This is a genomic window from Leptospira wolbachii serovar Codice str. CDC (assembly GCF_000332515.2).
GTDB classification, from domain to species: domain Bacteria; phylum Spirochaetota; class Leptospiria; order Leptospirales; family Leptospiraceae; genus Leptospira_A; species Leptospira_A wolbachii.
The window spans coordinates 1-56183 of the sequence record NZ_AOGZ02000016.1 but is presented as its reverse complement, the minus strand read 5'-3'; the positions used below and the strand labels follow the sequence as shown (position 1 = coordinate 56183).

60 protein-coding genes (1 of these 60 running past the window's edge) are annotated in these 56183 nt (G+C 38.9%); 29 read left to right on the top strand and 31 right to left on the bottom strand.

Annotation, left to right across the window (positions count from 1 at the left end):
• A protein-coding gene (locus LEP1GSC195_RS20070; RefSeq protein WP_232227852.1) for a hypothetical protein crosses the window boundary here: on the top strand, positions 1-86 show its final stretch. 211 nt of this gene lie to the left of the window's left edge; 86 of the gene's 297 nt are visible here — the last part of the coding sequence; its start codon lies beyond the left edge, outside the window; the stop codon is at positions 84-86.
• 22 nt (positions 87-108) lie between these two features.
• On the opposite strand, the gene LEP1GSC195_RS17690 is transcribed toward LEP1GSC195_RS20070, so the two are convergent.
• On the bottom strand, positions 109-1107 hold the full coding sequence (locus tag LEP1GSC195_RS17690; RefSeq protein WP_015682834.1) for a hypothetical protein: 999 nt from the start codon (positions 1105-1107) through the stop codon (positions 109-111).
• Positions 1108-1109: 2 nt separating this feature from the next.
• Positions 1110-2426: a helix-turn-helix domain-containing protein gene (locus LEP1GSC195_RS17685; RefSeq protein WP_015682836.1), complete on the bottom strand. Its 1317-nt coding sequence runs from the start codon at positions 2424-2426 to the stop codon at positions 1110-1112.
• Between the two features lie 230 nt (positions 2427-2656).
• Here LEP1GSC195_RS17685 and LEP1GSC195_RS17680 point away from each other — a divergent pair, with 230 nt between their 5' ends.
• From LEP1GSC195_RS17680 to LEP1GSC195_RS17665, 4 genes are all read left to right on the top strand, one after another.
• Positions 2657-3409, top strand: coding sequence for a ParA family protein (locus tag LEP1GSC195_RS17680; RefSeq protein WP_015682957.1), 753 nt, complete (start codon positions 2657-2659; stop codon positions 3407-3409).
• Positions 3393-4214: a ParB/RepB/Spo0J family partition protein gene (locus tag LEP1GSC195_RS17675; protein WP_015682845.1), complete on the top strand. Its 822-nt coding sequence runs from the start codon at positions 3393-3395 to the stop codon at positions 4212-4214. The genes LEP1GSC195_RS17680 and LEP1GSC195_RS17675 overlap by 17 nt, the downstream gene beginning before the upstream one ends.
• Before the next feature lie 377 nt (positions 4215-4591).
• Positions 4592-5479 carry a helix-turn-helix domain-containing protein gene (locus LEP1GSC195_RS17670; protein ID WP_015683025.1) on the top strand — a complete coding sequence of 296 codons (888 nt, stop codon included), beginning with the start codon at positions 4592-4594 and terminating at the stop codon, positions 5477-5479.
• A 51-nt stretch (positions 5480-5530) separates the two neighbouring features.
• Positions 5531-8041: a discoidin domain-containing protein gene (locus LEP1GSC195_RS17665; protein WP_015682923.1), complete on the top strand. Its 2511-nt coding sequence runs from the start codon at positions 5531-5533 to the stop codon at positions 8039-8041.
• On the opposite strand, the gene LEP1GSC195_RS17660 is transcribed toward LEP1GSC195_RS17665, so the two are convergent.
• Together LEP1GSC195_RS17660 and LEP1GSC195_RS17655 are read right to left on the bottom strand one after the other, a co-directional pair.
• Positions 8027-8851 (bottom strand): 1,4-dihydroxy-6-naphthoate synthase, encoded by an 825-nt coding sequence (locus LEP1GSC195_RS17660; RefSeq protein ID WP_015682979.1) that lies wholly within the window; start codon positions 8849-8851, stop codon positions 8027-8029. The two genes, LEP1GSC195_RS17665 and LEP1GSC195_RS17660, sit on opposite strands and share 15 nt — an antisense overlap.
• Positions 8848-10026: an AZOBR_p60025 family cell surface glycopolymer formation protein gene (locus LEP1GSC195_RS17655; RefSeq protein WP_015682821.1), complete on the bottom strand. Its 1179-nt coding sequence runs from the start codon at positions 10024-10026 to the stop codon at positions 8848-8850. The genes LEP1GSC195_RS17660 and LEP1GSC195_RS17655 overlap by 4 nt, the downstream gene beginning before the upstream one ends.
• 76 nt (positions 10027-10102) lie before the next feature.
• On the opposite strand from LEP1GSC195_RS17655, the gene LEP1GSC195_RS17650 reads away from it, so the two are divergent.
• On the top strand, positions 10103-10906 hold the full coding sequence (locus tag LEP1GSC195_RS17650; RefSeq protein ID WP_232227848.1) for a magnesium and cobalt transport protein CorA: 804 nt from the start codon (positions 10103-10105) through the stop codon (positions 10904-10906).
• On the opposite strand, the gene LEP1GSC195_RS17645 is transcribed toward LEP1GSC195_RS17650, so the two are convergent.
• The 11 genes from LEP1GSC195_RS17645 to LEP1GSC195_RS17595 are packed head-to-tail and all read right to left on the bottom strand — an operon-like array spanning position 10896 to position 24588.
• Positions 10896-13220 carry a sensor histidine kinase gene (locus tag LEP1GSC195_RS17645; RefSeq protein ID WP_015682941.1) on the bottom strand — a complete coding sequence of 775 codons (2325 nt, stop codon included), beginning with the start codon at positions 13218-13220 and terminating at the stop codon, positions 10896-10898. The two genes, LEP1GSC195_RS17650 and LEP1GSC195_RS17645, sit on opposite strands and share 11 nt — an antisense overlap.
• Before the next feature lie 57 nt (positions 13221-13277).
• On the bottom strand, positions 13278-15110 hold the full coding sequence (htpG, locus tag LEP1GSC195_RS17640) for a molecular chaperone HtpG (RefSeq protein ID WP_015682822.1): 1833 nt from the start codon (positions 15108-15110) through the stop codon (positions 13278-13280).
• A gap of 3 nt (positions 15111-15113) precedes the next feature.
• The gene (locus LEP1GSC195_RS17635) at positions 15114-16685 is read right to left on the bottom strand and encodes a BatD family protein (RefSeq protein WP_015682894.1); all 1572 of its coding nucleotides are present in this window, start codon (positions 16683-16685) and stop codon (positions 15114-15116) included.
• The gene (gene batB, locus LEP1GSC195_RS17630; RefSeq protein ID WP_015682879.1) at positions 16669-18300 is read right to left on the bottom strand and encodes a VWA domain-containing protein BatB; all 1632 of its coding nucleotides are present in this window, start codon (positions 18298-18300) and stop codon (positions 16669-16671) included. The genes LEP1GSC195_RS17635 and batB overlap by 17 nt, the downstream gene beginning before the upstream one ends.
• A complete protein-coding gene (gene batA, locus LEP1GSC195_RS17625; protein ID WP_015682960.1) occupies positions 18297-19250 on the bottom strand; it encodes a VWA domain-containing protein BatA in 954 nt (317 codons plus the stop codon). Before batA ends, batB begins: the two co-directional genes overlap by 4 nt.
• A 2-nt stretch (positions 19251-19252) precedes the next feature.
• Complete coding sequence (locus LEP1GSC195_RS17620; protein ID WP_040507232.1) at positions 19253-20092, bottom strand: LB_053 family protein; 840 nt, start codon at positions 20090-20092, stop codon at positions 19253-19255.
• Positions 20085-20903: a DUF58 domain-containing protein gene (locus tag LEP1GSC195_RS17615; protein ID WP_015682995.1), complete on the bottom strand. Its 819-nt coding sequence runs from the start codon at positions 20901-20903 to the stop codon at positions 20085-20087. Before LEP1GSC195_RS17615 ends, LEP1GSC195_RS17620 begins: the two co-directional genes overlap by 8 nt.
• Positions 20904-21884 carry an AAA family ATPase gene (locus LEP1GSC195_RS17610; protein ID WP_015682852.1) on the bottom strand — a complete coding sequence of 327 codons (981 nt, stop codon included), beginning with the start codon at positions 21882-21884 and terminating at the stop codon, positions 20904-20906.
• On the bottom strand, positions 21875-23194 hold the full coding sequence (locus LEP1GSC195_RS17605) for an LIC20035 family adhesin (RefSeq protein ID WP_015682912.1): 1320 nt from the start codon (positions 23192-23194) through the stop codon (positions 21875-21877). The genes LEP1GSC195_RS17610 and LEP1GSC195_RS17605 overlap by 10 nt, the downstream gene beginning before the upstream one ends.
• A complete protein-coding gene (locus LEP1GSC195_RS17600; RefSeq protein WP_002991511.1) occupies positions 23191-23733 on the bottom strand; it encodes a PaaI family thioesterase in 543 nt (180 codons plus the stop codon). Before LEP1GSC195_RS17600 ends, LEP1GSC195_RS17605 begins: the two co-directional genes overlap by 4 nt.
• A 9-nt stretch (positions 23734-23742) precedes the next feature.
• Positions 23743-24588 carry an alpha/beta fold hydrolase gene (locus LEP1GSC195_RS17595; RefSeq protein WP_040507231.1) on the bottom strand — a complete coding sequence of 282 codons (846 nt, stop codon included), beginning with the start codon at positions 24586-24588 and terminating at the stop codon, positions 23743-23745.
• 92 nt (positions 24589-24680) lie between these two features.
• Between LEP1GSC195_RS17595 and LEP1GSC195_RS17590 the strand changes: the two genes are divergently transcribed.
• Together LEP1GSC195_RS17590 and LEP1GSC195_RS19885 are read left to right on the top strand one after the other, a co-directional pair.
• Positions 24681-25109: a hypothetical protein gene (locus LEP1GSC195_RS17590; RefSeq protein WP_015683057.1), complete on the top strand. Its 429-nt coding sequence runs from the start codon at positions 24681-24683 to the stop codon at positions 25107-25109.
• A gap of 110 nt (positions 25110-25219) precedes the next feature.
• Positions 25220-25360 carry a hypothetical protein gene (locus LEP1GSC195_RS19885; protein WP_015682895.1) on the top strand — a complete coding sequence of 47 codons (141 nt, stop codon included), beginning with the start codon at positions 25220-25222 and terminating at the stop codon, positions 25358-25360.
• Here the strand turns inward: LEP1GSC195_RS19885 and LEP1GSC195_RS17580 are convergent.
• From LEP1GSC195_RS17580 to LEP1GSC195_RS17565, 4 genes are read right to left on the bottom strand one after another with little or no spacing between them, the layout of a single operon-like run.
• Positions 25346-26617 (bottom strand): NAD(P)/FAD-dependent oxidoreductase, encoded by a 1272-nt coding sequence (locus tag LEP1GSC195_RS17580; protein ID WP_015683016.1) that lies wholly within the window; start codon positions 26615-26617, stop codon positions 25346-25348. The two genes, LEP1GSC195_RS19885 and LEP1GSC195_RS17580, sit on opposite strands and share 15 nt — an antisense overlap.
• Entirely contained in the window at positions 26605-27093 is a 489-nt protein-coding gene (locus tag LEP1GSC195_RS17575; RefSeq protein WP_040507229.1) for a low molecular weight protein-tyrosine-phosphatase, read from the bottom strand. Before LEP1GSC195_RS17575 ends, LEP1GSC195_RS17580 begins: the two co-directional genes overlap by 13 nt.
• Positions 27094-27768: a M48 family metallopeptidase gene (locus tag LEP1GSC195_RS17570; protein ID WP_015683000.1), complete on the bottom strand. Its 675-nt coding sequence runs from the start codon at positions 27766-27768 to the stop codon at positions 27094-27096.
• A 36-nt stretch (positions 27769-27804) separates the two neighbouring features.
• Entirely contained in the window at positions 27805-28830 is a 1026-nt protein-coding gene (locus tag LEP1GSC195_RS17565) for a putative porin (protein WP_232227860.1), read from the bottom strand.
• A gap of 184 nt (positions 28831-29014) precedes the next feature.
• On the opposite strand from LEP1GSC195_RS17565, the gene LEP1GSC195_RS17560 reads away from it, so the two are divergent.
• From LEP1GSC195_RS17560 to LEP1GSC195_RS17545, 4 genes are read left to right on the top strand one after another with little or no spacing between them, the layout of a single operon-like run.
• The gene (locus tag LEP1GSC195_RS17560) at positions 29015-29941 is read left to right on the top strand and encodes a ParA family protein (protein WP_015682996.1); all 927 of its coding nucleotides are present in this window, start codon (positions 29015-29017) and stop codon (positions 29939-29941) included.
• Complete coding sequence (locus tag LEP1GSC195_RS17555) at positions 29925-30635, top strand: ParB/RepB/Spo0J family partition protein (RefSeq protein WP_015682927.1); 711 nt, start codon at positions 29925-29927, stop codon at positions 30633-30635. Before LEP1GSC195_RS17560 ends, LEP1GSC195_RS17555 begins: the two co-directional genes overlap by 17 nt.
• A 7-nt stretch (positions 30636-30642) precedes the next feature.
• Complete coding sequence (locus LEP1GSC195_RS17550) at positions 30643-31293, top strand: DUF1569 domain-containing protein (RefSeq protein ID WP_015682887.1); 651 nt, start codon at positions 30643-30645, stop codon at positions 31291-31293.
• On the top strand, positions 31290-31892 hold the full coding sequence (locus tag LEP1GSC195_RS17545) for an NADPH-dependent FMN reductase (protein ID WP_015683056.1): 603 nt from the start codon (positions 31290-31292) through the stop codon (positions 31890-31892). Before LEP1GSC195_RS17550 ends, LEP1GSC195_RS17545 begins: the two co-directional genes overlap by 4 nt.
• Here the strand turns inward: LEP1GSC195_RS17545 and LEP1GSC195_RS17540 are convergent.
• Positions 31834-32913, bottom strand: coding sequence for an acyltransferase family protein (locus tag LEP1GSC195_RS17540; protein ID WP_040507228.1), 1080 nt, complete (start codon positions 32911-32913; stop codon positions 31834-31836). The genes LEP1GSC195_RS17545 and LEP1GSC195_RS17540 overlap by 59 nt on opposite strands.
• Before the next feature lie 109 nt (positions 32914-33022).
• Between LEP1GSC195_RS17540 and LEP1GSC195_RS17535 the strand changes: the two genes are divergently transcribed.
• Positions 33023-33463, top strand: coding sequence for a Crp/Fnr family transcriptional regulator (locus LEP1GSC195_RS17535; protein WP_002991522.1), 441 nt, complete (start codon positions 33023-33025; stop codon positions 33461-33463).
• A gap of 2 nt (positions 33464-33465) precedes the next feature.
• On the opposite strand, the gene LEP1GSC195_RS17530 is transcribed toward LEP1GSC195_RS17535, so the two are convergent.
• Both LEP1GSC195_RS17530 and LEP1GSC195_RS17525 read right to left on the bottom strand, forming a co-directional pair.
• Positions 33466-33717, bottom strand: a complete 252-nt coding sequence (locus tag LEP1GSC195_RS17530) for a hypothetical protein (RefSeq protein WP_015682863.1) — start codon at positions 33715-33717, stop codon at positions 33466-33468.
• Positions 33718-33719: 2 nt separating this feature from the next.
• Positions 33720-35222: an HDOD domain-containing protein gene (locus tag LEP1GSC195_RS17525; protein WP_015682971.1), complete on the bottom strand. Its 1503-nt coding sequence runs from the start codon at positions 35220-35222 to the stop codon at positions 33720-33722.
• A 78-nt stretch (positions 35223-35300) separates the two neighbouring features.
• Between LEP1GSC195_RS17525 and LEP1GSC195_RS17520 the strand changes: the two genes are divergently transcribed.
• Positions 35301-35837 carry a hypothetical protein gene (locus LEP1GSC195_RS17520; protein WP_015683031.1) on the top strand — a complete coding sequence of 179 codons (537 nt, stop codon included), beginning with the start codon at positions 35301-35303 and terminating at the stop codon, positions 35835-35837.
• Between the two features lie 457 nt (positions 35838-36294).
• Here LEP1GSC195_RS17520 and LEP1GSC195_RS17510 read toward each other — a convergent pair whose 3' ends face one another.
• A complete protein-coding gene (locus LEP1GSC195_RS17510; protein ID WP_015682906.1) occupies positions 36295-37572 on the bottom strand; it encodes an STAS domain-containing protein in 1278 nt (425 codons plus the stop codon).
• Between the two features lie 177 nt (positions 37573-37749).
• On the opposite strand from LEP1GSC195_RS17510, the gene LEP1GSC195_RS17505 reads away from it, so the two are divergent.
• From LEP1GSC195_RS17505 to LEP1GSC195_RS17475, 7 genes are all read left to right on the top strand, one after another.
• The gene (locus LEP1GSC195_RS17505; protein ID WP_002991590.1) at positions 37750-38055 is read left to right on the top strand and encodes an HU family DNA-binding protein; all 306 of its coding nucleotides are present in this window, start codon (positions 37750-37752) and stop codon (positions 38053-38055) included.
• Positions 38056-38096: 41 nt separating this feature from the next.
• Positions 38097-38549: a hypothetical protein gene (locus tag LEP1GSC195_RS17500; protein WP_015683033.1), complete on the top strand. Its 453-nt coding sequence runs from the start codon at positions 38097-38099 to the stop codon at positions 38547-38549.
• Positions 38550-38637: 88 nt separating this feature from the next.
• Positions 38638-40254 (top strand): FAD-binding oxidoreductase, encoded by a 1617-nt coding sequence (locus tag LEP1GSC195_RS17495; protein WP_015682873.1) that lies wholly within the window; start codon positions 38638-38640, stop codon positions 40252-40254.
• Positions 40254-40895, top strand: a complete 642-nt coding sequence (locus LEP1GSC195_RS17490) for a TetR/AcrR family transcriptional regulator (RefSeq protein WP_015682965.1) — start codon at positions 40254-40256, stop codon at positions 40893-40895. Before LEP1GSC195_RS17495 ends, LEP1GSC195_RS17490 begins: the two co-directional genes overlap by 1 nt.
• Complete coding sequence (locus tag LEP1GSC195_RS17485) at positions 40895-41821, top strand: diacylglycerol/lipid kinase family protein (protein ID WP_015683053.1); 927 nt, start codon at positions 40895-40897, stop codon at positions 41819-41821. The genes LEP1GSC195_RS17490 and LEP1GSC195_RS17485 overlap by 1 nt, the downstream gene beginning before the upstream one ends.
• A 4-nt stretch (positions 41822-41825) precedes the next feature.
• Positions 41826-43466 (top strand): glycerol-3-phosphate dehydrogenase/oxidase, encoded by a 1641-nt coding sequence (locus tag LEP1GSC195_RS17480; RefSeq protein ID WP_040507226.1) that lies wholly within the window; start codon positions 41826-41828, stop codon positions 43464-43466.
• Positions 43467-43889: an acyl-CoA thioesterase gene (locus LEP1GSC195_RS17475; protein WP_015682877.1), complete on the top strand. Its 423-nt coding sequence runs from the start codon at positions 43467-43469 to the stop codon at positions 43887-43889.
• Here the strand turns inward: LEP1GSC195_RS17475 and LEP1GSC195_RS17470 are convergent.
• Positions 43882-44871 (bottom strand): P-loop NTPase family protein, encoded by a 990-nt coding sequence (locus tag LEP1GSC195_RS17470; protein WP_015682814.1) that lies wholly within the window; start codon positions 44869-44871, stop codon positions 43882-43884. The two genes, LEP1GSC195_RS17475 and LEP1GSC195_RS17470, sit on opposite strands and share 8 nt — an antisense overlap.
• Before the next feature lie 99 nt (positions 44872-44970).
• The gene (locus tag LEP1GSC195_RS17465; protein ID WP_015683040.1) at positions 44971-46989 is read right to left on the bottom strand and encodes a protein meaA; all 2019 of its coding nucleotides are present in this window, start codon (positions 46987-46989) and stop codon (positions 44971-44973) included.
• Positions 46990-47213: 224 nt separating this feature from the next.
• Between LEP1GSC195_RS17465 and LEP1GSC195_RS17460 the strand changes: the two genes are divergently transcribed.
• Positions 47214-48422: a hypothetical protein gene (locus tag LEP1GSC195_RS17460; RefSeq protein ID WP_232227847.1), complete on the top strand. Its 1209-nt coding sequence runs from the start codon at positions 47214-47216 to the stop codon at positions 48420-48422.
• Between the two features lie 10 nt (positions 48423-48432).
• Here the strand turns inward: LEP1GSC195_RS17460 and LEP1GSC195_RS17455 are convergent, their stop codons facing one another.
• From LEP1GSC195_RS17455 to LEP1GSC195_RS17445, 3 genes are all read right to left on the bottom strand, one after another.
• A complete protein-coding gene (locus LEP1GSC195_RS17455) occupies positions 48433-49062 on the bottom strand; it encodes a lytic transglycosylase domain-containing protein (protein WP_015683019.1) in 630 nt (209 codons plus the stop codon).
• 52 nt (positions 49063-49114) lie between these two features.
• Complete coding sequence (locus LEP1GSC195_RS17450) at positions 49115-49498, bottom strand: response regulator (RefSeq protein ID WP_040507225.1); 384 nt, start codon at positions 49496-49498, stop codon at positions 49115-49117.
• A 65-nt stretch (positions 49499-49563) separates the two neighbouring features.
• Positions 49564-50967 carry an aspartate ammonia-lyase gene (locus LEP1GSC195_RS17445; protein ID WP_015682931.1) on the bottom strand — a complete coding sequence of 468 codons (1404 nt, stop codon included), beginning with the start codon at positions 50965-50967 and terminating at the stop codon, positions 49564-49566.
• A gap of 65 nt (positions 50968-51032) precedes the next feature.
• Between LEP1GSC195_RS17445 and LEP1GSC195_RS17440 the strand changes: the two genes are divergently transcribed.
• From LEP1GSC195_RS17440 to LEP1GSC195_RS17410, 7 genes are all read left to right on the top strand, one after another.
• Complete coding sequence (locus LEP1GSC195_RS17440) at positions 51033-51389, top strand: hypothetical protein (RefSeq protein WP_015682870.1); 357 nt, start codon at positions 51033-51035, stop codon at positions 51387-51389.
• Positions 51390-51426: 37 nt separating this feature from the next.
• A complete protein-coding gene (locus tag LEP1GSC195_RS17435; protein WP_040507251.1) occupies positions 51427-52107 on the top strand; it encodes an SH3 domain-containing protein in 681 nt (226 codons plus the stop codon).
• Between the two features lie 92 nt (positions 52108-52199).
• Complete coding sequence (locus LEP1GSC195_RS17430) at positions 52200-52580, top strand: TIGR04452 family lipoprotein (protein WP_015682985.1); 381 nt, start codon at positions 52200-52202, stop codon at positions 52578-52580.
• 96 nt (positions 52581-52676) lie between these two features.
• The gene (locus tag LEP1GSC195_RS17425) at positions 52677-53129 is read left to right on the top strand and encodes a Spy/CpxP family protein refolding chaperone (RefSeq protein WP_015682908.1); all 453 of its coding nucleotides are present in this window, start codon (positions 52677-52679) and stop codon (positions 53127-53129) included.
• Between the two features lie 3 nt (positions 53130-53132).
• Positions 53133-53657, top strand: a complete 525-nt coding sequence (locus LEP1GSC195_RS17420; RefSeq protein WP_015682865.1) for an RNA polymerase sigma factor — start codon at positions 53133-53135, stop codon at positions 53655-53657.
• Positions 53638-53901, top strand: a complete 264-nt coding sequence (locus LEP1GSC195_RS17415) for a hypothetical protein (protein WP_040507223.1) — start codon at positions 53638-53640, stop codon at positions 53899-53901. The genes LEP1GSC195_RS17420 and LEP1GSC195_RS17415 overlap by 20 nt, the downstream gene beginning before the upstream one ends.
• Positions 53902-54047: 146 nt before the next feature.
• A complete protein-coding gene (locus LEP1GSC195_RS17410; protein WP_015682932.1) occupies positions 54048-54335 on the top strand; it encodes a hypothetical protein in 288 nt (95 codons plus the stop codon).
• An 84-nt stretch (positions 54336-54419) separates the two neighbouring features.
• Here LEP1GSC195_RS17410 and LEP1GSC195_RS17405 read toward each other — a convergent pair whose 3' ends face one another.
• The 3 genes from LEP1GSC195_RS17405 to LEP1GSC195_RS17395 form a co-directional block, all read right to left on the bottom strand.
• Positions 54420-55106, bottom strand: a complete 687-nt coding sequence (locus LEP1GSC195_RS17405; protein ID WP_015682826.1) for a sulfite exporter TauE/SafE family protein — start codon at positions 55104-55106, stop codon at positions 54420-54422.
• The gene (locus LEP1GSC195_RS17400; RefSeq protein ID WP_015683015.1) at positions 55084-55281 is read right to left on the bottom strand and encodes a cbb3-type cytochrome oxidase assembly protein; all 198 of its coding nucleotides are present in this window, start codon (positions 55279-55281) and stop codon (positions 55084-55086) included. Before LEP1GSC195_RS17400 ends, LEP1GSC195_RS17405 begins: the two co-directional genes overlap by 23 nt.
• A partial coding sequence (locus LEP1GSC195_RS17395) for an HAD-IC family P-type ATPase (protein ID WP_040507222.1) occupies positions 55263-56183 on the bottom strand: 921 nt, incomplete at its 5' end. The genes LEP1GSC195_RS17395 and LEP1GSC195_RS17400, both read right to left, overlap by 19 nt.

The following is a 56183-nucleotide window of genomic DNA, read 5'->3' as shown; positions in this document are numbered from 1 at the left end:
TTTGCAACTTTTGTGCCAGAATTTTTATTTTTTCCAAGAAAAACATAGGATTGACCTCAGTTTTCACTGAAATCATAGAAAAATAAAGCATTTTTTAGGAAATTTTGGCTATTTTTTGATGATTTGCGAACGCACCCGGAGTTTCCATTCCCAGAGAACGATTTCATGTTCGAGGTCTTGGGCAGTCTCCTGCTCCTTCGCAAGAAGGGCGTAGATCATGTGGGAGATCTCTTTTGAAAATCCCAAATCCAATTCTTTTTCAAAATCTTCCACGCGATATTCCAAAATGAGAACCGCCAACCGAAAGGCTTCCGTCATGGCAATGAGCTGAGGTTTGACCACATCTAGTTCTGGTTTTTTTAGTTCGTTTTTGATCATCACATCCAGAAAGGTTCGAATGAACATGACGTCATCTGAAGAGAGGTGGAAATCCAAAAGGAGCTGTTTTACTTTATCTAGCTCCATAGCCCGAAGGTGGATCCTTGCCAAAAATACCGGGTTTTCGCTATAAGTATTGAGGTTTTGGTTTTTGGCAACATCGGTCGCTCGGACCTTGTCGTAATCGACCACGCCTTTGTCTTTGGATTCGTCAGTTTTTGGGGACTGAGATTCCGCAGAAGTATTGATCCTTTTTTTGATCACAAGGATATTCATACTTGGGTAGCGGATCTTGAAGGAAACCATGTCCGATCTTGGGATCTCTTCATCGACCACCAAAAACTGGGCATGTTCTCCCCTCTCCCAAGCCGCCATCAAATCTTCCTTACTCTTGTAATGATAGATGACAACCGGTAGGACGTCACTTAGGCTCCCCGTCCCTAAATAAATAGTTTTGATTTCGTTGGAAAATCCATGTTGGTAGGGGATGACGAGTTTCCCGGCTTTGACATTGACAAAGGAAAGTTCGCCCAAATGGAAGTGGGAAACATCAAAATCGTCTCCAAAAAAACCTACGCGGGGAACATTGACAACAATGGAATTGTTCCTGGCACCTTTGGGAACTTCTGGCCCGGAATCAGTAAAAACAACGTAGGTCAGCTTGGAAAGTCGGACTTTGACGAGAAAACCGGCAGGGGTTTTCCGTTCTTCGTATACAGTATCATCCATCTTTACATTAAACCAAGTTGTTTCATTTTATATTGGAGGGATCCCCTCGAAATACCTAAGGCCTTTGCCATCCGGATTTGGTTGCCAGAAAAGATCCGCATAGCCAGAAGAATCTTCTGCCTTTCTAAAGCCTCTGTTCCACGCCGCAAGTCTAAATCTTCCGCATCGGGAATCTCTAAATCCATCTTGAATTTTCCAGGTTCCAAATCTGCAGGCTCCACTCGGCTTGTCCTGCAGGTCAAAATCCCTGTGAGAATTGCATTTCGTAAGTCCGTAAAATTTTCCGAATAAGATCTAGATACCAATTCCTGCAAACTATTTGCCCCTAATTGCAAACCCAACCGGTTCTGAGAATCGCACAATTCTTCAAATATGGCCTGAACCAAAGTTTGCAATTTTGCTTTGGGAAGGAACCTGAGGGATGGTAGTACCAACGAATTTTTTCGTAAAAATCTTTCAAATTCAGGCAATAATTCTTGGTCCATTTCCTCTGGCCCTAGCAAAAATAGAGACCCGGAATATCCAGATTTGGACCACCAATCTGATAGGATTTGTTGCTGGCCTAAATTGAGTGTTTGGATCCCGACAAGAACCAAACTTCCGGACCTTGACTCCTCACCCCAAAGAGAGAGAGCCTTCTCCAGCTTTCCAAAATGATCAGGCAAGGATTCTACCACGAGAATGGGTGCACCCGGCAGTTGAGTCTGGTGGATCCATTTTGCCAATGTCTTCTTTCCAGAACCGGAGGGACCGAGGATGGTAAGGATTTTTTGCTTTGTAAATTCCACAGTAGCTAGTTCTAAATTAGGAATTTCCGAACGGTATAAAGAATGGGAATTTTCTGAAGTTGCTACCTCTTTACCTTTTAGATGGACCTGAGTTTTCCCCCACTCATTCCCAATTTTTTCCGCAAGGAAGGTGAGGAAAATTCCCGCCGGAAGAGAAAGGGATTCCTCCATTTCAGCAAGAAGAAAGCCAATTTCTTTTTGTCCGGATCGGATCCGAATGGCCATCGCATTTGTTTTTTTGCCAAACAATTCAAACTCTGAACCAGAAAAAAAGACAGGCTCCTGAGAGTGCATCAGCTCTTCCCAATGCAAAGAACCTCTGTTTAAAAAGGAGTAATAAAAGCCATCCTCCCCATATCCGAAACTGGCTGATTCGTAAAAAGAATCTTCATCCTCAACTTTCAGGACAACCACACCAGCGGAGAAACCAAGCTCGGTACATAGCCCATCCCACAAAATAGGAAGGACAGAATCCATCCAGTCCTTGCCAGTTCTTTCGGAGGCAAGTAGGGAAATGGCTTGAGAAGGCATGCTATGAAACTGTTTAAATTTAATCACTTTGTCAAGTACGTACCTATTTGAATGTCGGATGTCCGACCAAAAGAAAGGAGATAGTTTTTGCTAATTTTCAGTATGTCGGATGTCCGACAATGAAGAGGGAAGAGACCAAAAAATCCTTTTTTTGCTCCATTCTAAAAATACAATTGATCCCAAATTTTCGGCAGGAAAGCATACCATTTGGGAAGGGAAAATAGAGATAGATGATCACCATCGCAGTTGCAAACCAAAAAGGCGGAGAAGGAAAAACGACTACTTCTTTGAATCTTGCCATGGGGTTGGCCCGTCGCAATCTTAAGACCCTACTCATTGATATGGACCCTCAGGCCAATTCCACTGGAATTTTTCTGAACCCAGAGACAGTTGAGAAAGACCTTGCTCACCTCTTTCAAAATTCTGCCAACCTTAAAGAAATCATCACACCGGCATATAACGAGTATTTGTGGGTAGCCCCGTCTAGCATGCGCTTGGCGGAAATGGAAACAGTATCTGTAAACTCCGTAGAAGCTCCCTATATTTTAAGAGACTCTCTTGCCGCTATTAAAGAATTTGATTTTGTCATCATTGACTGTCCCCCCTCACTTTCCATCTTCACGGTGAACAGTCTCGTGGCCGCAAACTTTGTCCTCATCCCCCTCCAAGCAGAGAAGTTCTCCATGGACGGAATTATGGGATTACAGCAGACGATTTCTTCGATCAAAAAAAGAATCAATCCAGAGTTGGAAATTCTCGGGGCCCTCATCACCCAACTCAAACCTCAGACCCTACTTACAAAAACGATCCTCCCAGTTTTGACCAAATACTTCAGAATCTTCGAACATACGATTTCAGATGGTGTCGCCATCGGAGAAAGCCATCTGGCGAAAAAATCTGTATTTGATTACAACAGGACCTCGCGCCAGTCTCAAGAGTATGAAGGTTTTATTGAGGAGGTTTTAAATGAGCTTAAAAAGTAAACGCCTCGGAACACTCGCCGACATCTACCAAGCGGAAAATTTGGATGGGACGATTCGAACCATTCGTATGGACAGAATCCTACCCTCCGAACACCAACCAAGACAAGAGAGAAAAAAAGGGATCGAGGAACTTGCGCAAACCCTAAAGGCGGATGGTCTCTTACAACCCATCATCGTCTCCAAGGGAGAACGGGAAGGCCATTATAAAATCATTGCTGGAGAAAGAAGATACCATGCAGCTAAGTCCCTCGGTTGGGCCGAAATCGAATGTAAGATCCTAAACCGCCCCGATAAAGAAATCTATAAATTAGCTGTCATAGAAAACTTGCAAAGGGAAAACCTATCCCCCTATGAGGAGGTGGACGCCCTACTCTTTCTCAAAAATTCCCACAACTACACCGACCAGGAGTTAGGTGACCTTTTTGGGAAAAGTCGCAGTTATATGACGGAAGTTCTCTCCATTACCTCGATGTCAAAAGAAGACCTCGACAAATGCAAAAAAAACGAAATCTACAATAAGAACCTTCTTGTCCAAGCCGCACAAGCCGCCAAAAAAGGGAGCCTCGACGATTTTTTAACCCTATTCCATAAAGGGGCACTGAAGACTGTCAGAGATGCCAAAGACTTCAACAAACAAGTCAAATCAGGCGAACCAAACACAGCAAAGAACTCACTTTTTTCTGGTTATAAAATTCGAAGAACGGGAACCGGAATTCAAATTTTGTCGGACGACGAAATTTTACTGGGAGACATCTACAAATTCATCCGCAAAGAGTTGGTAAAAAAATACGGGGACACGGCGTAACCCAAACAAGTACTAAGCAGTCAAGTACTTAGGAAAAAAATTTAGTGTACAGCTGAGGAAAAATGCTGTACGAACTTGACATCTGCCGGAATCCGACAATAATGTGACATAATAAAAGTGATTTGAGTTTGAGCAGGCGTTTCTTGTAGATCCAAGAGACGGGGGATCTGTAGTATCCCAACCCGAAATATAAAAAAATTCCCCTGGAACACCAGGGGGTCGGGGTTTCCCGAAGGAATGTTGTTGGATGAGACATAATTAACATTATGTCAGATAATGTCAACTCCTTCGTAAAATTTGCTTAAATTTGGTTTAATTTTTGCAGAAAAAGCGGAGGAGCTTTTGTGAGCGACCAGCGGCATGCCTATATCCGACTGATGACCGACATCATAGATTCTGGTGTTTGGGCTGGCCTATCCCATGCGGCCAAAACACTCTACCCGGTCCTATTGAAATTCAGTGATTACAATTTCAAACCTGTTTGGCCCAATACAGAAACATTAATGAGGCTTACTGGATTCAAAACAAAAAAATCCATTGTCTCAGCCAAAAAGGAACTCACTCGTGTCGGCCTACTCTACCAAGTTCCTGGCAATGGACGAACTTCGACCCGGTATCGCTTTTCCTTCCACTATGAGGGTTCCAGGATTACCCCTCTGGGGGATACAAACATAACCCTCAGGGATTTCGAAACGGACCTCTCTGGGGGTTCAAAACTGGTTAGTAAGGGGGGTGCTGACGGGACCCCAAACCATATTAATATAACTATATCCAATACAAACAATGTGCCTGCGGTGCCCGAGACGGGGGAATTAGGCAAGGGAAAGGAAGAGAAAAAAGCATTTGAAACTTTAGTCGAACTCTTTGGGCCTGAAATTGCATTAGAAGCTTATAAAAAGGCCGTCTCGTTACATATGGAATCGAACACCTCTTATGTCCAATCTCTCTGTCGAGAGCTTGTCTCCACCCAAAGACAAGAAATGATTAAAACTGAGCAGAAAGTTTCTGCGGAGGATAATTTTTCCCACCCGGCTTCGTGGGCAGGATTTTTATCTTGGGCAAGCAAAGAACTGACCCAGTCTTCCTGGCACCAACTAGGAAAGGTGCAGGTAGAAACCGATGGGAACGTGATTGTTATCACCTCTCCCATTCAGGGGCATTTACGACAAATTGTGAACATGTATTTTACAGAACGAGTGAAACCGGCAGTTCTCGTAATATTTTCAGAGAAAGAAGAAGGATCACGCCTCAGTGAAATTCGATAGACTGGATAGAAAAACGGTATTTTTTGGAAGGAATCAGAATCAAAAAGCGCAATGAAAGATCATTTAATCCGCACAAGCCACCCCAACTCTTTACCAATCAAATCAGTTTCCTCCTCTGGAACCTTCGAAGTCAAAAATGAAGAATTTTTATCCTTTTTTGAGGAAAAGGAGCAATCCTCACTTTCCTCCATCATCTTTCAATTTGATGATGTTGTTTATTTCAATGGAATTGAACTTTTGCCAGGGAAAGATGGTTTGGATTTTTTTCCCGATTCTTTTCGGTTTGAATTGTCTCACGACGGAAAGTATTGGGAGCCAATTTTACAAGAGTCCTCCTTTCGGAAGTCTTTTAAAACTTCAGCAAAATGGCTTTTTTCTCTTACTAGCGCCCGTTATGTGAAGTTTGTCTCGAAAATTTCTAGAAAAGCCAGTAACGGGAAAAATCGGATTAGTTTTGGTCAGTTGAAGATACTCATTACAGGGATCCAGTCCATCCAAGCAAGTTCCGAATTAGATCGGTTGTTTGTGAAAGAAAATCTTTTTGATACAAGGCCTGACTACGGATGGTCCTCAAAAAAGAAAGAAGAACCCGAAGAAGAATATTTGATTTTGGACATGGGTTCCGTGAACCGCATTGAAGAGATGCGAATGCTCACAAAAAATGATCCTATCACAAATTTCCCAGAACGGTTTGTCACTTATTATAGCGAAGACGATATTACTTGGCACCAACTACATGAAGAGAATTTCTTTTTATCCGAACCAGGTACCTGGTATAAATGGAGATTCTCTGCTGTAAATTTAAGGTATTTGAAATTGGTTTTCTTTCAGGAGAAACAACCAAACAAAAAAGACTACGTTACGGAAGTCATAGAACTCGAGTTATACTCTAGTCCAGATAAAAAAGATTACGGCGGCCCAACAAGAGAACCCCTCCCCTATGCATCGGTTCTTAGGTCAGGGATCATTCGCCTTGCCGTAGATGGAGAAGTCAAAGAAGGAGTTGTGGTTCAGGCGAATGACAGGCGCCTTCGGGATGCAACTACGGAATACCGTGGGATTGTGGAATTGGCATCAGATGGGGAAGAAAAACCGGGTGTTGCTGTTCAAGGGAATGATAAACGCCTAAAAATCGCCACCGAATTGGGTCATGGTCTTGTTCGATTGTCAAGAAGCGGAGAATCAAGACCCGGACTTGTGGTGCAATCAGATGATGAACGTCTGCGTAGTGCTTCTACTGATCATCCAGGGATCGTTGAGCTTGCGTTAGACGGCGAAACTCGTCCTGGTGTGGTTGTTCAAGCCAATGATTCTCGTCTCCGAGTAGCCACTAGGAAATCCATTGGTCTTGTGCAATTGGCAGATTCAGGAGAAGTTGCCGTTGATAAAGTGGTTACTGGAGATGATCCAAGACTCAGGGATGCTACCAATACGGCCAAAGGAATTGTGCAATTGGCATCAAATGGTGGAGAAGAACCAAACACTGTTGTCCAAGGGAATGATAAACGTCTTAAACACGCCAGTACAGAATTACATGGGATTGTGCAATTGGCTCACTCCGGTGAAACGAAACCCGGTGCTGTTGTGCAAGGAAACGATAAACGATTGGCAAAGGCTGGGTTTCAGGATGCCGGTATTGTTTTACTCGCAAATCATGGAGAAGCGGTTCCTGGTAAGGTGGTTCTTGCTGATGATCCTAGATTATCAGACAAAAGAGATCCGAAGCCACATACCCATCCTTATGCAGAAAAAGAACATGATTTTAATTCACATACAGGACTTTTGAAAATCACTGGAGAGGCGGAAGCTTCTTCTAAAGGATTTGTTCCTCCACAAGCAAACGATGCTGTGATCTATGGGAAAAATACAAAAGTGGGAACAGGTGTTGTGGGAGTATCCTCTGGCACTGGTGTTACTGGGTTTGGGGATTCTGTCGGAGTGTATGGAGTTTCCAAAGGAAAATCATCCAAACAATCAGCGGGAATTTTGGGTGCCGGGACTACGGCACCTGGTGGACGATTCCTTTCTCAATCAGATTTTGCACTCGTAGTAGATGGGAAAGGAATTCCAGAGATGGAACTTTCTGGTTCCGGAAAAGCCATTTATGCCAATGGAGAGTCTTTGTTTGAAGGGAATCTTCGTATTACAAAAGAAGGTGGTGAGGAGTGTATTGCTCGTTACTTCCGATTGGATGGAAAGGATGTTGTGACAGCGGGGGATTTACTTGTGGCAACCGAAGAGCCCGGAGTTCTTGGAAGGTCCAAACACCCCTACTCTACTAATGTCATCGGTGTTTGCGTCACGAATGCTCATGTGGTTTTCGGAAAACAAGAAAAGGCTGTAGAATATGTTCTAGTGGCCCTTCTTGGAATTACGAAGATGCATGTGGATGCCTCACAAGTGCCGATTTATCCGGGAGATCTTTTGGTTTCTGGATTAACGTCTGGTCATGCAGTGAAAGCAGATCCCACAAAATTAAAACCGGGAATGCTTGTGGCAAAAGCGATAGAAGCCTGCAAACGAGACAAAGGAAATATCCTTTGTCTATTAACTTTCTCCTAAAAACAAAGGTAACGGGGTGGGTTTTTTGATAAAACCTGCCTCGATGGCTCGTTTCAAAAGATATTCCACTGCTCCGTGCCCCTCTTCTCCTAAATTTTTTGTGAATTCGTTTACATACAAATTGATGTGAGATTTGATCACCGCATCTTCTTTGTTTTGCGAATTGGCCCGAATGTAATCCATCATTTCTTTTGGTTCCGCATAGGCGGCATTCAAACTTTGTCTCAGATTGGTTTGGAACTGGAGTGCCTCGTTTTTTGGTATGTCTCGGCGGATGGCAATGGCACCTAAAGGAATGGGATAACCTGTAGACTCCTCCCACCATTCTCCAAGATCGACTACCTTTTCCATTCCCCTTGCTTCATAAGTAAATCGTTCTTCGTGAATGATAACACCTAAACTGTCATCTTCACTTGTTACCTTGGGAATGATTTCATCATAACGTAGAGGGCTTGGGTTGTGTTTTCCATTGGTGTATAGAGACAAAAGAAGGTTTGCTGTGGTTAACATCCCTGGAATATAAAGTTTTTTATAATTGGCCAGATCCGTTTTGGAATTTTTCTTTCTAACTAATAGTGGGCCACAGCCTCTCCCAAGGGCAGAGCCTGTCTCGAGTAAAATGTATTTGTCGATGATTTGGAAGTAGGCAGCAAACGAAAGTTTTGTGACAGGAAATTTTCCTTGGAAGGCGAATTCGTTTAAGTTTTCTACATCATATAATTCTTCTTTGACCGGGTAACTTGCGTTACGAATTAAGTGGTAGAAGAGGAAGGTATCATTGGGGCATGGGGAATAGGCAAGAGATATCATAGGTTAAAGAAGAACTCCTTTGTGGGTGTGATCCATAGGATCCGAATGATTAAAAATACAAACAGGGTAATGGAAATACCAAGAAATAGGCGTAAAAAAGGTTTTTTTGACCCCCCTTCGAGTAATAAAGAGAAAGGCAAAATGAGGGTAAACATTCGGCTTAAGTTATCAAAAGACCTCCAATATCCCTGTTCTGCAATAAGGATTACAAACAAACTTCCGAGAATAGGGAAAAGTAGATCAATATTTTTGGAAAAGGATTCTTTTAGAGATTGGATGCTGACAAATGATAGGGCAACGAAAGAGATAAAAAAAAGAATTTTTGGGAATTCTTTGAGTTTAAATTGGAAAGATCCGTCATCTTGAAAACTTTTAAAAAATCCAAATAGAGGAAGGTCGGTCATATCACGGAATCCAAGGGGATTTGTTCCCAAGTGGTTTGGTGGCTGTATCCAGCCATAACCCACCAAACAGAAAAATGCGATTCCGGGAAGGGAGTAAAGAACCATTCCTTTCCAATTCTTGTCCAGGAGTGCTTTGAATACAATGGGTATAAGAAATAAAACTCCTAACTCCCGAGTCATTACCATGAGAAAGAAAAAGAAAACAGAAAGAAGGTCTTTTTTATTTTTAAAGAAGTAGAAGGCGATAATTCCAAAACTGACAAAGAGAGAATCGGCAACGAGAAGAAGGTTTGCGTTTAGTGAAAAAGGAGAGAATAAATAAAAGATAACGAACCATTTGTTTGGGTCTGGAAGTAAAGAATACAAACAAAAAACGGATACGGAAAATACCAGAAATAGAAATAGGAGGGTGACTAAGGGGTAATGAGAGAAACCCACTAGGTTTGAGATGGCGCCAACAAATAGAGAAAGTCCCATTCTGTGAAAGCGGAAATGGTAGGAGTCAACGATCAGATCCCAGTCGCCACCAACAAACAGATCTTTTGCGAGAAAATAGAAGAATTGCCCATCGTATCCACCTGATTTGTAGATTACAAAGTTCGAATCGACAAGGTTTGGATTGATCTCATAAAATCCTTCCCAAATCCCAATGAGTGCAGAAAGGGAGTGTTCGTAGGGAGCAGTTTTGTTGTAGATGAGTCCCCCTACTCCTAAAAGGAAAAAAATCAATAAAAACCAAAGTTGGTGTCGTTTCACACTTCCATTTTGCAAAATTTAACAGATTCGAAAAGGAATTTCTCTGGAATTTTACGAAGATTCTGACAGTTTGTATCCAAAGTTGGGGCAAATGAAAGAAGTTCTCGTTACAATCCAAAGTGTGTATCAATATTTAGAAAAACTTGGCCCCAAAAAATCCTTTCAGATTTTGAAGAATCTTGGTTATGAAAAGTTACTTTCGTTAACTGGAAAGGTCCCTAAAGAAAGGCTTATTGTCCTTACGCAGAAGTTAAGTGAAGACACTGTGGTTGAACTGGTAAAACAAATTCCAGAAAAGATTCTTGTCGAAATGATTCGAGAGAATGATGACGATGATTTGGTTTATTTTATCCACTCTCTTCCTATGACGGATTTAGCCCTTGTTTCGCGGAGTATTCCTCCTCATGATGTGGGGTTACTTGCCAAAACATTAGGTAGAGAAACTAGTGTGGAAATCCTTAAAACTTTGGGAATCGAAAAGTCCATTGCTCTTCTGAAAGAAATTCCGATGAAAGACTTTCTTTGGTTGGTGGGTGAAATTCATGTGGGACCGATCATCCAACTTGTTAGCGAACTCTCTGTAGCGGATTGTAAAAAGTGGATCAAACAACGAGGATTAGCGGAACTTCCAATCCTCGTGAAATTTTTTGGAGTCACCAATGCCCTTGTGATTTTTAAAAAGCTGGGTATGAACCAAGCCTTAGAGATGATGCAATTGTTAGGAACTCGCGAGATGTTGGAATTGTCGCTTCTTTTGTCGGGGATGCATTTAGAGGAAAAGAATATGCCAGCACTTGCTGTGCTAAAACCAAACGATTTATCTTCAAAAAACAAATCAAAACCAATACCTAAGAAAAAACAAATTCCAAAAAAGAAAAAAACTTCTAAACGCTAATATTAACTTTAGGGAAGTAAAGGCTGAATTTACTCCCCTCTCCCATTGTGCTTTCTACAAAAATTTCTCCGGACATTTTGTCCACAAGAGATTTGACAATGGATAGTCCAAGTCCAGTGCCTCCGATCTTTTTGTTATCAGAGGATGGGATTCGGAAGAAACGATCGAAGATTTGATTTTTGTAATTTGGATCAATGCCTATCCCTGTATCTTCTACGGTGATTTCAATTCTGCCGTTGGTTTCTCGGATGGATATTCCAATTTTCCCTTTGAATGTATACTTGAGAGCATTCACATAAAGGTTGGTAATGATTTGTGAAAATTCGAATTTGATTCCTCGCAAGAAAAAACCTTTCTTTAATGATAGATCCCATTCGATTGGTTTTCCTTTTGCCAGGTGAGAGTTCATGTGAATGACATCTTCGATCACTGGAACTGGATCGAAGATCTCTACCACTTCTGCTTCTTTATCTTTTTCTCTAGACGTGGTTAACTTTAATAAGTTTTCGATTAAAAAACTTAGGCGTTTGGCATTTTTGTCGATCACTTCTAACATATTTTTGTGTTCGGTGTTAAACGGCAGAGAATTATCGGATTTAAAAAATTCCAAATAACCTCTAATGTTTGTCATTGGACTTCTGAGTTCATGGCTTACGTTAGAGATGAATTCATGTTGCAAACGTTCTTGTTCTTTCCTCTCAGAGTTAGGTCGGAATTGCACTTGGTAACGTTTTTTTGGCGAAAGTAAAATGGAGGTAAAACTAATGTCTACTTCGAGTTTGGTCCCATCTTTTGCTAGAATTTCCACATCGGGAAGAGATAACATTGTATCCGAAGAGAGGTCAGAACCAAATCGAAGTTGGTTGGATACTTGATTTCCTAAAATGATATCTTCGATATTCATTTTGGTGATATCGCCCCGTGTATAACCAGTTAATAGACGAAACTGGTTGTTTGCTTCTAATATACTTCCTGTGTCGGCATCTACTAGGGCAATGGCTTCTCTGGAAAATTCAAACAAATACCTGTACTTTTCTTCTGAATATTGTAGGTCTACGGCAGATCTGTCGAGTTTGATCTCTAAAATAGAAATTAAATTTTCGAGTTCGGTGATCTCTTCTCTTTGGAGCTCTAACTTTGCGTTAAAAGAGTCTAACATTGAATTTACGAGAACCTTCACTCTATTGTCCAACTGCAATGTTTCGTCGGAGTTGAGTCTGGAGTTGTAATTTCCTTGGAGGATGTCCAATACTACTGAATTCACATCAACAATTAGATGTCGCACTGCATTTAGTTTTCTGTAGTTGATTTGAGAGGGTGCATGAAGTTTTGTTTCTGTCGGTTCTTGGAAACTACTGAGTTTACGCACATCAAATACTTTTTTAGGTTCTAGTGCCGATAGAATTTCATCAAAATCGAAAGCAGCTTTTACAGCATCTGGTTGTATGACTCTTCGTATTAGTCGGAAATACACATCTTTTAAGAGAGGGTAAAGTGCGGTAACATCACCCTTGTATGAGAAAATTCCTTTTTGGAGGAGAGGATGTGCATTCAGAAGATTTTTTGTCTCCCCTACTCTTAGGTGCGGGTAAAAATGAGAAAGTTGTAAGTCCTCCCATAAGTTCCCGTTACTCAGTTGGTTTGTGTTTTGTAAAAGATCGATAGCTTTTTTGACCGCAAGAAGAACGCCAGAGATTTCTCTTCCTGTTTTTAATACGGCATCTCCACTGAACGCTAGTAAGGTGGATGGGAAGAGGGACTTGGTTTCTAATATGGGTAGGTCTAGTGTATTGGCAAAGTCTTGAAAGTTCCGAAGAAAAGGGCTTGAAAAAGGGTCGGATACAAGACCAAGACAAGAGGGTTTAAGAAATTCTTTTTCCTCTAAAAAACCTGGCGTGTCAATGTAACGAACTTTGACCGGATTTTTGGGAGCATACTCTTCTAAGAATTTTTCTGCATACAGTCTTTCGACTGAGTATTGGTGTGGGACGGGTAGAATATAAGCTTTGTTTCTTGTGAGATCTTCTGGTTTGAATTGGAATCGCGAATAAAAGGAAAGGGGTGAGTGATAAAGGTAAATTCCTTTATAAATGCGTTTGAGTTTGGATTTTTTTAAGTAACTATCTTGTAAATAGGCAATGGTCGGAACTTCTCCCGCTTCTACTCGACCAGCGTCTAGTAATGGCATAATTGCCTTATGATGGGTATTGACGTGAAGTGTCACCTTCACGCCAAATTCTTCAAAGTAACCTTTTTTATAGGCAACTACAACCGGTAAAGAACTAAGGCGACTTGTTATACAAATCTGGATCACATGGCAACAATTCCAAAAATAGGAATCGTTGCCAAATCATTCTAGATGGATTTGCCCCTATGCAGAAAAAATCTCTTGGAGGAATTCTGTTGTTCTTTTGGTATAATCCGAAACTTCTTTTTCATCCATAACCTTTGCGGAAAGTAAGGAAAGGTCATAAATGATCCTTGCCAATTTTTTTCCTTTTTCTGGATTCACTCCTTCGAACGCTTGTAAGGCGGATTTTACCAATGGAGACTTTGAGTTCACCATGAGAGTATGTGATTTCAGAATGTTTTTCATGTCATCGCGATTTAACATCGAGTTCATTTCGGACATTCGTCTCATAAACTCGGGTAAAAGGATGACTCCTGGAACATCTAATGACTTCAAAGCTTCCACCTTGACTTCTACACCCTCTGACGGTAAGGAGGATTGAAATAGAGTTTGGATCCTGTCGGATTCAGTTTTGTTTTCTTCATTTACCAAATCCTTCGGAGCATCCTTGTCCACAATTTGGTCTGCAATCTCAGAATCTACTCTCTGGAATTTCCAATCTGGATTTTTCATCTCTAAGTGTTGGATGAGATGGGAGTCAATTTTCGAATCAACAAGAAGTGCTTCGAGTCCTTGTGACTTCAGTAGTTCCATATAAACAGAACCCATCTCTGTTTCATTTGCATAAAAGATTTTGTTTTGGTTTTTCTCTTTGTTCTTTTCCCAATATTCGGAAGTTGTAGAGTATCCACCTTCTGAATTTTTAAAGATTAGATGATCTTTCATTGCATCGTAAAATTTTTCGTCAGTAAGGACTCCGTATTTTACAAACAAAGATATATCGTTCCAATTTTCCTCATATTTGGTTCTATTCTTTTTGAAATCTTCGATGAGGCGATCGGCAACTTTTTTGATTATATGGTTTGAGATCTTTTTTACTAGGGGATCGTTTTGTAAATAAGACCTAGAAACATTCAAGGGAAGGTCAGGAATGTCGATGGTTCCTTTGAGAATGGTAAGAAATTGTGGGATAAGCTCACTTGCATTGTCGCTGACAAAAACATGGTTACAAAATAGTTTGATCCCATTTTTGGAGGCTTCTAGTTCATGAGTGAGTTTGGGGAAATACAAAATTCCTTGTAATCGGAATGGATAATCTACATTCAAATGGATATGAAAAAGAGATTCTCCAGAAAATGGGAACAGATAGGAATAAAAATCCTTGTAGTCCTCTTGAGAAACCTTTGCCGGCTCTTCTGACCACAATGGTTTTTCCCTGTTTGCTTTTTCGCCTTGCACATAAATCCCTACTGGTAAAAAATCGCAGTATTTTTTTACTAACTCTTTTAGTTTCCATTTGTCTAGATATTCGCCGGACTCACTATCTAAATAGAGAGAAATTTTAGTTCCTCTGGATTCTTTTGTAATTTGCGAGATTGTAAAGTCAGTTCCTGACTCACTTGACCACAAAACAGCTGCTTGGCCCTTTTTGTAAGACTTTGTTTCTATTGTGACTTTTTTAGAAACCATAAAAGAGGAATAAAATCCAAGTCCGAAATGGCCAATGATTTCGGCTTTGTTTTCTGCATTTTGGTATTGTTTTGCAAAGTCAGTTGCACCAGAAAATGCAATTTGGTTGATGTATTTTTTGACTTCTTCGGTAGTCATTCCCACGCCATTGTCTTCGATAGATAGGATCCTGTTCTCGACATCAAAGTTTAAGTCGATTTTGTATTCGTTTCCACCTTCAAATTCTTCCGATAAGGAAATCTTTTTTAACTTTGTGATGGCATCACTTGCATTGGACACCAATTCCCTTAGAAAAATATCTTTCTCTGAATATAACCATTTTTTAATGATGGGAAAGATGTTTTCGGTTTCTACACTGATTTTTCCTGTTTCTTCAGCTGACATACGTTATTCCTTAATTTTTAATTGTTTTTTTAATGATAAGACTTTGTTTCTTTCCGATTTGGATAGATTATGAAATGTTTTTTCTATAGTTTGAATGTCGAAATTTCCTAGTAGGTCTACGAGAAATTGTGAGTCTTCTTTTGAGATTTCTTTTTTTTCTAAATAGTCAGCAAGGAATACATTTCTTTTTTTCCCAAAGTTTTGAACCATATCTAGAAATTCCTCGGACTGTCTGTTATATGTATAACGTTTATATCCTAAAAAGGAAAGAACACCCAAAACGGCAAGAAAAACTAAAAGAAAAATGGAAGGGGGTTTTGGTAGGTTTGCTTTTGTTGGTGGATTTTCAGTCTCTCGTTTCTTTTCGGGAAGAATCGCGATTTCTGGAAATTGAATGGATAATGTTTTATACTGGTTTTCTTTCAAAGAGAAAAAACTGAACTGAAATGGTGTAAGTTGTAGTTTGCTTAATGATTCTATTTGGCAACCGTAAAGGAACTGGACCACCGAATAAAATCCGTATTCTCCCGACTCTAATTTCCGGAATGTTTTGGATTTGTTCTGTGAGATGAGTTGGATCTTTCGGTCTGACTGCGGGATAGGAGTGATCCCTTCATAACCACCCTCACCTTCAATCGTAATTTCAAAATAGGCAGTTTCCCCTCGGTGTATGTTTTTGGGAAAATTAGATAAGTTCAATTTGAAATTGCCGATGGCTCCCGTGAAATCCTTGGGTTTGTTTGGAGGAAGGTCAAGTACAGTTACTGTTGCAGGAGTTGTATCGACGGTCTCTTGTAGAGAATTGAAACGTAGGCTATCACCGGAAATAAATTTAGTTTTCCCGATTTGAAATTTCCCTGATTTAATAGCCGTTAAACCATAAATTTCTTTATCGTACACTAATGTTTTTTTTAAACGATTCTTTCTTAGAACTTCCGGTTCAATTTGTACGGATACTTGTCTCAGAGTCTCCGATAAAAAATAGGGGAAGGAGATGGATTGGTTCGGATCTCTTTCTAGGAAAGGTTGTCTGTATCCATTATAATAGAGTACATAATATCCGACAATGGGTTCTCCTTTATAAAAAACAGACTTATTTGTATGAAAAGATACTTCAGGAGATTCGTCGGAAGGTTCTTCATCGATTTCAATAGGGAATGGGTTAAAGAACTGATTTTGGGAGTGTTTACTTCTTTTGCTCACTTTAAATTGAATGGGAGGTGATGTATATTTTTTGTGATCATACTCTACGGAAATTTCGGGAAGTTTGAATGTTCCTTCTGATTCCGTATCGACATAAAAGTTTAATATTTGTGATTTGGAGACTTTAAAATTGATGATTTGTGTTTCTGTTCCACTCCCTGAAAATCGAATGCGAACTCCATTTTGTTTTATATTGGTTTGCATAGCCCGGAAGGATTTTTCGCCGTGGGCTCTCACTTCTAGTTTTGCATGTTCCCCAAGTGAAAACTCATTCGGGAAAAAATTAAATTCTACATCAGAAGAAAAAATTTTAGTGATTGGAATAAGATAGAAAAGCGAGAATAGAAGTACAAATTTACCAGAATTTTTCATTATCTAGAGAACCTCCTTTTTTATTTTTTAATATACTATCCTGTGAGAAAGGATCTAGAATCTTTTCCGCATCAGACTTTTCTTCCTTCTTGTTTTCTTTTTTGTTTTTCTGCGGGGTCTCTTGATTCGGTTCGCTCTCTTTTTGTTTTGGGCTTTGGTCCGCGTCTTTTTTTCTAGTTAGGTGCTCTATGTTTTTCTTTGCCGCAAGATTGTCGGGGTCAATTTCTAATGTCTTTGTGTAGGATTTTAAGGCGTTCTTTTTGTCACCTAATTTTGAATAGATATTTCCGAGGTTGAAATTGGCTTTTGCTTTTAAGTCGTTGTCAGCTTTGGGATGAGTTAGTATTTTTTCGGAAAGTCCTTTGGCATCCTTGTATTGTCCCAACTGGTAAGCAGATGCCGATTCATTGTAAATGAGCTTTGGATCGTCTTTAATATAATCTTTTGCTTTTTCAAATTCTTTCTGGCTTTCGTTGAAGTTTTTATTATTATACGATTTAACTCCACGTTCAATAGAATTTCCTCCTGGGTCGAGTTCCCAGGCTTCCAGTCTGCCCCAGCTCAGAGATAGTATTAGTAGTAGAGCCGTATAAATACCAGCTGGTATTTTTTGTAAGAATAAGTTAAGGATGCGTTCCGAAACTAAAAAGAAAAAAGCAACAATTAAAAATGGATGGGCACCATCTTCATTTTTGAAGTGTTCAATCATTTGGATTTTCTTTTTTTTGACAGTCTGAATTGTATCTAAAAGAGCATAAGCACCATCAGCCTGGAATGAGACATCATAGTAGGTTCCGTTGTTTTGGTTTGCTATGGATTTTAATCTTTCCATATTCATTTTGGAAGTAACTAAATTAGGTGTTGTTAGAGAATCTGAAATACCGGCATCCATAGTCACATATCCTCCCCTTCCTGTTCCTGGGTCGCGGTATTCAATTAAACCGCCTTCTGGTGTTCCAACTCCCCATACAATCACCTCTCCGTCGATAGGCGGTAGGTTTTGGTTTTCATGATCTTCTCCATCGGAGACTACAACGGTAATTTGGGAGGATATATTATTATTTTTCTTCCTAATTCGATTTACTCTTTCCAGTGCTAGTGCAAGATCCGTTCCCTTGGCACCAACCATTTCTACACCTAGCGCTTGTATATAGTCAGAGACAGCTGTGATATCGGAAGTTAATGGACAAAAGGAAAAGGACTGGCCCGCAAAGACAATAATGCCCACACGATTTCCTTTTAAGTTCGGAAGGATCCTTAAGGCTAAGTCTTGGAATCTTTTGAGCCTGCTTGGTCTGACATCAACGGCATTCATTGATAAACTCACATCGACAACGAATAAGATGTCTGCGGATTCGAATTCCTTGGCGGATTCCATCTCTGTGGATTTAATTTTAAATAGGGAATAAAATGCAAAAATGAGGGAGAGCAGGAAACAAAGAATTCTTGCGAGGTAAATTTTGGTGTTACCTGTATATATTCTGTTTTTTAAGTTCGGATGTTCTTCTCGAAATTTGTTCGCCTTTATGTTTATATATAATTTCCCTGAAAAGATAATGACCCAGGTTACAATCGAAATTATTGAAACAGTAGCGATAAAGTTTATACTCATCATAGTTTTTCCGTTAGCGGATAGATCATAAGTGTAGCTACAACTCCGAGTAATGCGAAAAAAACAAAAACTGCAGAAGGGAAGTGGGTTTCGAGAATTTCTATTGGTTTGGACGGAAGCTCTACAGTTTCTAATCCATTGATTTCATTTAGCACCTCTTGTAATACTTCTGGAGATTCTGCTCGAAAAAACCTTCCATTTGTGCTTTGTGAAATCGTCTCTAAGGATTCGTAATTGACCTCGTATTGGCCTTGTTCTTTCCCGATTCCAATACAATAGACTTTGATTCCAAAGGCTTTGGCTGCATACGAAGCAGTTTCTGGATCTAATTTTCCTGTATTGGATACACCATCGGTGAGGAGTATAATGACTTTTGATTTTGCAGTGGAATCTTTGAGGCGGTATGTGGACAACACGAGAGCATCGCCAACAGCGGTTCCTTGTTCGCTGATATCTTCGTCGGAGGTGTCTACGATTAGTTCATCTAACGCATATCTGTCGTTTGATAAAGGAGATTGGAGATATGCAGCTCCTGCAAATAATACAATCCCAATTCGATCATATAAACGTTTCTGAATGAATTCCCTGAGTAACTCTTTCGATACAGTAAGCCTATTCTTGGGTAAAAAATCATAAGAATTGACCATGGAGCCTGATATATCTAAAGCAATCATGATATCAATTCCATTTGTAATGTCAGGCGTTAGTTTGTACTTTTTCCCTGGCCCAGCGGCGGCAAGTATTAGAAATATACCCGCAATGTAAATTAATGCTTCGGATAGTTTTAAGAAGAAGATCCTAAGTTTTTGAAAGAAATTTGTCTTTGGCGATTGAAATCTGTCAGACTGAATGAGTAGGATAACGCCGAGTGGTTTTTTTCTCCATTGGTAGATTGCAAGTAACAAAAAAGGAAAAATCAGCAGTAGAAGATAAGGCCTTTGAAACTGGTCCATATTTATAATTCGAATTCCTTTTTGATTTTTTCCCAAAGGGAATATGCATCCTTTTTGCTTAGTTCATTTTGGTTTTCATCGTACTTTGTCCTTCTGAAGTAGATCCGTATCTCACGAAGAATCGAATCATCAATATGAGTTCTATCGAATAGTTCTGCCAGGAATTCGGAATCTGTTTTCCCTCGTAAGTTGCGCTCTAATTTTTGTGAATACACTTCTTTTAGATATTCGCTAATTTTGAATGCGAGTTCTTTTTCTGAGATTAGTTCCGATTGTAGATAGGTCTCTATATTGTGGAGACGTTTGGTTGTCTCTTCCAATACTGGTTGTTTTTCCCAGATAGCATCCATTACTTTTGGTTTTGATTTCCAGTATATATATATCGCATACAATAAATAAATGTTGATTGTGGTAATCAAAAGGATGATGGATAAACGAAAAAAATATGGTCCTGAAAAATTTATGGGAGGTTCGATGTCTTCAATATCAGTTTCAGAACCCAGAAGTTGTGATTTGACTTTAATTGTATAAGAGGACTTGTTTTGTTCGTTGTTTTTTTGCCAGCTAATTGGAATTGTATAGTTTCCTGGTTTGAAGAATATCAGGGATGCTTTTAGCTTTGTTTTTTCTTTTATGATACCGAAGATTTTATAAGATGGTATGGTGTCATCTTCGTAGATATCTCCTTCTGGTAAATCTAGGTTGGACTCGTCAGGTTCTGTCAGTTCGATTTGGTAATGGATGGTATCGCCTACATAAATATCAGTTTCTAAAACCATCTCTTTCGGTTCTGCAAATAATGAAATTGAGGTGAATAAGAATATTGAGAGAAACTTAAGCATTTTGTTTTGTTTTAAACAATGGTAGGATTTGGTTGGAGAGTTTTGTGTTTGGATTGATTTTCACCAAATTGGCACCAAAAAACTTTTTTGCTGCTTTTAAGTCTTTTGAATATGTACTTTCAGAACTACGGAAACTGATTTTTTCTTCAGAGATCTTTCTGAACATCCGAAGCCAAAATGGATATTGTAGGATATCTAATTCGTCCTCTATCCAAATTCCAATTGGTTCCCAAATTTTGAATAGTTTATTTGAATTTGTATAGTTTGCGAAATGATTAAAATCAGAGATCCAGTAACTAGTTGCAAATTTTGGATAGAGTTTAAATGCAAATTTATACGCTTCTGCGTAGTTGGTTCCATCACCTTTAGTTTGTTTTGTGATATTGGCAAATGTAAAAAAAATTTCGGTTTCTGTCCGTAGCCATTTACCAGAAGATTTTTGATTGTCAGAAAAACTGACTAATAGAACCCGATTCCCAATTTTTACATGGAATAATGATAAAAAAAGAGCCATTTGGAATGCGGTATCTTTTTTTGAACCACTGAGTGATTCGCTTATATCGTAAAAGATGATTATCGAAGCATCTCGCTCTTCATAGTATTCTTTTGTATGTAACTCACCAGTTCTCGATGTTACATTCCAATCAATATAACGTATGTCATCTCCGTAGTGGTAATTTCTTACTTCTTTGAAATCAAGCCCCCTCCCCCGTTCTGACCTTGCCAAAAATCCTTGCCTAGTAGTAGAAAACTTTTTTTTTGTTTCCCATTGTAAAACTTGAAGCAAACGTTTTAGTTCTGGAGATAACATCTAGGGGACTTCCGTAACAGATAGGATTCGTTTGATTATAGAATCTGTGCTGATATCCTCGCTAATCGCATCAATGGTTAGGTGAAGTCGGTGTTTTACGATTTCAGAGAAAAACCGTTGGATATCTTCAGGAATCACAAAGTCACGCCCTTCTAACAATGCATTTATTCGGCTTACTTTTAGCATGGCAAGACTGGCTCTCGGGCTCACACCGTGATGGATGAAATTTTTCAATTCATTGTCGATTGTGGTCTCGGGTCTTGTGTTTCTTGTTAGGTTTACGATATAATTTTGTAGTTTGGGTTCGATAAATACTCGGTTTGAAATTTCGGAAATTTTTTGGATGTCTTTGGGGTGTATGGTTTTTTTTGGTTTTTTCTTTGTGAAGTCTAAATTGCCATGTTGATGTAAAATCGCGACTTCATCCTCAAAGGATGGATATGTGACAATGACCTTAAATAAAAATCGATCCAGCTGTGCTTCTGGGAGTGGATAGGTTCCTTCTTGATCAATTGGGTTCTGAGTTGCGATGACAAAAAATGGTGGTTCCAGGTCAAAAGTTTGATCTGCAATGGAAACTTGTCTTTCTTCCATACATTGCAGTAAAGCAGATTGGACCTTAGCAGGAGCCCTATTGATTTCATCAGCTAACAGAATATTGGTGAATATGGGGCCTTTTCGAATCTCAAAGGAAGATGTTTTGGGATTAAAAATGTTTGTACCAGTAAGGTCTGCCGGCAACAAGTCCGGAGTGAACTGAACCCGTGAAAATTTTGCGTCCATGATGGATGCTAGGTTTTTCGCTACAAGAGTTTTTGCAAGGCCTGGCATTCCTTCGAGTAATACATGTCCATTGGCAACAAGGCCAACAAAAAGGGATTGAATCACATTGTCCATCCCTGAGATCGATTCGGATAGTTCCGACCTAAGTAGTTTTACTTGGTCGGATATTTCTGTAATTTGTTCTTTGTTTATTTGCATTGTGATGGAGTCATTTTTGGCATTGGTTTATCAATCATATAGTATTCTGTTTTGCCTCCAATGGTCCAACATCCCATCTTTCTTCCTTGAGGTTCCACAGGTCCTTTCCCTAACTCTCTTCCGTCTTCCGAATATTCTGTGGCATCTTCAGTTGAACGAATCACCATTCTTTTTTTGCCAGAAGGATAGAAGTAAGTATAAGGGATACTTGGTTTGTAATTGAGTTTTAGGTCTTGAGTTTCTTCATCAATTTTTACGAGTGAAAAGAAAAGTTTTCCTTCTCCAAGAATTTTCCCGGTATTATCATATACTTTAGCAGATTCTAACATGCTTTCGTTAGCCATATTACCTTGGTATCCGATCTGTCCATTTTTATAGTAGAACTTCCATTCGCCGGTCCTTGTATGTTTCCGTGAACCGGTTCCGAAAATTTTTCCGTCAGCGTAGTATTCTTTCCAGATTCCGGTTCTTTCATATTTGATGTCTAAGTTTTCAGAATTTTCTTTTTTAGAATAAGTTCCCTCTGCTAACACATTCCCTTTGGGTCCAAACATCTTCCATAAACCAGATCGAACGTCTGATACATAAGATCCTTGGGACTCCACTGCACCGTCTTTGTAATAATTAATTTCTTGTCCGTTTTTTAAGCCATTGTTATACGAAACCTTCGTTTTGATTCCATTCCCATCAGCTCCTACAAAGTGGTAAGTCCATTCACCATCTTCTTCGTTGTCTTTAAAAGAACCCTTTTCGACCCACTCACCTTTGTTATTTTTCCGATAATAAGGACCATTTTTTTTATCATCTGCATAAGTAGTTTCTGAAGTAACATTGCCTTGTTTGTCGAAAGTCTTTGCAATTCCTTCTTTTTTCCCATCGATCCAAGGAGTTTCAGCAAGAAATTTTCCGGGGCTATCTGGATCTGGTTTTTTCCAAATACCTATTTTTTTACCGTCCGCATACTCCCCCACTTGGTCTAGTGTGGATTTGTATTTTGGATTTTCTGCTGTAGAACCAGGTTGTTCGAACTGGATGTATTCTTCCCAAACGCCATGTTTTGGTAATGATTTGATTTTTGCAGGAGCGAACTTTGCGACTTGGTCTTCTGTACATTTGGCGCCAGCGCATTCGGCTTTTACTTCCCCGACAGCACGGATTCCTCCAGAGTTTTTGAAACGTTCTATCCTGGTCCATTTCCCTTTGGAAAATTTTAGTTCAAACTCTTGGTCACCTGACCCGTCTTTTATGGAGGCACCGGAACATTGGATTGCCAGTGTTGTGATGAGTAAGTAGAGAAGTTTTAGTTTCATGTTTCTATCCTATCAAAGAGATGTGCGCGTTTCAATTTATTTACCGATAGCAATTCATTCGCAATCGCTATTTTTCCTCCGGTTAATTTATCAGAGAAAAAACGTGGAGGCAGTATATGGAAAGCTCCCTCTCCTTTTACATAAAGAATCTCTCCATCTAGTGATGTAAGTTCGCATTCTAATAATACTTTACGTTTCGCTTTTTTAATTGGCCACGCACGAATGAGTAATTCCTTTTCTACAGGTGTTGCTTTATGGAATTTGAAACTCATCGTGTCTGTCATTACAATATAACCTAAATGAAAACAGAGACCACCCATAGCTTCGTCCAAAACAGTAGAAAGAATTCCTCCATGCACAAAACCGGGAGCTCCGTTATACATCTTTTTGAAACTATAAGTAAAATTTACTTCTCCGGTTTCATCGTGAAAAGTGAAGTCTGCAACAAGTCCTAGCGGGTTTTCTTTCCCACACCCAAAACAAGTATCGTGATGGATTTCGTAACCATGTTTGGAGGGATTTTCTATGGGTTGATTCATTCAGTGTCCTTAATTATTTTTTTCTAAAAATTCTATAATGACAGCGGAAACTTCTTTGGGAGAATCCATGTGTAAATGGTGGCCACCAGGTAGGATTACTTCCGTTAAGAGTTTCACTGCATCTTTTCGGTGTTTGTATTTTTCTGCGATCGGGAATCCTGATTTGTCACCTAAGACTAGTAATGTTGGACATCCGATCCGATTGCAAAATGAAACAATTTGTTCTTCTGTGTAACGGAAAAAAGAATTATAATGAAGTCTTAAATCTCTTCTTGGTTTTAATCCTTTCGGGGTTTTTTCAATCCCTCGTTCCATTAGAATTTCTGCGGATTCTTTTTTCATATCGCCTGCGCGCATTCGAACGCCCACAGCCGATTCCATATTGGGAAAAAAAGTTTCTTTTTTGGTCCTTGGGTGAAGTATTTGTTTGATAGCTTCTGTAAGTATATCTGGAGCTGATTCTGAAAGGTTGGTGAGTGGGCCTAGTGATTCGATTAGAACAAGTTTTTTGATTTTTAAAAGATTGGTTCCTGCAACTAACGTTGAAACGGCGGCGCCCATAGAATGTGCCATTAAAATAAAATCCTCTAACCCAAGGGCTTGCGCTATAGATACAACTTCCAGTGCATATTCAGCAAAATAGTAAACAGTATTTTCTGGTTTGTGACTGGATTTCCCATGACCTGGGAAGTCGATTGAGATGAAGCGGTAATCTGTAAAAAACTCTGCTAGAGGTGCAAAACTATTGGCATTATCTAGCCAGCCATGAAAAGCAAGGATAGGTATTCCCTGTGGATTCCCCCACTCAACCCCCTCTATGGAGTGGAATTTTGTGTGAATCGAAATCGGCAACATATACCTAAGGCTTTTCGATTCCTTCCCATTGTAAACATTTATCTTTTCGATTTACGCTTGATTCTTTTTTCCTTTCTCTATCAAATTTGTTCATGAATCGTTTTCTTTTTCTCTCCCTATTGATTCTTCTCGAGTTCCCCCTATTGGCAGATTCCAAACCAAAAGCGATATGTCAGAGTTTATCTGACTGCGAAACAAAAGCTGATGCCACTTCGATCCATCGAAAAAAAATTACCCTATTAAGTTTTGGACTTACTGAATATTCAAAGGATGCTCCCGTTCAGAAATTAATTCCGAGTTATTTAAAACGCGCAAGGTCTATTATTCTTGAAGCCAATGGCGATACGGGTTACAAAGGAGAAGTGGTCCTGAAAGTGAGTCACAAACCTGAATACAAACAGTCTCAATTAATAAAAGCAGAAGAAGATCTACGTTTTCTTGAATCTAACCAATCACATCTCTCTAAAGAACAATCCTCTGAATTAGGGGAATTGCAAAACCTAGTAAGCCAATCGAAATGATCAGAGTACCATTGGTTTTGTTTTTATTATTCTCATCCTGTGCTCAATTCTCTCGCGAGGATCAATTTCGAGAGGAGTGTGAAAAAACTAGAAATAGAAGTTATCTCTTTATGTTGCCTATTCTTGAAAGACATACAGCTAACGGAAACACTGAACTCAATTCATCGGTATGGATTGGCAATGCAGAGTTAGCCTATAAAAAATGTGTATCTGAATCAGACAAAAATCGTTATAACTTAAGATCGAACTGAAAGTTCATCCATTTCTTCTTGGATGAGCCTAGACCCTGCGCGGAATGTTAGATAACTCCACACCCAGCTAAGTAGAGTACTCACTTTGTTTTTAAATCCTACCTGATAAACGAGATGAACAAAGAGCCAACCAAGCCACCCCAAAATTCCTTTTAACCGAATTTTTCCGAATTCAGCGACTGCGTCGGTTCTACCAATGGTTGCCATATTCCCTTTATCAAAATAATGGAATGGAGAAATGATTTTCTTTTTTTCGATCGATTCGATGATTTTAGCAACGTATCTTCCTTGTTGCATGGCGACTGGAGAGACACCTGGCAGTGGCCGTGTGAGCCCTCTGCTATAGTTTGCTGCATCTCCAATGACAAATACTTCTGGATAGTCAATTGTCCGACAAAATTCATCTACGATGATTCTGTTCGCCTTATCTTTGTTAAGTGATATATTTTTTGCTAACTCTGAACCCTCTACCCCTGCAGCCCAGATTACAGTTTTGGACTCAATGGTTCTATCTTTGAGTACGACACCGGTGTCTGTAATGTCTAAAACTGGAGAACTTGTCAGAACTTCCACTCCCCTACTCTCTAATTTTTCTTTGGTAAAGGCACTGGATTTTTCGCTAAACGCAGTGAGTAATCTAGGCCCGGCTTCAATGAGTGTGACTTTTGTCATACCGGAATCGATATTGCGAAAGTCTTTACGGATGATATTATGAGATAATTCTGCAATAGAGCCCGCAAGTTCCACACCCGTTGGTCCTCCTCCAATAATTACATAGTGCATAAAACTTTTTGCTTTTTCGTAGTTACCGATTAACTCTGCCTGTTCGAAAGAAAGTAGAATCCTTCTTCTAATTGCCAGAGCATCTTTCAGGTTTTTTAAACCTAAAGTTTTCTCTTTCCAACTATGGTTCCCAAAATAACTAGTTCTTGCTCCTGTTGCGAGGATTAAGTAGTCATAGGTTTCTGAGTTATTTTGGAATTTAACTTGTCTGTTTTTGAAATCGATTTCAGTGACATCGCCTAGGAGGATTTTGACGTTTTTGTATTTTGTTGTAATGGATCTGGAGGGAATTGCGATGTCAGCGGGTGATAATACCGCAGTTGCAACTTGGTATAAAAGTGGTTGGAAGAGGTGGTGATTTTTTTTATCAACGACGGTGATATCAAACAACTTATGGTTTGCCAGAGTTTTGATTACTTGTAATCCACCAAACCCAGCTCCAATGATTAAAACCTTTTTCTTTATTTGAGACATTTGTCTTCTCCTAGAAAATTTAAAAAACCTAAAGAACAATCTTCTACAAGATCCTGTACGCCTTCAAATGCAGTTTCGTTTTTATAATATGGATCAGGAATCATGGGTGCACCTGCATCACTTCTAAACCTACCAAACAGGAATATCTTTTCTTGAATCTTTTTCTCACTAGTTAGACTCATAACATCCAAAAAGTTGGTTTCATCCATGACTAACAAATAGTCGAAATGCGCTAAATCTGCTTTATTTAGTTTCCTTGATCTGTGAGTTAACCGGATCCCTCTTTTCTCCGCCACTTTCCGAGTCCTTGGATCTGCTAAATCACCATCATGATATCCAGAGGTTCCACAGGAATCGATTTCAAATAGATGTTCCATCTTTCTTTGCTTTACCAGGTTTAGAAATGCACCTTCAGCTGCGGGAGAGCGACAAATGTTGCCTAAACATATAAATAGAACTTTGATTTTTTGTTTCATTTAATTCAGATAATATATATATTTTTTTCCAACTTCTTTGAGCCATTTTTCAGAAGTTTTGTAGTCAGGGTTTTGTGATTCAACTATCTTCCAAAACTTTGAAGAGTGGTTGTGTTCGATAGTATGCGCGATTTCATGTAAGATGATGTATTCAATAATCGGATCTGGGCAATGAACTAAGCTTAAGTTCAATGAAATTTGATTTCTTGAATTACAACTCCCCCAAAGAGAACGCATTGTTTTGATTGAGACTTTTGAGACTTTAGTATTTAAGGCAAGGGATGTTCTCTCTACCAATGGTTGTATTTTCTCTAAGAGTATTTGCTTCAATAGAAGTTTACCTTTGCGAATTCGAGAATTTTCGTTATTAGTATTTGGGAGCTGAAGAATTTCGTTTTGGAAGATATTTATTTTTTTCGGACTTAAGCGGATGGTTGTTGGATTCCCAAAAATATGAGTTTTTTCTCCGTCTTCGAATTTCAGCTTTTGAGGGATATCTTTCGGAAGTTGTTTAAGTTTGGAAAGAATCCATTCTTTTTTTTCCGACAAGAATTCTTCCAATTGTTTTTTGGGAACTTTTGCTGGATGTTTTAATACTACCTTTCCATTCTGATATACGACTAGTGAAATGTTTCTTCCTTTCGTAGTTTTTCTTTCGATTTCTAAATCTATCATTTTATGTTAGAAAGTTTTATTCTTCTGTTTTCGGTACTACTTTTCAGAGTTTTCTGATTTTTGGTTCCAATCTAGTTTATTAAGTAATCCAATTTCGATTGAATAATCCTTTATATTGATATGTGATTTAAATCCGCTGACTAAATTTGAAGCAATGTCTTCGCTTGTTAGCCCACCTTGTGACGTAAATCTACCTTCGGAAAAAAATCTTCTGTGGTTGATTCTTAGATAACTCAACCAACTTGGTCCCATTTTGTAACCAACTTCTGCTTTTGATGCCCAACCTAAACCGTAGTTTTCTGAGAAGAAATTGATGGATCGTTGTACGTGAAAATCTCTGGTTTTGATTCTTCCAAAAGATGGCATAAGGCTGAGGTCTAGGTAAAAATTGCCAGCGGAATAACGATATCCACCTCCGGCAAAAAATTCCCAGAGATCGTTCGAAAAACTAAGACCGATTCCGATGGGACCATAAAAGACAGGATTGGATTCTATAAATTGGTTCACGTCATAGAATAAATATTTGAAATAAGAATATCTTACTCCTGCGGATAGAAAAAAACCGGAGCCATCTGCCCAGTAGTTTGGGTTTGCACTCTGGAAGTAATATCTTCCGTAGAATTCAGCTCTATTTTCGGAGACAGTTGATTTTCCTTTGCCGTCAGCGAAGTTTCGACTTCCAGCATAAACGGTTGCAGAGTCTCTGTAACTCCATTCACGTGTTGCGATATTAGTCGTATTCTCCGTGGATATAGAGCCGAGGAAAAAATCTTCATCACGGGCTTCACCTGATTTTTGAGACCAACCGGTTGTCTTAAATGAACCGCTTACTTCCCAGCGTTCTTTGGTGATAATACCCTGAATACCGAGTAACGAAAACGTTCTCGGAAATGAGATTCGTGAGCCCCCACGAATTCCCGATAGATTTGGATATTTGTTTCCTGTTTCGAAAATATATTCTCCACCGGATCTTTCAATTGTAGGCCCCCATATTATTTCTGCGGATACTGGAGTTATGCTTAAGAGTAAAAATAAAAAGGCAAATTTGTATATTTTAGGCACCAACTTAGGATCTATTTTACCTCTCAGTTGTAAATTCCTAAATTAAATCTGGGGGAGGTGTCAAGGTATGGTTTTTGTTTTCTTCGTTCTAGGGGTGGGTGTTCTTAGGGGTGAAATGATTTCACCCCTAAGAGACATAATTAAATTGACAGGGTGGGCAGTCTCACGCACCATTTGGTAGGTTATGAACAAAACGGATCCTACATTGACTGAAGAGGAAGCGGCTAAATTCGTTGGTTTAAACATTGGTGAGTTTTCGGGCAAGGTATCTAGTTTAAAAGTACCCGGATGGAAAACTGGTGAATTTAAGCAGTCTGTTTTGCTGAAATATTTTGAACCTACTCAAACTGATGGTTTTGATAGTCATGTAATTGCAATATCAAACCAAAAAGGAGGGGAGGGGAAAACGACCATTAGTTTGTATCTTGCCGAAGCTCTTGCAGAAAATCATAAAGTATTATTAATCGATTGGGATCCACAAGCAAACGCAACGCAACTTTTTTTGAAAGATGATGTACCATCTGTGATGGATTACTTAGGTTACCGCGGGAAAAAAGCGCGAAATATTGAACCTGCTATCAAAACAATTGGCGAAAATTTCGATTTACTTCCTTCTACTTTGGAGCTTGCAAATTTAACTACTCCGTATGAAAGAGATGATTTCGAATTATTAAATGAAGCGATCCTTCCCCTGCGTTCGAGGTATGAATATATAATTATCGATTGCCCTCCATCTCTTGGCCTTATATTGGAAAATGCTTTGATCTGTGCCGACTATATACTTGTTCCGATTCAAACTAGAGCTTTTAGTTTGCAAGGAATTAGAGATTTGTATGAGACCTTTCAGAAAATCCAAAGAAAGGCAAACCAAAGACTCAAATTATTGGGTGCTGTTCTGAATCAATATGAGGGACAAAAGGCCCTAGCTGGTTTGGCGGAAGGGGTAAAAAAATATTTTCCTGTTTTTGAAACAGTGATTCAAAGACGGGAGGCTATTCCTCAGGCTCAGGCAAAGATGTCCTTTTTAGCAAAAATCGACTTAGCCACAATGAAAAATTTTAGAGAACTAGCAGTAGAGGTTAAAAGTAAAATCGATGTCCAAAAAAACTGAGTTTCAAGCTTTAGATTTAATTTCTGCATACTCTGAAAAGAAAAAAAATCCTTCTCATTTGGAGCTTAGTCAGATATTCCCGAACCCCACTCAGCCTCGCTTAATTGGTCGTGATGACACAATGGATTTAGTGCCTTCGATGGAAAGGTTGGGACTGATCGAACCAATTTTAGTTCGGAAAGATAAAGGAAAATATCTGATTGTGGCGGGCGAACGTCGTTATCGTGCAGCGCTTAAGTTGGGTTGGAAAGAAATCCCTGCAATTATCACAGATGCAAATGAAGATGTTTGTTATGAAATGTCTCTTGCGGAGAACGAAAAAAGGAAGAACTTGAATCCTTGGGAAGTAGGTAAAGCAATTCAGTTTCTTCGAAAAGAAAAAAGGAAAACGGCAGAAGAAGTATCTGAATTGTTGGGTTACAGTGGAAGGTATGTAAAACAACTTAGCAGTATCGCTAGGTTGGATCAAAAATCTGTAATGGAACTAATGATCAGCGGAAAACCACTTTCAGTAAAGAACCTTGAGGAATTACTAAAACGTAAAGAGAACAGAGGGGGTGAAATCATTTCACCCCGAGTTGGAGCTGGAATCAGCCGTATTAGTATCAATGTAAGTAAACTTAACGGAAAAGTGAGAGATAACTTTTTGAAAGAATTAGGTTCACTTAAAAAGAAATACGGAATCAACGAGTAGAGGAAAAATGAAGTCAATTTTAAAACTTAAAACGATAGATGATATCGAAAGAGAGTTATCAATCATTATAACTTGTGAAAAAAAACAAAAAGCAGATATTAGTTTAAGCCAAGTTTATGATTTTTTAGCAGAATCAATCGAATTATCGATCCAAAGAATCGGATCTACAAACAAAAGAAATACGATTAACAAAATATTAGGTAAGTATAAATTTGCAAAACTCCTATCGAAAGGAAGTTACACGAAAGCAAACCAAATTCCAGGGTTCCCACCAAAAGACTTGGGAGATGCAGATTCAGCACTACTTCGATTGAAAACATCTTTAACTGCTTTTAAATTACATTCGGGTCCTTTTGCCGAACATTCGGTTTTTGGTGAATTAGATAAAAAACAATGGGAGCGAATTCACGGTATTCTCGCTGCCTTTTTATTTGGTTATATCCAATTGTATGGTGATGAAAAATTAAGGTTTGCGAAAGAAAGGGAGCAGAAGAAGGAAAAGGCATTTGCAGATAAAAAACACCATCACCACCAACATCCACAAAAGAAAAAAGATGACCAAGAGACAAAACCCAGCGGTCACAATAGTCGCAAATGGAAAAATAAAAAGAAACCACATCATAAAGGAAACAAAAACCAAGGTGGTGGGTCTAGATGAAAATCTGTTTAGTTGCTGGTAGCCATCGCAAAAATTCCCAAACATTAAAAGTAGGTAAGTTTCTTGCTAAAACATTAGATTCAAAAGGAATCCAAACTACCCTTTATGATTTGGGTGGAAATCCGCTTCCTCTTTGGGAGCCGGCGATGTGGGAGAAGGATTCAGATATTAAAAAATTCTGGTTAGAATATAGTGCGGGATTTGGAAGCGCAGATGCATACATTTTCCTTTCGCCTGAATATGCAGGGATGGCTAGCCCTGCTTTAAAAAACTTTTTTCTTTATCTTAGTGGTGGTGAAATTTCTCATAAACCAGGACTTATCATTACTGTATCCAGTGGAATGGGTGGTAGTTATCCCAATGCAGAACTTCGAATGTCTAGTTATAAAAATACACGGATCGTGTATCTGCCAGATCATCTGATAGTTCGTCATGTTGAATCTATATTAAATTCTGAACTTCCAGAAGGGAAAGACGATGAATACATCCGAGGTAGATTGAATTATACGTTAAATGTTTTAGAAGAATATGCAAAAGCCTTCATTGCAGTTCGCCAGAGTGGTGTGATCGATACAAAAACTTACCCTTTTGGACTATAATGGCGATACCGATAGGAATTCCCACATTCAAAATCATAGTCACGATATAACCTAAAAAGGGACCTCCGAATGTATAAGGATCGAAGCTGTGCATTATATGAATAATAAACGGATGTAGTAGGAATATAAAAAGACTATTATTTCCTATAAAAGCGATCCAATCCGAAACTTTGCGGTTGAATTTAGGCAAAATTTCCCAAATTCCCAAAAAGAAAAAAATGGGATATACTAAATGGTGATTTTTGAAATCGGCAGCGTAAACACCGCTAAACAATATTAGAAGGAAAAAAAATAACAGCGCGAAGGTGCCGAATGGAAACAATACCTTTGTTTTTGGTTTATTTTTATCTTCTTGCGAAAGCCCAATTTGAATCCCCAGTATAAAGAAGAATATATAATTGAAAATGGAAATGGAATGGTATTCATCTGGGAGTATTGAATCGAAAAATCCTAAGTTTGAGGATAAGTTCACCAAAAATGAAAAAAGAAGTAATAGTCTGGAAAATGACTTATTGATAAGAAGTTTATCAAATAGATAAAACAAAATATAAAATTGGATTAGAAGTGGAACAAAATAGAAGGGTGCAAATACTTTCCCTAAAATGTAGAATTGTATAAATTCGACCACATTGTAATTATTATATTTTACCAAGTACCCAATGGCTGAAGCAATTGAATAAGGTAAAAGAAGATTCTTTAGTTTCGAGATCCAATATCCTTCTTTTTTCCTTAAGAATATAGCAGATGTTAGTATAAACAAAGGAACAGAAAACCGGGATAAATTGGAAAAAAACAAAGTAGTTCGGACGACCATTTGGTCAGCAGGATGAAAGAATTGAAAGTAAGAATGGATATGGATGAGTACGATTCCAACCATTGCAAAACCTCTGAGGATATCGAATCGATTCTCTCTACCCTGTTTTGTTGCAAGTGGATGTGGAAGAGAATAGGGGATTTGGAAGATCCAAAGATACAAGGCCCCAAGCCCCGTTAGTATGATCCCTAGTAATTCCCATTCCATAAATGCTATCTCCTTTACGGCATTTTCTTTTCAGATTTCCTGGTGCAAAGGAAAATGAATTCAGATTTTAGGCAAAATAGCCAAAAATAGATACAGGAGCCACGAATCAATGAGCAAACTCAACATTCCGCCAAATCAGAGAATCTTCAAAGAAGGGGAACTGAATAATGCGATGTACATCATCCTCCAAGGGAACGTTGAGATCTTTTTTACTGTGAACAACAGTCAAACTCGATTGGCTTTGATGAAACCGGGAGATTTTTTTGGTGAGATGGCTTTGTTTAGTTCCAACCCAAGAAGCGCCACTGCAAGAACGATTACGAATTGTGAAGTTGCAGTCATTGAAAGTAAACAACAGTTAGAAAACTTTCTTGTTAAGAATCCAAAGTTTGCAGCAAAGATGGTTTCGATTATGGCAGACCGTTTGGCTCGGACAAATGAATTATTGATCAGCAGTATGGAAAAATCCGTAGCTAAGAAAATTGAATTTAGCACAGAAGTAGGGAAAGAACATCAAATTGGAATTAGTGATGTCCAAGATGTGGAATGAGACTACCCGTAGATAGTAGGTAAGTTTTTTTTGATTAATGTGATTTCTAAAATGGGTGCATAACTTAAAAGATTTTTGATATTCACCGTTTGTCCCTCTCCCATCAAAAATTCTTTTAAAATTTCCAAAGTTTCTTCTGGTGGAAGTGAGGATATACTTGGATATTCGGGATGTCCCACTAAACTAAATTCATCGGCGAGTTTAGGGTCTTCTAATTGTTGGTCTTCGAGATTGAGTAATTCTTTCCAGTTCATAATTAAGCCAAGAGCGTTTGGTATTCTTCTCTATGTTCCTCAAACTTAAGCTTAAACCTTTCTTGCATATCGCGAAATTCTTTTTCTGATGTAATTTCAAAATATTCCAATACTTCAGGTTCCACAGTAAAATAATTTCCTTTGCCACGACCGATATTGGCTAAAATATCTGCAAGATAGATGATTTGACAGAGGATATTGTTTCGAGTTTTGCATTGCCAAGGTTTGTGGTGGTAACGGATGACATCGAGAATTTCATCAGGGAAATTCCATTTTTCTGCCATTAGATGTCCAATTTCAGAATGGGTAGTTCCTAAAGTGTATTCTTCTACCCATTCTGAAATTTCATTTGCGTCATCACTTCTAAGAACTCTTATCTGATTCACTTGGCTTAGGTCTAAAGAAAGAAGCACCATTCGTCCTAAGTCATGGAGTAAAGCTGAAATGATTGCAGGCTCCAACAACTTTAAATGTTTTTTGCGGTCTTCTATCAGAAATCTAGCGTACATAGAGGTTTTGAATGAATGGGTCCATACTAATACTTGTTTCGCATAACGAGAGTTAAGTATTTTTTTTGCACCTAATGTTAAAAAGATAGACTCAAGATTTTTGAGACCAATCCTCTTTACACCTTCAAGTACTGAAATGATGGGAATATGTGCGCCAAATAAGGGAGAGTTTGCAATTTTTAAGATTTCTGCTGTAATGGCTGGATCTTTTTCGACCTGGGCTGATATTTCATGCCAATCGACATCTTTTTTCTTTGCGATAAGGATCAATTTTTGGATTTGCGGAGGGAGAGGTGGAAGACTACTTACTTCCCGAACTAAAAGATTTTTTATATTGGTTTGGTTCTCTTTTGGGATGAGCTGTTTCGGGATCCGTATGATAACTTCCGTATATTCATCGGTTGTCATTAACTGAAAGAATTGATTAGATATTCCGGAATTTCTGAGCAAAATATGAATTAATACAATTCCAAGTCCTGAACTTTCTTCATTATCAACTGACTCACGATAGGCGTCGTTTATGTTTTTGTATTTTGTCGAAGCCTGGACACGTTTTAAAATTCGGTTTTTTTCTTCTGGGAGGATTTTGGCGTTATTTCGGACTCGAAACTCTATATAGTCTTCTTTGAAAATGGTGCTTAAGGTTATCTTGTAATTAGAATGATCCAGTGCTAAAAAAACTCGTTTGCGATTATGGCCAAATTCATCCTTATACATAGGGATACCCCTGCTGTAATCCTTTTCATCCCATAGGTCCAATCCTTGTTCTTGGAAAAAAACACGTTTGCCATTGGCCTTACATCCGTTTACTAGTAGTTCACTGAGAATTGTAAAGAGGATTTCATGTAGGAATTCCAAGGAAATACTACGAACCACTCTGCCGATCCAAACGTCCAGTTCCGGGCAGTCGATTTCCGAAAAGTGGACATACTCTTTGGAAATCAGTTTTCCGGAAAGAAAGTCCTCCTGGAAGGTGATGAGTGGGGGAATCGACATGATAAACCTGTTTTGAACCTTGTTTCTCTTTTTGAAAACAGAAAATTTTATTTTGAAATTTGAGTCAGGATTCCGATAATGAAGACTATGGAACTCTCGAAAAAATCCCTTTTGATTACCTTTGTGTTATTTGTAGCAGTTGTGTCTATTTCTGCTCAGGACGCAAAACCACAAGTAACCCCCACCGATGTGAGCCAAGAGAATCACGATGCAAAAGAGGGACAAGATAAAGAGTTATTCGAATACTATTATAAAACTCGCCCTGAAAATTTACCACCTAATAAAGCCAAACTAGAATATAACCTAATTAAGACGCTTAAAAAAGAAATAATGAGTCGTGACTATTCTAAGGAGTCTGTGGAAGCCATCAAAAAAATTGACGCAACCAACGTTCAATATGAAAGAGTGTATCGAGAGAGTAAATGGCTTCGTGGTTTTATGACGCAAAACACTCACCTGAATTACTTAGAATTCATGTATGTAGTAAAACATGATAAATATATGTGTTTCGTAAGTTTTGATGTTAATCCTGAGACTTATTTACAACAATCTCGTCAATCTCATTTGGTTTTTGCAGCGAAGGATAAGTTTGAGATAGTAATCCCAAAACCCTAAATATTAAAGTAACACCAACTAATACGAGTAAATAGATAAAACCATATTGAAAGTATCTTTCTAAGTTTTCCAAGAGGGGGAGTGATTCTTCATTCCCTCGAATTCGCGAAATCGCCGTTTGTTTCCCAAAAATTCTGATTTCCCTTTTATATACCTCAATCGTATCGCCTAATCGCAGTTTTTTGTAAATCGAGTAGGGGATCCTTTCTGTAATTTCATAGAGAGAACCGCTACTGAGACCGAAACTGTAATGGCATTGGTAAGCAATTGGAAATTGATTTTTGACACGAGATAGTTCCTGAACAATCGCAAAACTCCTGTTCTTTTCCTCGTTTAAAGTTACGGTTTCTAATTTTAAGTATGCGTTCTCGAAATGAACGAGAGAATAGAATAGGGATATGACAACAAAAGATACGAAGACCGAATTTGCGATCCAAACGGATACTCGTGGAGACATCTAGGACTTAGATGGCTCCTCAAAGGATTTTAATGCTTCTTCGCGGTCTGCATAAAATTGAAAAGCATTAGAAAGGCCGAGTAGATGAAACACTTGCAAGATGGAACTGGTGACTCCAACGAGTGCCATTTCTTTATTTCTTTTTTGTAAGTTCATTTTCACATCTAAAATCATTCGAATCCCAAGACTTGAGATGTATCGGAGTTCTGAAAAATCCAAAATGAGATGTTTTCTGTCGGTTCCGATCATTTCGTCTAAGATCGTTTGTGTGATACGGTCAAGTGGCCCTGATTCCATACGACCTTTGATTTGGACGATGACAGTTCCATTGATGCGTTTCTGTTCTATTTCGTATGGTAAGTCTTGCATGGATTCCCCTCTCTTTAGCGGAACAATTACAAATAATTTCTCCGGCGATAATCGAATCGTCGCCTTTGCGTAAGGTGGGAACGGGTAGTGTCTCTCCGTAAGAGAATCAACCGCGAGTCCACCATTCATTTCGGAAATAACTTCCACTTGATCTAAGGCCCTAAAATCTGCCAAGGAAAACTCTGTTTCTCGAGACTTCACTCGGATTTCTCGGGAATAAACATGAAAAAAGGGTTCGTGCTTTGAAAATGGTGTGAATTTCTTTGGAAAACAAGAACTAATCCAACCTGTGGATCCTGCACCTGTATACACAAGTAGTCCGGAACATTTTTGTTCTTCTTTTTTGCCCTGGTAGGAAATCCAAAATCTTGAAGTGAGATCCGGGCTGTTATTCCGTATAGAAAGTTCGCAAATGGCAGGTACAGTTTTGAGTTTTGTTCCGTTAGGATACTGAATTTCGGTATCAAGCAAGGACCACGACTCCAATCGAGTGTGTACAAAGTTGTTTTTTACAGCATCTTTTAATTCATCCGCAGTAAAACCAAGAAGGGCTCCCACTGATGAATCAGGATCGGAATTACATCCTATTAAATGGGTATTTCCAGCTAAATGAGCCACATAAGTGAAATGGTTATCACCGCCATGAGCTACAATCAAATCGTATTTGGTCCCACCTTCGGGATCGAAATTTTCCCGAAAAACAAAGTCGGCCTTTGGAAACACTTGAGATTTCAGAAATTCGCGAGACTCCAGTTGCCGTTCATGGGATTCAAAAGTCCTTTCAAAGACTTCTGGATTTTGGCGTGCGACTTCCTTATAGGCCTGAACGGAGCCATAAGTTTCCAAATCCAATTCGTATTTGGTACGTTTAAATACCACAACGATCTTTTTATACTTGGTTGAAGTCATGAGTTTTGGAAGAAATTCCTATTTTCATTAGGGAAATAAAGGTTTTTTTACAAAAACTTTGTTTTTCTTAGGAAATTTGCAGAAAAATTGTATCCAAAATCAATTTAGTCTTGTACCAAATCATGTAGTTTTATAAATAATGTGTAACCGTTAAATGGTTTAGAGGAAAATCAAAGTATGGCAACAACTCCTACCCCAATGAAGAAGTCCGAAATGCTCAGCGAATTGGCTGAAATAACTGGTATGACCAAAAAGAGCGTGGCTGCGTTCTTAGACTCCTTTGTTGATCTCGCTTATAAAGAAACCAAGAAAAACGGTGCATTTATCATTCCAGGTTTAGGAAAACTTGTTAAACGCAATCGTCCAAAACGTAAAGGAAGAAACCCTGCAACTGGTGAAGCAATTGTAATTCCTGCTAAAGTTGTTGTTAAATTCACACTTTCTAAAACTTGCAAAGATGCAGTTGTGCCTCCTAAAAAATAATTTAGTTTGTGAACCCAGGAGGATGTCCCCCTGGGCATTTTATGGATAAAAAACCTTATCCTTTTTTACCTTTTGAAGATTCTCTCGTAGGAGAGAAAATTCTCCTCGTTTGGCAAGAAAGCCATCATTCTGAAAAAAATCTAAAAGACCATTTATTAAAGGCACTGGATCTCACAGAAGAGCAGATTGTTTTTACTCCCAACGCCATTAAACAAAAGTTAATGGTATCCTATCCCACTGAAATTCGAAGTTTCATTGATAAAAAAGAGTTATCTAAGATCACCAATCTGTTGTTACAGATCGCTAAAGGGAAATCAGAGTTATTTCCCACACCCGCACTTGACATTACATTTGAACTCATCGAATGGATTTTAACAGGGTTTGATATAGATGATGTACTAGTGGAAACCTTATCCGCATTATTCGGAACCTCTTTAACTAATGAATTTGTAGACCATGTCAGAGCTGAATACATCAAAGAACTGCGTGGGTGAAGAAATTTCGACTCAAAGTTTTATTTTAATTGTCAAACATTGAACTTAGTTCAAATTCTGGAACAAATAAGGACTTTTGGGTACAAATATGCAAACTCGTACGATTTATAAATGGGGATCTCCCGACGTAGAAGAAAAATTACCGGAACATACATTAAAATTTCTGGAAAAGCAGTTCCCCGTAGATAAAGAGTTCAAAACTTCACTTCCCAAAGGAGAACTTCCTCTAAAGTCTTTAAAAAAATCAAAAATTTCCACTGCCACTCTTACAAAGTTAAAACAAATTGTTGGTAAAGACTATGTTTCGTTAGATGACACGTCACGAGCAAGACATTCCATAGGTAAGTTCTACACAGAAATCTATAAAGCAAGATTTGGTGAAGTTAATGATGTGGTGGATGTGGTTGTGTCACCAAAAAATGAACAAGAAGTGATAGAAATTATCGCAGTAGCGAATGCTGGTAAAATTCCTGTGATTCCTTATGGTGCTGGTTCCACAGTCACCAAAGCTTTACAAGCTCCCAAAGGTGGAATCTCTTTAGATTTATCTCGTCTCAATCGTATCATCGAATTCAATGCCATTGATTCTACTGTGACGGTAGAGGCTGGAGTTTATGGACCTGTTTTGGAAAAACATTTAAATGAACGTGGGTATACTAGCGGTCACTTCCCACAATCATTTGAATTCTCTACTGTTGGTGGTTGGATTGCCGCAAAAGGTGCTGGTCAAGCCTCCACAGGTTATGGGAAGATCGAAGATATTCTCCTTAGCCTAACGGCAATTACTCCCTCAGGAAAGTTTGAATCCAAAGCTTATCCTGCAGCATCCATTGGTCCCGATTTATTTCGATTGTTTCTTGGAACCGAAGGGAGTTTTGGCGTTATCACAAAGGCAACATTAAAGATTCGCAAATACCATCCAGAAAATTCAGCCAAAGGTTCTTTTATATTTAAAAACTTTGAAAAGGCTGTGGAAACAATGAGAGATGTGATGCAAGCAGGTTTTGGAAAACCTCATTTCTTTCGGATACAAGACCCGGAAGAAACAGACATTTCCTTCCAGATGAGTGGCCTTCATGGTGGAAAAGAAGATTTGTTTTTACGATTCATCGGTTACAAACCAATGGAAAGATCTCTCATGCATATCATTGTGGATGGGGATCCGGCTTACGCAAAAGAAGTTTTAAAAAAGATTAAAAAAATTGCGAAACGGAATGGTGGCTTTTCGACTGGGGAATCGCCAGTAAATAAATGGTTACACCAAAGGTATTCCAGTGCTTATCTTAGAGATTACCTGATGGATGAAGGAATCAGGATTGATACATTGGAAACGGCCGTTAGCTGGTCTAACCTGCATGGACTTTGGGAAAAAACTCGTGCTTATATCAAAAGTCATGAAAACACATCCTGTATGGTTCATATCTCTCACGCTTATGAGAACGGAGCCAATTTGTATTTTATTTTCCTAAGCCCTATGGGTAAAAAAAATGAAGTCACTGATTTTGTAAAATTTCACAAAGGAATCATTGATAGCATCCATAAACATGGAGGTTCACTTTCGCATCATCATGGGATCGGTCGGATGTTATCTCCATGGATGGAACAGGAAGTAGGAAAAGAAGGACTCAGGATTTTATCATCTCTCAAAAAGACTTTCGATCCGAAAGGAATCATGAATCCAGGCGGATTGTTAGGACTTAAATAATGGGTGTTTCTGAAAGGAAAAAAAGAGAATTTGCGCAAAGAGAAACAGATATTCTCCATTGTGCCATTGAACTTTTTAGAATCAAACATCCTTCCCTTGTGAAGATGGATGATATTGCAAAACAATTGGAGATAGGTCGGGGAACGATCTATCTCCATTTCAAAAGTAAAGATGATTTGATGGCTCGCATTTCCTATGAGGACTATGTGAGGCTTCGTGTCCGTTTGGAAAAAGCCTTTGAAGCACAAACAGCCATCGAAATGTCCCGAAAAGCAATCAGGGCATATATTGATCATTGTTTAGGAGATCGACATATGTATCTTGTTGCAAAACAATGCGGAGTTAATTTAAACATTGATAATGTTTCTGATGACTTGCGGAAACTTTTAACAGATGAAAGAACAAATCGGTTAACACTTTTAGAAAAAATCTATAAACAAGCAAAACAAGAAAACCTAATCAATACTAGAGGAACTTATCCAAACGTTGCCGTTGCCTGGGGTATGATCCGTGGTGCGGTTGAAGTGATATTAGATGGGCATTTTCAAAACGAAATTAAAAGTGAAAAAGCCTATCTAGAAACGATTGAACATGTATTATTCTATGGATTATTTTCTGGTGGTAACAAAGGAGAGACTTGATGAGAAAAATTAAAGTAATTCTAAATCCCGTATCAGGCGGAGGTCTCTCTGCAAAAGTCTGGAAACAAGTAGAACCTGAGTTACAAAAAAAGGGAATTCCTTATGAGTATGAAGCTACCACGAAAGAACGAGCAGCTCGTGATATAACAAGAGACGCCGTCAAACAAGGGTTTCATTGGATTATAGGTATCGGTGGGGATGGTACATTTTCGAATGTCATCAATGGACTTTTTGAAAACGGAAAATTAATTAACAAAAATGTTGTTTTTAGTCCTATCCCTGCGGGTAGGGGGAATGATTTTATAAAAACAGTCAAAGTTCCTAAAAATCCCATCAAAGCATTAGAACAGATTCTTAATGGAACAGAAAAGTTAATCGATTTGATTGCGGTCACTTATACAAAAGCGGATAAAACAAAAGGAAATTATCTTTGTTTGAATTTGGCTGATTTTGGAATGGGTGGGGAAGTGGTTTATAAAGTCAATCGTTCCAAACTTGCCTCCATCATAGGAGGGAAGGGAGTGTTTTTGTTATATACGGTTCTTGGTTTATTCACTTATACAAACAAAAAAATCACTCTCACACTATCCAAATTTGAAAAAATTACAAACAAATGTAGGTTGATTGTTTGTGCTAACGGAGAGTATGCGGGTGGTGGAATGTGGTTTGCCCCAAAAGCAAAACTTGACGATGGTAAAATGGATTTACTTGCCATCCAAGATGTTACAGTAATGGAAACCTTGCGTAAGTTTGGTTATCTATATCGTGGGCAGTTATCAGAGGATTCCAAAGTCATTTCCAAACAAATTACAGAGTTAACAGCAGATTCGGAAGAAGATGTTTTTATCGACGTGGATGGTGAGAACATGGGCCAACTTCCTGCTCACTTTAAAGTTCTTTCCAAAGTATTGCCTATCAAATGTTAACAGAATGAAACAAATTACAAAAAATGAAAGTTCCCGATTAAAGAATCTTAAAAGCGAATATGACATGATCATCATAGGCGGTGGGATCACCGGTGCCAATGTCCTTTGGGATGCAACCCTTCGTGGTTACAATTGCCTACTTGTGGAAAAAAATGATTATGCATCTGGAACTAGCCAAGCAACTTCCAAATTGATTCATGGGGGACTGCGGTATTTAAAAAATTTTGAATTTGCCCTGGTTCGTGAGTCCTTATCGGAAAGAAGGTATCTCGCAAAAATTTCCCCTCATGCGGTTCGTCCTATGGGTTTTATCATCCCGATCCGATCTTGGTTCCAACGTATTCAATTGTTTTTTGGAATGGAATTGTACAACGCACTTTCTTTTGACAGAAATGATGAAATTGATCCAGATGTCCAACTTCCCAGATACAGGTGGAATTCATTTGCTGAAACCATTTATAAAGTTCTTGGGCTCAGCCGAAAATCCTTAAAGGGTAGTTTTCAATACTATGACTATGCCAATCCCAATCCGGAAAAACATACAACTGAATTTATTTTGTCAGCTAAAGAAAAAGGTGCCCATGCTTTTAATTACCTTTCTGTTACTACTTTAAAAAAACAGAATAGCGGTGGTTATACGGTTGGACTTACTGATTCTATTTCTGGCAAAAAGGTGCTAGTTTCATCTAAGGTTGTTGTGAATTCCGCAGGCCCATGGGCTGATGTGATTGAGTCAATGACCGGTGTCACCGCGGAAAAAAAATTAGTTCGCTCTAAAGGAATCCATGCTGTGGTTCGCAATATTTGTGGGAATGAATGTGTAGTTTTGTCCAAAAGAGACGGTTCTCATCTTTTTGTCATACCATGGCGAGGTAAAACCATCGTAGGAACCACAGATACTGCTTATGAAGATGATCCCGATTTTTTTAAGGTTAAACAATCAGAAATCGTAGATTTATTGGATGAAGTGAATCATAGTTTTGGATTTGCAAAATTAACGTTAAAAGATGTGGATTATTATTATGGTGGCCTTCGGCCTTTAGTAGAAGATCCAGGTAGTACAGAAGGTACTTATTCTGCGTCACGGAAATCAGAAATCTTTCATTATGAAAAAGAAGGATTCCCTGGATTCTTTTCTGCGTTAGGTGGAAAGTATACAACGAGCCGTGCCGTTGCAGAAACATTAGTAAATGCGATTGATTTGTTTTTTAAAGGAAGTGAATCAACTTGCGTTACAAAATTCACTCCACTTTTAGGTGGAAGATACCAAAACCTAAAAGAACTTACAACTGAATTACAGTTTAAATTCCCGAAAACTCCAGGATCTAAAATTGATACTTTGGCAAGACGTTATGGAAGTGTGGCTTGGAAGATTTTATCATTAGAAGGAAGTGATTCCTATCGTATTCCCAACGGTGAAATTTATTATGAAGAAGAAGTGGAATACTTGGTCACTCATGAAGATATCCTCCACCTGACGGATTTTTATTTTAGAAGGTCAGGGGTTGGCACTGTTGGTATTCTAGATCCTTCGGAACGAATCCGTTTGGATAAAAAAATTGCCAAGTCACTTGGATGGAATACCGATCGAACCAAAGAAGAAATGGAAGCTGTTGACCAAAGATACAAGTGGTTTGTGGACTAAATGGCAAGAATCTCAATTGATATCCCTGAGAAACAAATTTTTTCAACAGATCTAAGTGTCCGGATCTCGGATATTAACTTTGCGGGCCATTTAGCTCATGATGCGATTTTAACTTTGACACACGAATGCCGAGCTCGTTTTTTCCATTTCCAAGGTTGGACGGAAATCAATGTAGAAGGGAAGGGGATCGTGGTATCTGATGTGGCGATTGTTTATAAATCAGAAGCCTTTTTTCCTGATGACCTCGAGATGCAACTTTATGTGGACAATGTATCCAAAAAGTCTTTAGAAATGGTGTATGTCATCACTCATAAAAATGGTGGAAAAGAAATAGCAAGAGCCAAAACTGCAATCGTATTCTTTGATTATGCGGAAAGAAAACCATGCCCTATCCCAGATGTTTTTTTAAAAGTTCTTATTTGATTTTTGTTTGGATGGAGGATATAATTTTACGTTCCTCTTCTTCATACTTTAATTTATGAATTCCGCCAAGTGGGTTTCGTTTGACTGCCTGGTTCCACTTGGATGATTCGAGTTCTTCCCAAATCGAAATTCCCCACCTGCCATATTCATTGCGAATCCACTGTGTGAGTTGGGTGAGTGTTTCTTCGTTTTTGTCCTTCCTTTTTTCATAATGAAGGATGTATTGTAATAGTTCTTCGATTCCTTTTCGTTTTGTTACTGATGTTTTGAAAATGGGTGGAAGGGTGTGGTTTGGAAGGATGTCTTTGATAAATTCCAAAGTGGACTGTAACATATAGTAACTAGAATTGGCTAGAGACTCTTCATCACATTTATTGATGATAAAGGCTTCGGGAACTTCCATAATTCCAGACTTCATAAATTGTACTTGGTCGCCACCGAGAGGTTGCATCACAAGAAAAGATAAATCAGAGATGAGTGATACCGAAATTTCATTTTGTCCGATCCCTACAGTCTCAACGAATACGTAATCAAATACTCTTCTTAAGAATCGGATGACATGATAAGTGTAGGGATTGAGGCCTCCCAGTTCCAGTTGGGAAGGTTGGGAACGGAAATAGAGTCGAATGTCCCTTCTAGGAAGTGTGACACGAGTTCTATCTCCGAGTATAGATCCACCACTTACATTGGAAGAAGGATCGATGGCTACAATGGCCATTTTTTTATCGGGAGCAAATTCTAAAAACAAACGGCATAACTCACCGAGTAACGAAGATTTGCCGGCACCAGGAGTTCCTGTAATCCCAATGGTGAGCCCTTCTTTAAAATCTGGTTTTTGAAGAGATAGTTCATGAAATAAAGACTCTCTAAATTCTAAATTTTTCTCGGTTTCAATTTTAGAAATGATCTTTGCAATAGGATATTTTTCCCCGAGCAGTGCGTCAGAAACCAGTTGGGATAATGATTCTTTAGTATCAATCAAGGGATGTTGCCATTATTAAGAAATAAATTAGAGTCGTGGTAACTTCCATTACAAACCGTTTACTTGGTTTTGTAATGGAAGTTAAATCGGATTTTCGGTTTAAACGAGAACCGGTTCTACAGTGATGATGTCGATGATTTTGTTCATAATCGACATTAAGTCATAATCTTTTGGTGTAAAGATTTCACGAATTCCCATAGCCCTTAGGTCTTCAAAGTCGGATTCAGGAATGATTCCCCCGATCACAACAGGGATTTTAGCCTTGTAGTGTGCTAGTTCATCAAACAACTGTTTCACGATTTCTTTGTGAGAACCAGAAAGGATGGAAAGTCCAATCACATTGGCATTTTCTTCCACTGCGGACTGAACAATCTCTTCTGGGGAGAGGCGAATTCCTGAATAAATCACATCAAAACCACTGTGTTTTGCAGAAACGGCGATCATTTCCGCCCCATTGGAGTGGCCATCAAGTCCTGGTTTTCCCACAACAATCTTTGGTCTATGTCCATTTGCTTTTGTAAAGGCTTCCACTTTTCCACGAACGGTAGAAACCTTATCATCAGATAAAAAGAGTTTTTGGCCATCTACACCAGTGGGTGGATTGTATTCGCCATAAACATCGCGAAGAGCATCGGCCCATTCCCCTGTTGTCACTAGAGCTTTAGCACAAGCAATGGAGAAAGGCATTAGGTTTTTTCCATCTTTTGCTGCTTGTTTTAGTTCTTCCAAAGATTTTTTGGCTGCCTCTGCGTTACGGCGAGTTTTTGCCTCTGCCAAAACGTTTAATGTTTGTTCTGCGGATTTTGGATCTACTTTAAAGATACCACCATCGGAATCTGTCATGAGTGGTGACTTAATTCCGTCGGTCCATTTGTTTTTACCAACAATCACAAGTTCGTTGGAATTGATTTTGGAAAGTCTCTCAGTTTGTGATTTCACAAGTTGAGATTTCATATAACCATTCTCAATCGCAACAAGAGCTCCACCCATATCGATGATTTTTTGAATTTCAAGTTTAGCTTCTTCTTTAAGAGCTTTTACTTTTGACTCAATGACTTTGGATCCTTCGAAGATGTCTGGATATTCGAGTAGGTCTGTTTCATAAGCAAGGACTTGTTGCAATCGGAGTGACCATTGTTGGTCCCAAGGTCTTGGAAGGGAAAGTGCTTCGTTCCAAGCGGGGAGTTGGAGTGCACGGCATCTTGCATTTCTTGATAGTGTCACACCGAGAGACTCGATAAGAATCCTCCAAGCGTTGTTCTCTGGTTGTTCTTCTGTGAGGCCCAGTGAGTTTACTTGTACTCCATAGCGGAACACTCGGTATTTCGCTGTTTTTACTGCGTAACGTTCTGTAGTGATCTCTTCCCACATTTCTGTGAAGGCGCGCATTTTGCACATTTCTTCTACAAAACGAATCCCTGCGTTGACAAAGAAGGAAATCCGACCCACACACTGTTCAAATTCTTCTGCCGTAAAACAATTTCTTTCTTTGATGGCATCTAACACAGCAATGGCTGTTGCTAAAGCAAAAGAAAGTTCTTGTACGGGAGTGGCACCTGCTTCCTGTAAGTGGTAAGAACAAATGTTAGAGGGGTTCCATTTTGGAATTTTGTGTAAACTATACTCATACATATCCACGATGATTTTCATGGATTCTTTCGGAGGATAGATATAGGTTCCGCGTGCTAGGTATTCTTTGATAAGATCGTTCTGAGTGGTTCCATTGAGTTTTTCTAGAGGGACACCGCGTTCTTCTGCGAGGGCCACATATAGGGAAAGTAACCACATGGAGGTTCCATTGATGGTCATGGAGGTGTTCATCTCTTCAATCGGGATCTGGTCGAATAAAATACGAAAGTCTTCTAGAGAGTTGATGGGAACTCCCACCTTTCCGATTTCTGGGCGTGATACCTCGTGGTCGGAACTATAACCACACTGTGTTGGGAGATCAAATGCAATGGAAAGCCCTGTTTGGCCTTTAGAGAGGTTCTTTCTGTACAACTCATTGGAGGCTTTTGCATTGGTATGCCCTGCATAAGTCCTAAAAATCCATGGTTTGTCAGGTTTTCCCTGTCCATTCTCGTCCACGAGAAGGTATTCTTTTTTTTCGGCGGACATTCTTTGCCTCGTTTTATAAATTCTATGTATAATTGAAAATCTTCTGGAATATTTTCACCTAAAAATTTATACAGGATTAGGCAATTTGAGCCTTTTCCAAGATGCGCGACCCAAAACCTTTTTCACCACTTCCTTTCATTTTTAGCATCTTACTCTTAAGTTTGGGCTTTGCTCTGTTCTCTTATTTTAGACCTTTTCCCACTACCGAAACCGAATGGGAGTTTTTGGCCAATACCAAGGCTGCAACCGAAGAAGGGGGGCTCGTTTCTGCCAGAGAACCACTCGCTATTTGGTTTGTAGTCGCATGGAAGAAACTTTTTGGAACAAATTACATTCCTTCCTTTCTCGTGTTAGCCGGAGTTTTTTACAGTCTTTTCCTGCATCTTTTTATGTTGTTACTAAAGCAAGAAGAATGGAAACGAAACCATTACCTCTTGGTTTATCTTGCAGCATTCTTACCATTTTCGTATGGGTTTCCCACATCCTATTTTACAGAAACACTTTGCCTTGTGTTTTTACTATTGGTCTTTCTTACTTTTCGATTGGAGAAGATGACAGATCTTTTAATTTTTCCTACTTTCACCGCCCTTGCGTTCTTCTCTAGTTTTATCATGTTTTATCTTGGGTTTACTTTCTTTGTGATCTTTACTGGGATTCGTGGTTCTCGTAAGGCTGCCCAAAAAACATCGGTTTTCTATAAAAAGAAAAACATGCCCTTTCTATTTTTACTTGGGTACCTCGGATTTTTTATCCTCTCTCTATTCTATTTTTCTTATACAGATTTTTTTGGACCAAACTCCATTGGGTTTTTATTTAAAACTTGGTACACTTCAGCACTTCTCATCCTTCTTCCCCTCGTGGTACTTGGAATTGGTCATGTTTTATTAAAAACAGAAAAAGAATTAAATACCATTACGGCATCGATTGTCATAGTTCTTTGCATTGCAGGTTCTATCTATTTTGTTTTCAAAAACTTAAAATCTGCAGATAAAGAACCCTGGGATCTGCAATCTAAAAATCTTACCAAAGCATTTGGACAAGCTCTCATATTAAAATCAGATCCTATTTATTTGCCAAAGGAGTTTTCCTTTGCGTTTTACTTCCAAACGGGAACTAAAACGAAATATATGCGAGAGGAAAAGGTTTCCGATAAATCATTTTTCTATGTGGATGGAATTTGGAACCAAGACATCCAATTGGTGCAGAAATCAGGACTCTTCCGACGTAATTCTAGATCCTTTGCTATCGTGTCTATCAGTGAAGATGATGTCCTCATCCAAAGAGCCACCGCAGAGAAAATTAGGAATGAAAAGAACCTGAATTTTATTGTAAAAAAAGTAGATGAAGCTTGGCTTGGAACTGCCACAAAACATCCGTTTGATGTGTATACGGCAGGTTTACAGAAAAAATTCGGATACTTGACTTTTTATTAAAACCTAAATTTTAAGAACTAAAATCTTTATAGTAGCGTTTGACTTTGTTTACGTATTTTTGCGTTTCCTCGTAAGGAGGAATGCCCTTGTAACGTTTGACAGCACCGGGTCCCGCGTTGTAAGCTGCGATCGCTTTTTCTGGATCTTTGAATTCTTTCATAAGCCCCTTTAAAAACTTCACGCCACCACCAATATTGTCTTCGGGATCAAAGGGATCGGTCACACCTAAGGATTCTGCTGTTTCTGGCATCAATTGCATAAGCCCCATGGCACCTTTCGGAGATACAGCTTGGGGTTTAAAATTCGATTCCGCCTTGACCATGGCCTTGACCAAATTGGGATCCATCCCTTGGGATTTGGCTATAGACTCTATGGTTCCTAAAATGTCTTTGGATTTGTTTCCCAAATCCGAGTGCAAAGAGGTTTTGGATCTGTCTTCTGGGAAGGGGAGGGAGATGGAATCAACGGGTTGTGTCTGAGAAGGCACAACTGGTAAGTTTTGTGTAGGTTTTGCCTGGTTCCATTCCCTTTCCAAAACATCAGGAAAGGAAACGAGAGACTTGGGATTTTCCGAAAGTTTGGATAGGGATTCCATCCGATTTAGCACAGAAGATACAGAAGGAATATCAGTCAGTCTCACAACTTTAAGATCGACAAAGATGAGGAAAACTAAAGGAAAAAAATATGTCTCATTAGCCTACTTCCGGGTTGATCGACTGCAAATCCTTCAGGGATAGGGGTTTTACAAGATACCCTTTTACATTTTTGAATTCCGCAGAACGAGCTTTGTCTGTGGGGTCAATGGACGAGGTAAGGATATAGATAGGGAGCTTTGCATATTTAGGATGTTTACTTATGGCACCTAAAAATTCCCAGCCATCCATAATGGGCATATTCAAATCTAAAAATAATAAATCGGGATCTGCCTTGCCATTTAGCAGGGCGTTTAGAGCATCCTCTCCATTCTGGAATCCATGGATTTCGTCTGCAAAGGAAAATTTCTCCATCAAAGTTTTGATGAGAAATGTTGTGATCATGTCATCTTCAACTAGGTATACCATACTTAATTGTTTCATAAATTACGAATAGAGCCGAGCGTATTTTCTGGAAAAACAAAAAGAAAGCAAGAAATAAACCAACCTTAAAGTGTATGCGGTGAGGTTAGGATTTCGGGTCTCAGGATCTCTTTCAATTTTTTTTCTTCTAACAGACCTAATTCGAGAACTATGGATTCGACAGACCGGTTTTCTAGCAGGGCCTTCTTTGCGACAAGGGTTGCATTTTCGTACCCAATGTATGGATTTAAGGCCGTGGCAAGGCCCGCAGAAGTTTTGACTCGGGATTCCAGTAGTTCCCGGTTTGCCGTAATTCCAATGATACAATTGATTTCTAGTGTTTTGCAACCGGCTGTTAGGTGTTCAATACTTTTAAAAAGACTATGGGCGATGATAGGCTCAAAAGCATTTAACTGGAGTTGTCCGGCTTCTGCTGCCATTGTGATGGTGATATCGTTTCCTATGACTTCATAAGCAATTTGGTTGACTACTTCCGGGATGATGGGGTTGACTTTCCCTGGCATAATAGAGGATCCAGCTGCCTTCGCAGGAAGGTTGATTTCGTTAAACCCGCCTTGGGGGCCACTGGAGAGAAGTCGTAAGTCATTACATATTTTAGAAAGTTTTGTCGCAATCCGTTTGAGTACACCAGATAACTGAACAAAGGCGCCTGTGTCTTGGGTGGCTTCGATTAAATTAGGTGCTGCAATAAGACTAAGTCCAGTGTCGTTCGATAAAATATCTGTGACAATTTGTGAATAGCGAATATCAGTATTGATTCCAGTGCCGATAGCAGTAGCTCCTAAGTTGATCTCTCCAATGAGTGAGGTTGCTTCTTTTAGTCTGTTGATATCCTCACCTAACATAACATCGTAAGTGGAGAATTCTTGCCCCAAGGTCATAGGTACTGCGTCTTGAAGTTGGGTTCTCCCAATTTTTAAAATGTCTTTAAATTCTTCTGATTTTTTTCGAAAAGAAGTTTGCAGTTCCTCCATGGCTAAAAGTAATCCTTTGATGGCAAACACTGCTGCAACTTTGATAGATGTGGGATATACATCGTTTGTACTTTGCGACATATTGACATCATTTAACGGATGCAAGTGAGAATAATCTCCTTTGGGAAACCCGTACATTTCTAGAGCAATGTTTGTGATCACTTCATTGGCATTCATATTCGTGGAAGTTCCTGCCCCACCTTGAATCACATCCACAACAAATTCCGAATGGAACTCTCCTTTTAAGATCCGATCGCAAGCATCCGTGATCATTTTTGTAGTTTCTTTCGAAAGTTGGCCGAGCTGCAAATTGGCTTTGGCAGAAGCCCTTTTGATGTAGGCAAGGGCACGCACTAAATCTGGGTAGGATCCGATGGTTTTTCCTGTAATCGGATAGTTTTCTAAGGCTCTAAGTGTGTGGATCCCCCAATAGGCATTAGCAGGGAGATCTCGTTCTCCCAAAAGGTCGTGTTCTCTGCGAATCGATTTGTTCATAGGTATATAATTTCTCTTGGATAGGACGAAAGATACTCGACCAAATCCAAATGGGAAGAAGATTTATGAAGTCGATGTATAAAATCCCATTATCATTCCTCATCCTATTTTTCCCGGTGTTCCTTACTTCGTTGTCCGGAAAGGAAAAACAACCCGCTAGCGTTTCTTGCAAACAAAAGGAAGAAACAGTGAAAACCATTTTCCAACTACTGCCAGAATCGGAAAGGTCTTGTGTCGATATTGCCAAATTGGTTTTGACAGAAGAGGATGAAGATGGTGAAAAATTGGACAAAGAGTATGCCGAACTTTTCCTGAAAGTTTGTGAGCTCAAACGGAAAAAACTTTCCTTGGAAGAAATTAGAGAGAATCTTGGGATCACAAAACAATGCGTTATTGCGGTAAATGTATCGAAAAAGAATTGATTCTTTAAACAGTCGGTCTATTGTTTTTGCAGGTTTTATGCTAAAATACAATATTGTTCTCTTTTTTTTCCTTGTCCCAACGGTCTTACTTCCCTGTGATCCTTTCCCGGCCAAATCATTAACACCTATCGATCATTCGGCGAAGGATAAAAGTTTTAACGAATTCAAAACCAGATTTCAAAAAATTCTAAAATCGAAGGATCGTAAAGCCTTAGAAGAGGTAATCGACAAAGACATCCATTTTTCTTTTGGTGGGGAAGCAGGAAAAAAAGATTTTTTAAAATCATTCCAACTAACAGAAAAACCGTCTTCCTCCAACTTTTGGGAACTTATGGAAGAGGTTATCAAATTGGGCTTTCGGCAGAATAAAGAAGGCCAGATGGTGGCACCATACTTTTTCGAAACCTTCCCTGGTGATTATGATCCTTTCACGCACTATTTGGTAATAGGAAAGAATGTAAACGTAAGAGAAGAAGCATCCAAAGAATCAAAATCAATCACTCAACTCAGTTACCAAATCGTAAGAGCAGAAGCTGATGATTTAGATGGAAGACGTCTCGAAAAAGAAAGTAATTGTAACTGGAAAAAAATATGTACTCCACAAGGGAAACCAGGATATGTATGTGATCGCTTTTTACGTAGTCCTCTTGACTACAGAGCTTTTTTTGAAAAAAAGAAAAACAATTGGGTTCTCACTATCTTTATTGTAGGCGATTGACCGCTGTTAAATAAACATTCTTATCGGATTTTTCTTGAACCCAAGGTATATAGGATTTAGATTTGGTGAAACCATTATTCAAGGAACCATTTATGTTAAAAAAAATACTTTTTGTTGCTTTAGCGTTTTCGCTAACCAATTGTCTTGTCTTAAATCCAGCAGGTGCAACCATCGATCGTGAAAAAGGTTCTGAAGTAGCTTCTCGAATCACCGATGCTGCCATCCAGACAGACCTGATCAATTCAACTATTTTGGTAGGACGACCTTTTATCTCTATTTACAGTTTAATTGCGGCGGACATTGCTAGTATCGACTCAGCTAAATATTATGTGAAAGCGGATGTTGATCAGTGTGTTTCTGATATCAAAGGTTTTAAAGGCTTTGTACTTGGTTCTGCGATTGCAAACATCCTTTCCTGCCAAGACTTGAAAACAGATGGATACTTAACAGGCGATCCGTTCCCAAGTTTCTAATCTAAATTTTTTATATTCCCTGCTTCTTTTTTTAGAGGTAGGGAACTCTCCCTCAATCTTCCGGGTCTTATTTCCCAAACAAACAAGGAAGGTTTTATGATCTCTCTCAAACAAGTTTTAAAAATCACAACAACAGTCGGTTTAGTATCGGTTATGGCATTTGCATTCGGAAATTGCCGTGGACACAAAGATTTCGAAAAACGAATTGAATGGGTGGCTTCTAAACTCACATCAAAACTAGATTTAGATGATGCGCAAAAAGCCAAATTAGAAACCATCAAAGCGGAACTCATTGCCAAACACAAGGAAATGAAGCCAAAACATGAATCTTGGGCAAAGGAAATGGCTACACAGATTCGAGCTGAGAAAATTGACACCAAGTTATTGGATAAAATGAGTATCGAAAGAGAAACTCGCCACCAAGAGATGCGTAAGTTTTTTCAATCTAAACTCGTAGAATTCCATGCAGTGTTAAAACCAGAACAAAGGGAAAAATTTGCTGATCTAGTGGAACGTTTCGCAAGCCGCCACCAACCACCGGAAGAGTAAACAATGCCAGAGTTTGACTTCGAAACAGTAGTCAAAGAAACCAAATATTTGGTTCTTAAAACGGTCGGTGATACCCTCATCGACCGTTTTGATGATGCTACAGAAGATGTAGTTCAGGAAGTCTACTTCCGTGCTTTTAAATCTTTGGAGAAGGGCGGGTTTGATGGTAGGTCCAAAATTTCTACTTGGATTTACACCATAGCTCGGAACGAATCCCTTCGTATGAATGAAAAACGATTGAAGGAAGAAGAGAAAGCAAAACGATACCTAGTAAAAAACAAGGTTCAACTTTCGGGTGCCCATGACGTTACTACATGGGAAAAGGAAGAATGGATCGAATCCATACTTAACAGGATCCCTGAAGTGTATCGTCAAACCTTACGTCTTTATTTGGCTGGCAATACCATGGAAGAAATTGCAAAGGAACTAGAGATTAGGCAAGGAACGGTGAAGTCACGATTGTTTCGAACCAAAGAATGGATCCGCAAACACATACCAGGAGGAAAAAATGAATTCCAAGAATCCTAAAAAATGGGAACAACTTTTGAATGATTCTGATTTCGAATTACGTTTGGTAAGGCAAACCAGGGTTAGAATCAGAACCGAGAGGACGAAGCGTAAAATTTATGTCGCTTTGGCTACCTCTAGTTTGGTCTTTTCCCTATTATTTTTTAATGAGTTTATCATTGAACCTAGCGAACTATCAACTAATGTCCATTACCTGGTAGACGAACTGAGTTCAGAATCAATTGTGAGTTTGAGTATGGATTGACATTTATCAATGATAAATGTCAAAAAAGAGAACATGAGGTTTTTTTAAAAAGAGTATGATTTTGTTTTCCTTTGCGTCATAATAAAGTAAAGGGAAGTGAAAATATGAACGCCTGCATCCTATACCTCAACAAAAAACGAATTGAGATGATCAAATTTGAATCAGACCAAATGAGATCCAAAACTTGGGAGAAACCAATGGAATCGGATGTTTGGGATTTTGAGGACATCACCAAAACCTTACAATCACCAAGCGAGGTTATCCTTGTGGGAGAGTCTGAATTAAACACTCAGTATAGACGATGGTTAGTGAACCATGATAGAAACTTAGCCAAAAAACTCATTGCCGTGATTGGCAATAACAATGACACCAATATCAATCAAGACTTAGTCAGCCACTTCAAAGAAAAATATTTCCGCGGAAGAGGATTTTAGGTCTAGAGATCCTAGAAATAGAATTCTGTTGTAGAGACAACCAAACGGAGGTTTGACTGAAAGAAGGTCTAAGCAACTCCAAAGTTACAACAAGTGGTCACAAGACTCTCCATGATTATGGAAAAACAATCTGTAGAGTAAAAAACTGAGCGAAGTTAAAATCACAAGAGTTCCAAATGCAGGAATCCATTTCGGTTGGATGCGGTGCCTCCACTTTCCCACAAGGAAACTAAGACCAGAGAGAGCCGGTACTGTTCCCAAATAAAAGAAAAACATCACAAGACCACCCGTGAGTAAGTTCCCTGTGGCAAAGGACGCAGCATAAGCTGGATACAAAACCCCACAAGGGAGTAGGGCACTGACAATTCCAATTCCAAACCCAAGTCCATTTTTACTAAACTGAGAACGAATTTTTTCCAAAAACTTGCGAATCCCTTGTGGCAATGATCCAAAACTAGAGGTTGATTTGAGGGAGTAGGTACGAATGGCAAACACTATCAGAAATAAAAAGGTGAATACTCCAGCGACTCCTTTGATTGCAGTTAGATCTCCTAAAGCATTGGCTCCTTTGCCAAGAAAGCCGAGTACCATACCTAAAAAAGTATAAGAGATGACTCTCCCCAAGTGGTAGAGGTAGATAGGAATGGGTTTTCCTTTTTCTGTTTGTAAAAGAGAAACAAAGGGGCCACACATCACCAAACAATGAAAACTACTGACAAATCCATACACAAGTATGGATCCAAAGAAGCTAAGATTTGCTAGTTGGTCCATCTGATTGATTTGGGTTGGCTTTACTTTGTGGGTATTCTTCTTCTTCGAAGAACATTCTATACTTGGGAGATTCTATGTCCTCAAATTGACCTTTACGAAAGGCTGTGATAAAGACATAAAGAAAGAAAGCGGCAATACACATTGCCATGGGGATAGTTAAGTAGAGGGCTTCCATTGGGGGATCCTAAATCTAATGGAAAGAGAATTGAGAAGGACTGTCAAGCTAGAACATGCCATAAACACGGCACAGATCACGGGTAACATAAGTCCAAACATGGCAAGTGGTAACATGATGGAATTGTAACAGAAAGAAATGATGATGTTTTGTAAAATCACCTCTCTTGTTTTTTTGGCAGAAAGTAGGGAATGGACAAGTCCATTTAAATTCCCTGAAGTCAAAACAACATCCGATTTTTCAAGAGAGAGGTCTTCTGCTTCCGTATGAGAAATGGAAACATTGGCTTGGGCTAAAGAGAGACTATCGTTGATTCCGTCTCCCACCATAATGACAATGTTTCCTTTTTCTTGAGCCGTACTGATAAGATTTGATTTGTCTTCAGGAGATAAGTCAGAGGAATACTTTTCGATTCCGAGTGTTTCTGCAATGAACTTCACCGCTGCATAACGATCCCCAGAAAGAATCGAAATGTTGGGAACAAAGTGTTTGAGTAAGGAAATAAAAGACCTGGCACCAGGTCGTATTTCATCTGCGAGTAAAAAACTCCCCCGATAATTTCCATTCACTGCAAGTAAAATTAAGGATCCTTCCCCTTCCGGCATTTTTTCCATCGGGATTTGTTCCGATTCGAGTAAACTTTTGTTTCCAATAAGAACGGAAAGTGATTTTGAATCCACTTCTAATTCTGCTTTCACCCCACGGCCAGGGATGTTTTCCAAATGGAGAAGTTGGATGGATCCTGCTCTTTTGGTAACAGAGCTAAAAGGTTCTAGATACTTCACAAGTGATTTCGCTAAAGGATGGTTCACTTCTTTTTCGATTCGATAAACAAGTGGTAGGTGGTCATCGGACACTGATACTTGGCGTACTAAAAATTTACCTTCGGTCAGAGTACGCGT

Excerpts from the sequence above, each read along its gene's own strand:
- LEP1GSC195_RS17410 (WP_015682932.1), top strand. The coding sequence starts at position 54,048 with ATGATCAAATTTGAATCAGACCAAATGAGATCCAAAACTTGGGAGAAA.
- LEP1GSC195_RS17510 (WP_015682906.1), bottom strand. The coding sequence starts at position 37,572 with ATGACTTCAACCAAGTATAAAAAGATCGTTGTGGTATTTAAACGTACC.
- LEP1GSC195_RS17690 (WP_015682834.1), bottom strand. The coding sequence starts at position 1,107 with ATGGATGATACTGTATACGAAGAACGGAAAACCCCTGCCGGTTTTCTC.
- LEP1GSC195_RS17570 (WP_015683000.1), bottom strand. The coding sequence starts at position 27,768 with ATGATAGATTTAGAAATCGAAAGAAAAACTACGAAAGGAAGAAACATT.
- LEP1GSC195_RS17540 (WP_040507228.1), bottom strand. The coding sequence starts at position 32,913 with ATGGAATGGGAATTACTAGGGATCATACTAACGGGGCTTGGGGCCTTG.
- LEP1GSC195_RS17580 (WP_015683016.1), bottom strand. The coding sequence starts at position 26,617 with ATGTCTCAAATAAAGAAAAAGGTTTTAATCATTGGAGCTGGGTTTGGT.
- LEP1GSC195_RS17425 (WP_015682908.1), top strand. The coding sequence starts at position 52,677 with ATGATCTCTCTCAAACAAGTTTTAAAAATCACAACAACAGTCGGTTTA.
- LEP1GSC195_RS17590 (WP_015683057.1), top strand. The coding sequence starts at position 24,681 with ATGAATCGTTTTCTTTTTCTCTCCCTATTGATTCTTCTCGAGTTCCCC.
- LEP1GSC195_RS17480 (WP_040507226.1), top strand. The coding sequence starts at position 41,826 with ATGAAACAAATTACAAAAAATGAAAGTTCCCGATTAAAGAATCTTAAA.
- LEP1GSC195_RS17530 (WP_015682863.1), bottom strand. The coding sequence starts at position 33,717 with ATGAACTGGAAAGAATTACTCAATCTCGAAGACCAACAATTAGAAGAC.
- LEP1GSC195_RS17445 (WP_015682931.1), bottom strand. The coding sequence starts at position 50,967 with ATGAACAAATCGATTCGCAGAGAACACGACCTTTTGGGAGAACGAGAT.
- LEP1GSC195_RS17670 (WP_015683025.1), top strand. The coding sequence starts at position 4,592 with ATGACCGACATCATAGATTCTGGTGTTTGGGCTGGCCTATCCCATGCG.
- LEP1GSC195_RS17680 (WP_015682957.1), top strand. The coding sequence starts at position 2,657 with ATGATCACCATCGCAGTTGCAAACCAAAAAGGCGGAGAAGGAAAAACG.
- LEP1GSC195_RS19885 (WP_015682895.1), top strand. The coding sequence starts at position 25,220 with ATGTTGCCTATTCTTGAAAGACATACAGCTAACGGAAACACTGAACTC.
- LEP1GSC195_RS17685 (WP_015682836.1), bottom strand. The coding sequence starts at position 2,426 with ATGCCTTCTCAAGCCATTTCCCTACTTGCCTCCGAAAGAACTGGCAAG.
- LEP1GSC195_RS17405 (WP_015682826.1), bottom strand. The coding sequence starts at position 55,106 with ATGGACCAACTAGCAAATCTTAGCTTCTTTGGATCCATACTTGTGTAT.
- LEP1GSC195_RS17435 (WP_040507251.1), top strand. The coding sequence starts at position 51,427 with ATGCTAAAATACAATATTGTTCTCTTTTTTTTCCTTGTCCCAACGGTC.
- LEP1GSC195_RS17665 (WP_015682923.1), top strand. The coding sequence starts at position 5,531 with ATGAAAGATCATTTAATCCGCACAAGCCACCCCAACTCTTTACCAATC.
- LEP1GSC195_RS17485 (WP_015683053.1), top strand. The coding sequence starts at position 40,895 with ATGAGAAAAATTAAAGTAATTCTAAATCCCGTATCAGGCGGAGGTCTC.
- LEP1GSC195_RS17520 (WP_015683031.1), top strand. The coding sequence starts at position 35,301 with ATGAAGACTATGGAACTCTCGAAAAAATCCCTTTTGATTACCTTTGTG.
- LEP1GSC195_RS17545 (WP_015683056.1), top strand. The coding sequence starts at position 31,290 with ATGAAAATCTGTTTAGTTGCTGGTAGCCATCGCAAAAATTCCCAAACA.
- LEP1GSC195_RS17595 (WP_040507231.1), bottom strand. The coding sequence starts at position 24,588 with ATGTTGCCGATTTCGATTCACACAAAATTCCACTCCATAGAGGGGGTT.
- LEP1GSC195_RS17415 (WP_040507223.1), top strand. The coding sequence starts at position 53,638 with ATGAATTCCAAGAATCCTAAAAAATGGGAACAACTTTTGAATGATTCT.
- LEP1GSC195_RS17560 (WP_015682996.1), top strand. The coding sequence starts at position 29,015 with ATGAACAAAACGGATCCTACATTGACTGAAGAGGAAGCGGCTAAATTC.
- LEP1GSC195_RS17615 (WP_015682995.1), bottom strand. The coding sequence starts at position 20,903 with ATGTTATCTCCAGAACTAAAACGTTTGCTTCAAGTTTTACAATGGGAA.
- LEP1GSC195_RS17505 (WP_002991590.1), top strand. The coding sequence starts at position 37,750 with ATGGCAACAACTCCTACCCCAATGAAGAAGTCCGAAATGCTCAGCGAA.
- LEP1GSC195_RS17650 (WP_232227848.1), top strand. The coding sequence starts at position 10,103 with ATGAAAGAAGTTCTCGTTACAATCCAAAGTGTGTATCAATATTTAGAA.
- LEP1GSC195_RS17660 (WP_015682979.1), bottom strand. The coding sequence starts at position 8,851 with ATGATATCTCTTGCCTATTCCCCATGCCCCAATGATACCTTCCTCTTC.
- LEP1GSC195_RS17575 (WP_040507229.1), bottom strand. The coding sequence starts at position 27,093 with ATGAAACAAAAAATCAAAGTTCTATTTATATGTTTAGGCAACATTTGT.
- LEP1GSC195_RS17550 (WP_015682887.1), top strand. The coding sequence starts at position 30,643 with ATGAAGTCAATTTTAAAACTTAAAACGATAGATGATATCGAAAGAGAG.
- LEP1GSC195_RS17440 (WP_015682870.1), top strand. The coding sequence starts at position 51,033 with ATGAAGTCGATGTATAAAATCCCATTATCATTCCTCATCCTATTTTTC.
- LEP1GSC195_RS17675 (WP_015682845.1), top strand. The coding sequence starts at position 3,393 with ATGAGCTTAAAAAGTAAACGCCTCGGAACACTCGCCGACATCTACCAA.
- LEP1GSC195_RS17490 (WP_015682965.1), top strand. The coding sequence starts at position 40,254 with ATGGGTGTTTCTGAAAGGAAAAAAAGAGAATTTGCGCAAAGAGAAACA.
- LEP1GSC195_RS17430 (WP_015682985.1), top strand. The coding sequence starts at position 52,200 with ATGTTAAAAAAAATACTTTTTGTTGCTTTAGCGTTTTCGCTAACCAAT.
- LEP1GSC195_RS17420 (WP_015682865.1), top strand. The coding sequence starts at position 53,133 with ATGCCAGAGTTTGACTTCGAAACAGTAGTCAAAGAAACCAAATATTTG.
- htpG (WP_015682822.1), bottom strand. The coding sequence starts at position 15,110 with ATGTCAGCTGAAGAAACAGGAAAAATCAGTGTAGAAACCGAAAACATC.
- LEP1GSC195_RS17500 (WP_015683033.1), top strand. The coding sequence starts at position 38,097 with ATGGATAAAAAACCTTATCCTTTTTTACCTTTTGAAGATTCTCTCGTA.
- LEP1GSC195_RS17495 (WP_015682873.1), top strand. The coding sequence starts at position 38,638 with ATGCAAACTCGTACGATTTATAAATGGGGATCTCCCGACGTAGAAGAA.
- LEP1GSC195_RS17475 (WP_015682877.1), top strand. The coding sequence starts at position 43,467 with ATGGCAAGAATCTCAATTGATATCCCTGAGAAACAAATTTTTTCAACA.
- LEP1GSC195_RS17400 (WP_015683015.1), bottom strand. The coding sequence starts at position 55,281 with ATGGAAGCCCTCTACTTAACTATCCCCATGGCAATGTGTATTGCCGCT.
- LEP1GSC195_RS17605 (WP_015682912.1), bottom strand. The coding sequence starts at position 23,194 with ATGAAACTAAAACTTCTCTACTTACTCATCACAACACTGGCAATCCAA.
- LEP1GSC195_RS17635 (WP_015682894.1), bottom strand. The coding sequence starts at position 16,685 with ATGAAAAATTCTGGTAAATTTGTACTTCTATTCTCGCTTTTCTATCTT.
- batA (WP_015682960.1), bottom strand. The coding sequence starts at position 19,250 with ATGGACCAGTTTCAAAGGCCTTATCTTCTACTGCTGATTTTTCCTTTT.
- LEP1GSC195_RS17465 (WP_015683040.1), bottom strand. The coding sequence starts at position 46,989 with ATGTCCGCCGAAAAAAAAGAATACCTTCTCGTGGACGAGAATGGACAG.
- LEP1GSC195_RS17610 (WP_015682852.1), bottom strand. The coding sequence starts at position 21,884 with ATGCAAATAAACAAAGAACAAATTACAGAAATATCCGACCAAGTAAAA.
- LEP1GSC195_RS17555 (WP_015682927.1), top strand. The coding sequence starts at position 29,925 with ATGTCCAAAAAAACTGAGTTTCAAGCTTTAGATTTAATTTCTGCATAC.
- batB (WP_015682879.1), bottom strand. The coding sequence starts at position 18,300 with ATGATGAGTATAAACTTTATCGCTACTGTTTCAATAATTTCGATTGTA.
- LEP1GSC195_RS17535 (WP_002991522.1), top strand. The coding sequence starts at position 33,023 with ATGAGCAAACTCAACATTCCGCCAAATCAGAGAATCTTCAAAGAAGGG.
- LEP1GSC195_RS17620 (WP_040507232.1), bottom strand. The coding sequence starts at position 20,092 with ATGCTTAAGTTTCTCTCAATATTCTTATTCACCTCAATTTCATTATTT.
- LEP1GSC195_RS17600 (WP_002991511.1), bottom strand. The coding sequence starts at position 23,733 with ATGAATCAACCCATAGAAAATCCCTCCAAACATGGTTACGAAATCCAT.
- LEP1GSC195_RS17450 (WP_040507225.1), bottom strand. The coding sequence starts at position 49,498 with ATGAAACAATTAAGTATGGTATACCTAGTTGAAGATGACATGATCACA.
- LEP1GSC195_RS17525 (WP_015682971.1), bottom strand. The coding sequence starts at position 35,222 with ATGTCGATTCCCCCACTCATCACCTTCCAGGAGGACTTTCTTTCCGGA.